General features: G+C 58.4%; 37 protein-coding genes and 2 pseudogenes. 21 read left to right on the top strand and 18 right to left on the bottom strand.

All coding sequences use genetic code 11. The features are described 5' to 3' along the window. The 3 genes and pseudogenes from CJF39_RS19145 to CJF39_RS23565 all read left to right on the top strand — a co-directional run. A partial coding sequence (locus CJF39_RS19145; protein WP_249275353.1) for an integrase core domain-containing protein occupies window positions 1-357 on the top strand: 357 nt, incomplete at its 5' end. A gap of 16 nt (window positions 358-373) precedes the next feature. Next, window positions 374-1,315, top strand: a pseudogene (gene ltrA, locus CJF39_RS19140) (group II intron reverse transcriptase/maturase); the annotation flags it as partial. 156 nt (window positions 1,316-1,471) lie between these two features. Further along, entirely contained in the window at window positions 1,472-1,747 is a 276-nt protein-coding gene (locus CJF39_RS23565; protein ID WP_349290213.1) for an HNH endonuclease signature motif containing protein, read from the top strand. A 251-nt stretch (window positions 1,748-1,998) separates the two neighbouring features. Here CJF39_RS23565 and CJF39_RS19135 read toward each other — a convergent pair whose 3' ends face one another. Next, window positions 1,999-3,948: an LTA synthase family protein gene (locus tag CJF39_RS19135; protein WP_094994851.1), complete on the bottom strand. Its 1,950-nt coding sequence runs from the start codon at window positions 3,946-3,948 to the stop codon at window positions 1,999-2,001. 203 nt (window positions 3,949-4,151) lie between these two features. On the opposite strand from CJF39_RS19135, the gene colR reads away from it, so the two are divergent. The 5 genes from colR (at window position 4,152) to CJF39_RS19110 (ending at window position 7,930) form a co-directional block, all read left to right on the top strand. Beyond that, window positions 4,152-4,835 carry a two-component system response regulator ColR gene (gene colR / locus CJF39_RS19130; protein WP_048362807.1) on the top strand — a complete coding sequence of 228 codons (684 nt, stop codon included), beginning with the start codon at window positions 4,152-4,154 and terminating at the stop codon, window positions 4,833-4,835. Continuing rightward, a complete protein-coding gene (locus CJF39_RS19125; protein ID WP_094994850.1) occupies window positions 4,825-6,102 on the top strand; it encodes a sensor histidine kinase in 1,278 nt (425 codons plus the stop codon). The genes colR and CJF39_RS19125 overlap by 11 nt, the downstream gene beginning before the upstream one ends. Before the next feature lie 203 nt (window positions 6,103-6,305). Continuing rightward, entirely contained in the window at window positions 6,306-6,986 is a 681-nt protein-coding gene (locus tag CJF39_RS19120; protein ID WP_094994849.1) for a class I SAM-dependent methyltransferase, read from the top strand. Between the two features lie 3 nt (window positions 6,987-6,989). Next, complete coding sequence (locus tag CJF39_RS19115) at window positions 6,990-7,703, top strand: lipopolysaccharide kinase InaA family protein (RefSeq protein WP_094994848.1); 714 nt, start codon at window positions 6,990-6,992, stop codon at window positions 7,701-7,703. Continuing rightward, entirely contained in the window at window positions 7,703-7,930 is a 228-nt protein-coding gene (locus CJF39_RS19110; protein ID WP_094994847.1) for a hypothetical protein, read from the top strand. The genes CJF39_RS19115 and CJF39_RS19110 overlap by 1 nt, the downstream gene beginning before the upstream one ends. 82 nt (window positions 7,931-8,012) lie before the next feature. Here the strand turns inward: CJF39_RS19110 and CJF39_RS19105 are convergent, their stop codons facing one another. The 7 genes from CJF39_RS19105 to CJF39_RS19075 all read right to left on the bottom strand — a co-directional run bounded on the left by CJF39_RS19105 (window position 8,013) and on the right by CJF39_RS19075 (window position 17,088). Continuing rightward, window positions 8,013-9,110, bottom strand: a complete 1,098-nt coding sequence (locus tag CJF39_RS19105) for a DUF1513 domain-containing protein (protein WP_094994846.1) — start codon at window positions 9,108-9,110, stop codon at window positions 8,013-8,015. A 14-nt stretch (window positions 9,111-9,124) separates the two neighbouring features. Continuing rightward, the gene (locus CJF39_RS19100) at window positions 9,125-10,189 is read right to left on the bottom strand and encodes an imelysin family protein (RefSeq protein ID WP_094994845.1); all 1,065 of its coding nucleotides are present in this window, start codon (window positions 10,187-10,189) and stop codon (window positions 9,125-9,127) included. Window positions 10,190-10,215: 26 nt separating this feature from the next. Continuing rightward, window positions 10,216-11,637, bottom strand: coding sequence for a di-heme oxidoredictase family protein (locus CJF39_RS19095; protein ID WP_094994844.1), 1,422 nt, complete (start codon window positions 11,635-11,637; stop codon window positions 10,216-10,218). Between the two features lie 210 nt (window positions 11,638-11,847). Beyond that, window positions 11,848-13,194, bottom strand: coding sequence for an imelysin family protein (locus tag CJF39_RS19090; RefSeq protein WP_094994843.1), 1,347 nt, complete (start codon window positions 13,192-13,194; stop codon window positions 11,848-11,850). Window positions 13,195-13,355: 161 nt separating this feature from the next. Next, window positions 13,356-15,407: a putative bifunctional diguanylate cyclase/phosphodiesterase gene (locus CJF39_RS19085; protein ID WP_094994842.1), complete on the bottom strand. Its 2,052-nt coding sequence runs from the start codon at window positions 15,405-15,407 to the stop codon at window positions 13,356-13,358. 264 nt (window positions 15,408-15,671) lie between these two features. After that, on the bottom strand, window positions 15,672-16,268 hold the full coding sequence (locus tag CJF39_RS19080; RefSeq protein ID WP_094994841.1) for a superoxide dismutase: 597 nt from the start codon (window positions 16,266-16,268) through the stop codon (window positions 15,672-15,674). A gap of 217 nt (window positions 16,269-16,485) precedes the next feature. Then, window positions 16,486-17,088, bottom strand: a complete 603-nt coding sequence (locus CJF39_RS19075) for a LysE/ArgO family amino acid transporter (RefSeq protein ID WP_094994840.1) — start codon at window positions 17,086-17,088, stop codon at window positions 16,486-16,488. 110 nt (window positions 17,089-17,198) lie between these two features. Between CJF39_RS19075 and CJF39_RS19070 the strand changes: the two genes are divergently transcribed. From CJF39_RS19070 to CJF39_RS19060, 3 genes are all read left to right on the top strand, one after another. Next, window positions 17,199-18,092, top strand: a complete 894-nt coding sequence (locus CJF39_RS19070) for a LysR family transcriptional regulator ArgP (RefSeq protein WP_094994839.1) — start codon at window positions 17,199-17,201, stop codon at window positions 18,090-18,092. A gap of 52 nt (window positions 18,093-18,144) precedes the next feature. Continuing rightward, window positions 18,145-19,143, top strand: a complete 999-nt coding sequence (locus CJF39_RS19065) for an NAD-dependent epimerase/dehydratase family protein (protein ID WP_094994838.1) — start codon at window positions 18,145-18,147, stop codon at window positions 19,141-19,143. A 111-nt stretch (window positions 19,144-19,254) separates the two neighbouring features. Beyond that, a complete protein-coding gene (locus CJF39_RS19060) occupies window positions 19,255-20,106 on the top strand; it encodes an ATPase (protein WP_094994837.1) in 852 nt (283 codons plus the stop codon). Between the two features lie 17 nt (window positions 20,107-20,123). On the opposite strand, the gene CJF39_RS19055 is transcribed toward CJF39_RS19060, so the two are convergent. The 3 genes from CJF39_RS19055 to CJF39_RS19050 form a co-directional block, all read right to left on the bottom strand. Further along, complete coding sequence (locus CJF39_RS19055) at window positions 20,124-21,641, bottom strand: MDR family MFS transporter (protein ID WP_094994836.1); 1,518 nt, start codon at window positions 21,639-21,641, stop codon at window positions 20,124-20,126. Window positions 21,642-21,776: 135 nt separating this feature from the next. Next, window positions 21,777-21,953 carry a hypothetical protein gene (locus CJF39_RS23085; protein ID WP_156425770.1) on the bottom strand — a complete coding sequence of 59 codons (177 nt, stop codon included), beginning with the start codon at window positions 21,951-21,953 and terminating at the stop codon, window positions 21,777-21,779. A 118-nt stretch (window positions 21,954-22,071) separates the two neighbouring features. After that, a complete protein-coding gene (locus CJF39_RS19050; protein ID WP_094994835.1) occupies window positions 22,072-22,977 on the bottom strand; it encodes a LysR family transcriptional regulator in 906 nt (301 codons plus the stop codon). A 113-nt stretch (window positions 22,978-23,090) separates the two neighbouring features. On the opposite strand from CJF39_RS19050, the gene CJF39_RS19045 reads away from it, so the two are divergent. Together CJF39_RS19045 and CJF39_RS19040 are read left to right on the top strand one after the other, a co-directional pair. Beyond that, window positions 23,091-23,975: an MBL fold metallo-hydrolase gene (locus CJF39_RS19045; RefSeq protein WP_094994834.1), complete on the top strand. Its 885-nt coding sequence runs from the start codon at window positions 23,091-23,093 to the stop codon at window positions 23,973-23,975. A gap of 43 nt (window positions 23,976-24,018) precedes the next feature. Then, window positions 24,019-24,633: an NAD(P)-dependent oxidoreductase gene (locus CJF39_RS19040; protein ID WP_094994833.1), complete on the top strand. Its 615-nt coding sequence runs from the start codon at window positions 24,019-24,021 to the stop codon at window positions 24,631-24,633. Between the two features lie 64 nt (window positions 24,634-24,697). Here CJF39_RS19040 and CJF39_RS19035 read toward each other — a convergent pair whose 3' ends face one another. Further along, on the bottom strand, window positions 24,698-25,627 hold the full coding sequence (locus CJF39_RS19035) for an AraC family transcriptional regulator (RefSeq protein WP_094994832.1): 930 nt from the start codon (window positions 25,625-25,627) through the stop codon (window positions 24,698-24,700). A gap of 319 nt (window positions 25,628-25,946) precedes the next feature. Here CJF39_RS19035 and CJF39_RS19030 point away from each other — a divergent pair, with 319 nt between their 5' ends. Continuing rightward, on the top strand, window positions 25,947-26,276 hold the full coding sequence (locus CJF39_RS19030) for an antibiotic biosynthesis monooxygenase family protein (RefSeq protein WP_094994831.1): 330 nt from the start codon (window positions 25,947-25,949) through the stop codon (window positions 26,274-26,276). Window positions 26,277-26,317: 41 nt separating this feature from the next. After that, entirely contained in the window at window positions 26,318-26,551 is a 234-nt protein-coding gene (locus tag CJF39_RS19025; RefSeq protein WP_094994830.1) for a hypothetical protein, read from the top strand. Here the strand turns inward: CJF39_RS19025 and CJF39_RS19020 are convergent, their stop codons facing one another. After that, window positions 26,552-27,172 carry a flavin reductase family protein gene (locus tag CJF39_RS19020; protein WP_094994829.1) on the bottom strand — a complete coding sequence of 207 codons (621 nt, stop codon included), beginning with the start codon at window positions 27,170-27,172 and terminating at the stop codon, window positions 26,552-26,554. A gap of 136 nt (window positions 27,173-27,308) precedes the next feature. Further along, the gene (locus tag CJF39_RS19015) at window positions 27,309-27,605 is read right to left on the bottom strand and encodes a hypothetical protein (RefSeq protein ID WP_094994828.1); all 297 of its coding nucleotides are present in this window, start codon (window positions 27,603-27,605) and stop codon (window positions 27,309-27,311) included. 372 nt (window positions 27,606-27,977) lie between these two features. On the opposite strand from CJF39_RS19015, the gene CJF39_RS19010 reads away from it, so the two are divergent. Next, entirely contained in the window at window positions 27,978-28,733 is a 756-nt protein-coding gene (locus CJF39_RS19010) for a COG4705 family protein (RefSeq protein WP_094994827.1), read from the top strand. Between the two features lie 51 nt (window positions 28,734-28,784). Here CJF39_RS19010 and CJF39_RS19005 read toward each other — a convergent pair whose 3' ends face one another. The 3 genes from CJF39_RS19005 to CJF39_RS18995 all read right to left on the bottom strand — a co-directional run bounded on the left by CJF39_RS19005 (window position 28,785) and on the right by CJF39_RS18995 (window position 33,416). After that, the gene (locus CJF39_RS19005; protein WP_047274233.1) at window positions 28,785-30,107 is read right to left on the bottom strand and encodes an MFS transporter; all 1,323 of its coding nucleotides are present in this window, start codon (window positions 30,105-30,107) and stop codon (window positions 28,785-28,787) included. A 216-nt stretch (window positions 30,108-30,323) separates the two neighbouring features. Continuing rightward, window positions 30,324-31,658 (bottom strand): sigma-54-dependent transcriptional regulator, encoded by a 1,335-nt coding sequence (locus CJF39_RS19000; protein WP_094994826.1) that lies wholly within the window; start codon window positions 31,656-31,658, stop codon window positions 30,324-30,326. 3 nt (window positions 31,659-31,661) lie between these two features. After that, entirely contained in the window at window positions 31,662-33,416 is a 1,755-nt protein-coding gene (locus CJF39_RS18995; protein ID WP_094994825.1) for an ATP-binding protein, read from the bottom strand. Window positions 33,417-33,643: 227 nt separating this feature from the next. Between CJF39_RS18995 and CJF39_RS18990 the strand changes: the two genes are divergently transcribed. After that, complete coding sequence (locus CJF39_RS18990) at window positions 33,644-40,201, top strand: NEL-type E3 ubiquitin ligase domain-containing protein (protein WP_094994824.1); 6,558 nt, start codon at window positions 33,644-33,646, stop codon at window positions 40,199-40,201. Window positions 40,202-40,276: 75 nt separating this feature from the next. Here CJF39_RS18990 and CJF39_RS18985 read toward each other — a convergent pair whose 3' ends face one another. Then, entirely contained in the window at window positions 40,277-41,002 is a 726-nt protein-coding gene (locus CJF39_RS18985) for a 4'-phosphopantetheinyl transferase family protein (RefSeq protein ID WP_094994853.1), read from the bottom strand. A gap of 144 nt (window positions 41,003-41,146) precedes the next feature. On the opposite strand from CJF39_RS18985, the gene CJF39_RS18980 reads away from it, so the two are divergent. The 4 genes and pseudogenes from CJF39_RS18980 to CJF39_RS22880 form a co-directional block, all read left to right on the top strand. Further along, window positions 41,147-41,824, top strand: a complete 678-nt coding sequence (locus CJF39_RS18980; RefSeq protein ID WP_094994823.1) for a response regulator — start codon at window positions 41,147-41,149, stop codon at window positions 41,822-41,824. Then, window positions 41,821-43,167: an ATP-binding protein gene (locus CJF39_RS18975; RefSeq protein ID WP_094994822.1), complete on the top strand. Its 1,347-nt coding sequence runs from the start codon at window positions 41,821-41,823 to the stop codon at window positions 43,165-43,167. The genes CJF39_RS18980 and CJF39_RS18975 overlap by 4 nt, the downstream gene beginning before the upstream one ends. 286 nt (window positions 43,168-43,453) lie before the next feature. Next, window positions 43,454-44,788: a dicarboxylate/amino acid:cation symporter gene (locus CJF39_RS18970; protein WP_094994821.1), complete on the top strand. Its 1,335-nt coding sequence runs from the start codon at window positions 43,454-43,456 to the stop codon at window positions 44,786-44,788. Between the two features lie 787 nt (window positions 44,789-45,575). Next, a pseudogene (locus CJF39_RS22880) lies at window positions 45,576-45,651 on the top strand (Hcp family type VI secretion system effector); the annotation flags it as partial.

Genomic DNA, 45,651 nt, shown 5'->3' with positions numbered 1-45,651 from the left:
TGCATCCATCCTGCGGATCGTCCCATAAACACCTCGATCAAGGTGTTGCGACGACCAGTTGAATCCGCCCAATATGGAAGTCGCCACTTCCGTCAGCGTCTGTGGCGGTACCGCATCAGCCAGAGCATGAGTCGCCGGGGCAATTGTTACGACAACTCACCGATGGAGCGAGTATTTCGCAGCTTGAAAACCGAGTGGATACCTTCAGTGGGTTATATGTCGGTTCAGCAGGCACAACGAGACATCAGTCATTATTTGATGCATCGCTACAACTGGATACGGCCTCATCAATTTAATGGCGGGCTAACGCCGGCTCAGGCCGAGAAAAAACTTAACGTCGTGTCCGGGATTAGTTGACCACTACAACAAGCCCCGGCCACTGCGGCGGATTTACATTCCCAAAGCAAATGGCCAGCGTAGACCGCTGGGGATTCCGACGATGCTGGATCGAGCGATGCAGGCGTTATACCTGCTGGCACTTGAACCGGTGTCTGAGACCACAGCCGACCGAAATTCCTATGGCTTTCGCCCTCACCGTTCCACGGCAGATGCAATCGAGCAATTGTTCGTCAATCTCGGTCGCAAGCATTCTGCGCAGTGGGTCATGGAGGGCGATATAAAGGGATGTTTCGACAACATCAGTCACGACTGGCTGATCACTAACGTCCCGATGGACAAAGTGGTTCTAAGGAAATGGCTGAAAGCGGGATATTTGGAATCCGGTCGATTGAATCCGACAGGGGCGGGAACTCCGCAAGGAGGGATCATCTCGCCCGTATTGGCCAACCTGGCCCTTGATGGACTGGAAAAGGAGTTCGAATCTCGGTTCGGGCAGCGTAATACCAAAGCCAGCTACAAGACCAAGGTCAACTATGTGCGATACGCAGATGATTTCGTCATCACCGGCATCTCGAAAGAGCTGCTGGAAAACGAGGTGAAGCCACTCGTCGAAGCCTTCATGGCCGAGCGGGGGTTGAGCCTTGCGGTGGAGAAAACGTTGTTCACGCATGTATCGGATGGGTTCGATTTCCTCGGTCAGAATATTCGCAAGTACGGTGACAAGCTGCTGATAAAGCCAGCCCACAAGAACGTGAAAGCATTTCTGGCCAAGGTTAAGGCGTTGGTTGAAGCGAACAAAGCGGCACCGGCCAGCCTGTTGATCAAGCAGCTCAATCCAGTTATTCGGGGTTGGGCCAATTATCATCGGCCGATTGTCGCCAAGCAGACCTTCAACTACGTGGATTACAGGATCTGGAAATTGCTATGGCGATGGTGCAGGCGGCGACATCTGAATCGCTGCAAACGTTGGATCAAGGAAAAATACTTCAAGCGCGTGGGAACACGTAGTTGGGTATTCTCCGGGCTACACCCCAGCGGCAAACTGCTCCACTTGTTGTACGCCAGCGATACGCCGATCAAGCGGCACACCAAGATCAAGGCGGAGGCTAACCCATACGCCCCAGAGGACGAGATGTACTTCGAGCAACGGCTGGAATATGCGTGGCGAAGCTCGGACGAGGGGAAGCGGAAGACGCTGACGCTGTGGCTTGGCCAGAGCAAGCGCTGCCCGATGTGCAAGCAGTTGATTACGTTCGAAAGCGGGTGGAACATTCACCATGTTATCGAGCGGCACAAGGGCGGATGCGACGAGCTGGGCAATCTGGTGTTGTTGCATCCCAACTGTCATCGACAGTTACACAGTGCGGCACCGGCTCTTTCAACTGAGAAAGGGCTTACAAAGGCTTGAGCTGTATGCGGGGAAACTCGCACGTACAGTTCTTAGGGGAGGGACGGTCAGTAATGGCCGTTTCTTACCCGACAGCCAGCCTTACCCCGATACGCAAAAGCCCCGCCTGAGTAATCAGGCGGGGCTTTTTATTGCCTCGCGTTTGGGCATGTGGCACACCACGTTGGCCAAGCGGGTGAGTGGCAAACGATGTCGTGCCACTCAAGCCCACCGCTGCGGTCCTTCACCAAGACCGCAGTTATCCGTCGAGTTCAGCGTTTCGTGATCTGCTCAGGCACTGCCTGCACGGGTTTCCAGCTCAATAACTGCTGTTTGTAGCCATAACTGGCAGTTTGGTAGTAGGTGATCGCCCGCTCAATTAACGCATCGGTTGCCGGAGCGCGGGATTCAATACTGTCGGTCAGCGCCTGATCGTGGCGACGCAGGCCCTGACGCGGGCTCAGAATGGCCAGATCTTTGCCATCGAATAAACCTAAATGCTGGTAGTTGCCCACCACCACCCGTGGCGGCAGCGGGTTGTCTTGCAGCAAGTTGCGGCCAAAAAAGGTGGACTGATAGTCCAGGTTCAACAGGCCCAGCAACGTCGGAGCCAAGTCAATCTGGCTGGCCAATTGTGCGCTTTCCCGTGCCTGAATCAGCTTTGGGGCATAGATGAACAAGGGAATCTGGTAATTGCTGATTGGCAGATCTTCTTTACCTGCGCTGCCGGCAGTGTGATCGGCCACAAAGACAAAGATCGTGTTGTCGAACCATGGTTTCTTCCGAGCATCGTTCAGGAATTGGCCGATAGCGTAGTCGGTGTATTTCACCGCACCGTCACGGCCATTGCCTGACTTGATATCGATGCGGTTGTCAGGGTAGGTGTAGGGACGATGGTTTGACGTCGTCATCAATTGCAGCAAGAACGGCTTGTTCTTGGCGAAGTCGGCGTCTGCCAGTTTCAGGGTTTCACGGTACAGATCTTCATCGGCCATGCCCCAAGCGTTTTTGAAGTGAATGTCAGCTTCGTTCACGCTGCTTTGGTCCACCACGCGGTAGCCGTTACCGCTGAAAAACGCGTTCATGTTGTCAAAGTAACCACGGCCGCCATACACAAACACACTGTCATAACCGACGGCGTTGAGTTGCTGGCCCAGGCTGGCGAAGCCGCTTTCCCGTCCTATGCGCTTGACGATGGAACGTCCTGGGGTAGGGGGAATGGCCAAGGTAATGGCTTCCAGGCCGCGATCGGTGCGGGTGCCGGTGGCGTAAAAGTTATTGAAGTACAAGCTCTCTTTGCGCAATTGATCAAGGTTCGGCGTGAGATTGCGATCATCACCGTTGCTGCCCAGGTATTTGGCACTCAAGCTTTCAATGGTCACCAGCACGATATTGGGCTGGATGGGCGAACCGGGGTTGTCGATAGTGCGGCGGATATCCAACGGGTCCTGGCCCACGAAAGTTGCGTTGGGCTCCGTCAACTCGGCGCGTATCTGTTTGGCCACGACCTCGGTAGGCAGGCTGGCATAGAACTGCTGGTAATCGAGTTCGTTGTTGCGAAATGCCGCGAAGAATTGATACGGCCCGTTGCTCGCCAGTTCATGCTGGTAAGCATTGCCACCTTGGCCGCGGGGGCTGTCCTGATTGAGCAGTTGCAGGCTCAGCCCTGCGATTAACAACAAACCGGCCAGGCTAACCGTGCGATCGCGTAAAGCAGGTAATGGCGCATTCATGGCTGCCTTGAAGGGCTTGCGCAGGGCAACGCTCAGGGCGATGGCCACGGCTGCGATGGTGCTGAGCAGGGCGCTAATCGGGTAGGACTCCAGCACGTTATTAAGCACTTCGTCCGAATAAACCAGATAGTCGACGGCGATGAAATTGAAGCGCACGCCGAACTCATCCCAGAACAACCACTCCGCCACGGCGGTGAACAGCATGGCGAATAAACTGACACTCAACAGCCCTTGCAGGAACCAGCGATGTCCGCGTCGGCGCCACAGCGCAGGCGGGCAGAGCAACAGGTAAAGGCCCAGCGGCAACGCGGCATAAGCTAAAAAGCCCAGGTCGTAGAGCAGTCCGATGCCGAATACGGGCAGCCAGTGATTGCCCGCCTCACCCACGTGAGTGGCCAGTAAAACGCCACGAGTGATGAGAAAGGTCGCCAGCCAACAGCCAGTCAACAGAAAGAGATAGCGCATTGGCGCAGTGTGCAGCAGACGCATGGTCGGTTTTCCTTAAACCCGTGGGGTGCGCAAGTCTGCTCAGAGGGCTGTCGGCCACTTGTGAACCGTAAGTGAAAAAAATGTTAAGGGCGTCAGCCGTCAAACTAAATCCTTCGAACGCCTTGTGGCGCTAGCCCTGCGGCGTTGTTCGCACTAAGCTGCGCGGGCCAAGACGGCCGTAACTGCGTACGGAGATAGTGCCCATGCGAATTCTATTGGTTGAAGACAACCGCGATATCCTCGCCAATCTGGCCGATTATCTGGGCCTTAAGGGCTATACCGTCGATTGTGCGCAAGACGGCTTGTCGGGGTTGCACCTGGCGGCCACCGAGCATTACGACCTGATCGTGCTCGACATCATGTTGCCCGGTATCGACGGCTACACTTTGTGCAAACGCCTACGTGAAGATGCCCGTCGTGATACGCCGGTGATCATGCTTACCGCGCGCGATCAACTGGACGACCGTTTGCAAGGTTTCAAGTCGGGAGCCGACGATTACCTGCTCAAGCCGTTCGCACTGTCTGAGCTGGCGGCCCGCATTGAAGCGGTGCTGCGCCGTGCGCAGGGCGGAGGGCGCCGCGAGTTGCAAGTAGCGGATTTGAAATACGACCTCGACACCCTGGAAGTCACCCGTGACGGGCGTTTGCTTAAGCTCAACCCTGTGGGCCTGAAGTTGTTGGCCGTGCTGATGCAGAAAAGCCCCCATGTGTTGCGCCGTGAAGTGCTGGAAGAAGCGTTGTGGGGCGATGATTGCCCGGACAGCGACAGCTTGCGCAGCCATGTTCATCAATTGCGCCAAGTGATCGACAAACCGTTCGACAAGCCGCTGCTGCAAACCGTGCATGGCGTGGGCTACCGCCTCGCCGAGGCGCGCGATGGAGTTTAAGCAAAGCCTCGCCCAGCGAATCATCATTGCTTTTGCGCTGATGAGCGCGCTGGTGGCGGGTACCTTCGCCATGGGCATCGTGGCCACTGTGCATTTGGTGGAAGAGAAGCTCATCTCGGCCGGCCTTGGCGGCGACTTGCAGCGCCTGTTGCTGATGGACAACGTCGCGGACTGGAACCACCGCCCCGAACCCGATCAGCTGTTTTATTACAGTGGCGGTCGCGGCGACTTTGCCTTGCCCAAGGACTTGCGCCATCTGGAACCCGGCTTCCACGAGGTATTCCGCGATCAGCTGTCGTATCACGCCATGGTGGAAGTGGTGGACAGTCGTCGCTACGTGTTGCTGCAAGACCAGAGTGACTTTGAAGAGCGCGAACGGGTGCTGTTTGCCGTGGTGCTGGTGGGCTTTGTGCTGGCACTGGCGCTGGCAGTGTTTCTGGGGTGGGTGCTGGCTCGGCGGGTGATGGCTCCCGTGGTGAGGCTGGCGCGGCAGGTGCGTCATCGCGACCAGCTCCTTGGGCTGGCGCCGCCGCTGGCGCCCGATTACGCGGCTGACGAAGTGGGTGAGCTGGCCGTGGCCTTTGACGCCACGTTGGGCCGACTGCGTGCCACCCTGACGCGTGAGCGGTTGTTTACCAGTGACGTCAGCCATGAGTTGCGTACGCCATTGATGGTGCTGGCCAGTTCCTGCGAGCTGTTGCTCGAAAGTCCGGGCCTGGATCAGCGCAGCCGCTCGCAGGTTGAGCGAATTTCCCGTGCCTGTGAAGAAATGCGTGAACTGGTGCAAACCTTCCTGATGCTGGCGCGTGCGCAGCATGAGGACGCCAGCATGTCGCCAAAGGTCAACCTCTCGACGGTGGCTGAAGGCTTGATCAGTCTGTGGCGCGGGCCAATCGAAGCCAAAGGGCTGGAATTGATCTATCAGCCGGGCGAACCACTCGATACGCTCTACAACGCGACTTTTCTGCATGCGGTGATGGGCAACCTACTGCGCAATGCCTTGCACTACACCGACACGGGTTTCATTCGCCTCACCCTGGAACCCGCCGGGTTTGTGGTGGAAGACAGTGGCGTAGGCATCCCGGAAGAGAAACGTCAGGCGATGTTCCAGCCTTTCGTGCGCGGCAGTGAAAAACGCGGAGAAGGGCTCGGCCTGGGGCTATCCCTGGTGCAGCGAATCTGTGACAGCCAGGGCTGGCGCGTGACGCTGACGACCATGGAGCCCAATGGATGCCGCTTCCGCGTAGAACTTAATCCTTCAGACTAATCCTTCTTTTACGACAGCCTGCGCCCGGCAGGTTGTCGTAAAACGAGCGTTTTTAGTCGTGAAGTGGCCCTGCGCCACCATTTCTAGCCTGTAAAACCTCGCAAACATTGCCGGGTTTACACCACATTTTTTTCACTCGTTGATGACCTGAAGCTCACAGCTGCCTGATTAAGGTGATGGCTACACGCTTCAGGAGAGCCATCATGAGCCCCGCGATCAAACTCAAGTTTTCTGAAAAGTACGACCAGCAGCACGCCTCGGATTATCTGTTAAAGCACCAGAACGGTTTGGCACGCCGCTTGTCCCATGCCCGGGATGAGCAACTGGCTCGCCATGCGCTGGCGTTGGCCGGTGAGCCTGCTGTGGTGCTGGATTTGCCGTGCGGTGCGGGGCGTTTCTGGCCGCTGCTGGCACAAAGACATAATCGCGAAATCATTGGCGCGGACAATTCGGCGTCTATGCTTGATGTGGCTTCAAATGCGCAGCCCGCCTCGGTGGTAAAACGGGTACGCCGTTTGCAGACCTCTGCTTTTGATATCGACCTGCCAGATAACGCAGTCGACAGCATTTTTTGCATGCGCCTGCTCCACCATATCGGTGACGCAAGTCACCGGATGGCTCTATTGCGGGAGTTTCATCGTGTCAGCCGCGACAGTGTGATTATTTCCCTGTGGGTCGATGGCAATTTCAAGGCGTGGAAACGTAAGCGCCTTGAGCATCGGCGCGGCGCTTCAACTGTGCAGGAGGGTTACCAAAATCGGTTTGTGTTACCCGTTGTTACGGTTGAGCAAGAGTTTAAAAAGGCTGGTTTCACCATTCAGAAACATCTGGATTTTATTCCGCTGTACGCGATGTGGCGGGTTTACGTACTACGCAAGAGATAACTCATGACTGTTGATTTTGTACAGCAACCCCCGATGTCCACTGAAGATTGTTTTGAACATTACTGGCGCCAGGAAGGTGAATGGGTTGAAGAGCCCAACCAGCGGCGGGGCGGGGAAAGTGGCGTACAAAGGATTTATGAAGGCGGCAAGTTGCTCTATGCCAAGCGTCAAGTGGGTCATATTTACCGCAGCTGGCGGTACCCGCAGGGACGGCCGACAGTGCTGCGAGAACGTGATGCATTGCTCGGGCTGCGCGAACTTAATGTAAACGTGCCCGAGTTGGTGTTTTGCGGCGCGAAACAGGCGGGCGACAAACAATGGCGTGCCTTGTTGGTCACGGCGTCATTGGACGGCTATATCGAAATTGAAAAATGGTACGCCGCGGGCGGTCGTGAACGGTTCGGTGAAGCCGTACATGAGCGTGTACTGGAAGCAGTCGCACAGAACCTTGCGCGTATGCACCTGGGGCGCTGGCAGCATGGCTGTCTGTATATCAAACACGTTTTTGTGCGGGTCACTGGCACCGCCCAGGCTGCACAGGTAGATGTCGCTCTGCTTGATCTGGAGAAATGCAGGCAACGTCTGACACCTTATAAAGCTGCCTCACACGATCTGAAACAGTTACGACGCCATTCGTCGTGGAGCGATACCGACTGGCGCAAACTCATCTACTTTTACGAAACGGTGTTTGGCAGCGCCATCAAAGGGTTACGGTGATGAAGCGAGAAATTGCACGAGGTTTGTTTTTGCTGGCGGCACTGGCCATTGCGTCAGTGGCGCTGGCCGCCTGGGAGCAGCCCAGGCCACAGGTATTGAGCGCTACCCTCAGTGGCAATCATTGCCCGTTGCCGAGGGTGGCCAAGGTTCAAAACGTGGCCACGCCCGATCATGACCTGCTGTTGTTCATGTTTGGTATGTCCCAGGGTTTACGTCCACAGGGTTGAAAACATGTCAGAGGGCTTGATAGCAGTCGCCGGACCGGCCTTCGGCGACGCTCTCTCCGACAGTTGCTACACCGGGCCTGCGTTACATCACGTGCAGGTGGTTGTCCCAAAGCCCCGCCGGTAGATCCAGCGGTTTGGCAGTCAATTGGGGTTGTCGGCAATCATAGAACCGGCACCGTCCTTGCCCCGAGGTCACTACAAACCCGTCCTTCACAGCCGCTACACCCGCGCAATCTGCTAACGGTGCATCCAGCCGCACCGCGCCACTGTCCAGATCCCAGACAAAGAATCTATTGCCCCTCGGCGCCGTCAATGCCACCAGCCGCAGATCACTGTGCACCGCCACGCTGGCCGTGTAATGGCCCATCGCGCGTAGCTGTTGCTCAGCCACAGGGAAAGGCTCAAATGGCTGGCCCGGGCGCTTGATTGCCAGTAACTCCGACAACTCGTGGGCATCACCCATGAACTGCTGGCAGGCCACCACGGTGCCATCGCTGGCAATACCCAAGTGCCGCACACTGTTCATCTGCTGGCTCAAAGTCTCTTTGCTTAGGAGGGTGCCGTCGCGGTGCATCAGCACCAGGCTGGGTTCCATGGCGTTGAGGTTCATTTCGACACGGCTTTCGGCTTCGGTACGAATTCCGCCGTTGGCCACTACCAGGGTTTCGCCGTCAGGCATCCACGACACTTGATGCGGGCCGACGCCATGGGTCGGGATCTCGCCGCTGTGAATCAGGCGGTCGCCTGCAAAGCGGTAAACCCCCAGCAACCCGCGGCCCGGATCGGTTGTGTCGTTTTCAGTGGCGTAGAGCCATTCACCGTCCTTGTGAATCACGGCGTGGCCATAAAAGTGGCGGTTGGGCAGCGACGTGACGGTTTGCAGCAGTGCCCCGGCCTTGAGGCTGATCAGGTAGCTTTCGGTGCCGGGCCGACGGGCGACGAACAGCGCAATGGGTAACGTCGGGTGGTTGATGATGTCGTGACAGCGTTGCTTGACCTGGGTATTGAACACCTGCGTGCCGTCGAGCGTGTAGCCGACAGCGAAGTGATTGCCGTCCACATCGTCCCGGGCGCTGAGCAACAGCGGGCTTTGGCCTTTCTGTTTGAACAGCGACCAACCGCCCAGCGTGACGGCGCTGAGCAGTAACCCGCCAAGTTTCAGAGCTTGCCTGCGCATCATCGAACCTTCCTTCATTAATCGCCGTCGTTGGCGTTAAAGCCCAATTGGATGCCCAGTGCTTTGGCCAGCTCACCTTCATGCAAGCGGTGAACCACGTTCAAGCTGTCGTAGATCGCATCCAGTTGAGCGCGACCGGCGTCGTCAGCGAGCAGCTCATTGAGCGACCGGGTGTTGTCATTGAACAGTTTGAGCGAGGCCGCATAGGCGGCGTCGATCTTGTCAGCCAGCGGCTTTTGATCGGCAGGCAGCAGGCCGCGCAGGCCCTTGTTATCGACACCGACCCACACCGTCTGCGCCGCAGCGAGGCTGGCGGCCAGGCTCTTGAGCGACGACTCGCTGCGCCATGCGTCTGCCTGGAAGGGCTGCGGGATGCCTTTGCTCTGACGGCCCATCGGGGTGCCGAGTTTTTTCTTCAAGGTGTCGAGTGCCGTGACCTGAACCCGCAACAGGTCAGCGATGGCCTCGTGGGAGTCGGCATAGCGCTGGTTCGGGAACTTGCTCATTTGCGCCAGCATGCCGTCGGTGCTGTTCCAGCTCGCGAGAATCTCTTCGGCCAGTTGCTTCTGACGTTCGCCAATGGCGGTCAACAGGGGGCAGTAACGGGCTTTGGTGGTCTCGTCTGCGAGGTCGATCTTGCTGTCGAACAGGATGTACTCATAGGCGGACAACCCTTGCACCACAACGCTCGACTTGGCCAGCGCAGCCGCATCGATCTGCGGCTGGGCGATCACCAACTGCTCGACCTGACGGCCAACCAGGTTCTTTTTATCGGGCCAGAACTGCACTTGCCACGAGCGGTTGCCTTCAGCCAGCGGCCCGATCAGCAAGGGTTGCAGTTCGGCCCAGGCTTTCTGAGCGTGCAGGAAGTCGGCACGCGCGGTGTCCAGGCTTTCCTTGCCTTGGCAATAAGCCAGAGCACTGACGGCCAGTTGACGGTCAGCGTCTACCCAACGGCTATACGTGGGCAGGATCACCTGTTTGGCGATCGCAGCCGAGGTGACAGCCTGCGGGTCTTGGGGCGCACACGCACCCAAGGCAAGGGCGGCAAGGCTGGTGAACAACAACTTGGGTCGAAACATGTCGGGGTCCCCGATCGTGTAGGCGTTTAAAGAGAATTCAGGAACGCCAGCAACGCAGCGCGCTGCTCGGCATTGAACTGTAAAACCTGCTGGCGCGCCGGTTCGGCCTCGCCGCCATGCCACAGCACGGCCTCGAGCAGATTGCGGGCACGACCGTCATGCAAAAACTGTGTATGGCCACTGACTTTTTGCGTCAAACCAATCCCCCACAGGGGCGGTGTGCGCCACTCGCGACCACTGGCTGTGAACTCGGTCCGGTGGTCGGCCAGGCCTTCGCCCATGTCGTGAAGCAGCAGGTCGCTGTAGGGGTGAATGACCTGATTGGCCAGTTCAGGCTCGGCGGCGTCGTGTGCGGTGGTGAATGTTGGGGTATGGCACGCCACACAGCCAGCTTTGTAGAACAGGTTCTTCCCGGCCAGCACCTGGGGCGCACCGACATCGCGCCGCGCAGGCACGGCGAGGTTGCGGGTATAGAACTCGACCAGACGCAGTATGTTGTCGCTGACTTCGGGCTCGCCATCCGGGCCGTTGCCGTTGGGCGCTTCAAGGCATGCCGTTTGCGACCGGGTGCAATCATCGAAGGGTCTCAACGAGGTGGTGAGCCCCATATCACCAGAAAAGGCGTGAACATTTTGTTGATTGAGGTTCGGTTGGCCGGCTTTCCAGCCGAATCGGCCCAACACCGTTTTTTGTTGCGCGTCATCCCAGACCCAATTGGGACGCCCGGACACTCCGCCCGCCGTGTCGTCTTTGACATTGGCCAGGATCGCCGCTTCGGGAATGGCCTCGAGCAGTCCGAGGCCGATCATGGGCGGGGCAATCCGTGCAGAAAAGCGTGTGTCGGGGTGCATCGGGCCATAACCCAACTGGGTGATCTGCAGGGTGGACTTGCGCAGCTCGACGTGGGTGCCGTCCTTGAACCGGACGGGTACTGTCGTGTATTCGACCCGTACTTTGCCTTCCGGTACGACGCCCGGAACCGACATGTCTTGCAACTGGCCGCCGTAAGTGGGCTCGGGCACGATCCCGGCTTGCTCGATCATCGTGGCAAACGTCGGCTCATTCGGGATCGACAGGCGAACCAGCATCGACACTGAGTTTTTGGCGCCGGGAGCTGGCGGATGGCCGCGACCGTCCTTGATGTGGCAGTTTTGGCAGGCATTGGTGTTGAACAGCGGCCCAAGCCCGTCGCGCGCCGTGGTGGTAGACGGGGCGATTACCCACGGGCTGCGGAAGAAGCTGTTGCCGACACTGAAATCCAGACGCCGACTGGGCGCCAGATTGGCGGATGGCATGGAGAAGGCGTTGTGGTCGGTTTTGCGCACTGTCGTGGTCCCGCCGGAGCGGGCTTCGCCAGGCTCGGGTTTGGTAAAGCGCGGGGCATCATCACAACCGCCCAGGCTCAGGGCCACGAGCAGCAGTGACAGGCGAAGAGGCAACGAAGGCATCAGCGTCCAGTTCTACGAGCAAAATCGAGGGCGCAAAGTTTAGCAGGGAAGGAGAATTGAAATAAGAGGAATTAGCGTTTGGTTTGACGTGCGGCAGTCAATGCGTCTTCTAGCTGGAAAAGGGAGCGGCATAAAGCGTTTCAAGGGTCTGGCGGACAGTAAAAAGGCGACCCGAAGGTCGCCTTATGTCTTGCGCGCAAAGCCTTCGGATCAGAAGTCGTGATCGGCGTTGTCCGGGTTCAGGTCGCTGATGCCCAGTTTGCCTGCTGCCTGTTCGATGGCACCGGTCTGCTTGACCAGAGCGGCGATGGCATCACGCACCACCTGATTGCCGGACTCATTGCCTGCCGCGATCAACTGGTCGTAGTGCTCGCCCTTGGCAGCACGATCCACCATGACCTGAATTTTGGCTTCAGTGTCAGCCAGGTCTGATTTCAGTGTCGCGTCAGCCGCAGGGTCAACCACGACCACCAGTGACGACAGGCTTGGGCCGGTCATTTTAGTGCCGTCGGCGCGCACGTACTCACCCAAGTAGACGTTACGAATGCCTTTGGCATCGTAGAAGTGCGAGTTGTGGGTGTTGTCGCTGAAGCAGTCTTGCTCGTCTTCAGGGGAGTTGGCTTCCAGCGACACTTTCATGCGCTCGCCCGCCAATTCGCCCAACGACAGGCTGCCCATACCGAACAGCATCTTGCGCAAGCCGTTCTGTACTGGCTCGGCTTCCAGCGAGGCGCGGTAGTTGTCGGGCACGTTGGGTGCCCAGTTGCCGACCATTTCGTCCAGGTCGTTAACCAGCAGTTGGGTCACGGCTTTGAGGTAAGCGCGACGACGGTCGTTGTGGCCGCCGGTGGCGCCTTCGCCTTCGAGGTAGTCAGAGGCAGGACGGTTGCCAGCGCCAGGGCCGGTGCCGTTCAGGTCCTGGCCCCACAGCAGGAACTCAATGGCGTGGTAGCCGGTGGCCACGTTGGCTTCCGAGCCACCCAGTTCATTCAGGCTGGCCAATACTTCAGGGGTGATTTCGGTGACGTCGACCTTGTCTTCGCCAACCTGAATTTGGGTGTTGGCGATGATGTTGGCGTTGGCGCCCGGGTTGCCCAGTGCGTGTGCGTAGCTGGCGTCAACGTAGTCGATCAGGCCTTCGTCCAACGGCCAGGCGTTCACCTGACCTTCCCAGTCGTCAATGATGGTATTACCGAAACGGAAGACTTCACTCTGCAAGTACGGCACGCGCGATTCTACCCACGCGGCCTTGGCGGCTTTCAGGGTGTCGTCGTTAGGGTTGGCGAGGAAGGCATCAATGGCGGTTTGCAGTTTTTTTGCGGTGCTTTGAGCGTCGCTGTACACGGCGTGAACCATGTCGGCGTAATGGGCAACCACGGCCTTGGCCGCCGCTTCGTCGATTTTCACAGCGCTGATGTCAGCCGCAGGAGTTGCCTGAGTCGTCGCCGCGGCAGGGGCTGGGGCTGCTGTGTTTTTTTCTTGGTCTTTGTCGCCACAACCGGCGAGTGAAATAGCAATGGCCAGCAAACTGGCGGAGGCCAGAGGCAAACGAATCATGGCGAACATCCTGCTTCGAGAGGTGGGACACGTGTGCGAGTGCACAAAACAATGGCGACATGATGCGAAAGATTTGCATTTTGTGTAAAGGGTTAGCGTTGTAAATATTTCCTATTTACGTCTTTCTAACCCGGTTACACCGCGAATCCTGAAATATGGATTTACATAATGGCGGCATTGTTGCGCTGGCCCTGCTTCAGAAAAATGCTCAACTCCCGCGCTGGCAGAGGTTTGCTGTACAGGTAGCCCTGGCCCTCGTGACAGCCTTCGTTGATGACATACATTTCCTGCTCAACGGTTTCGACACCTTCGGCAATTACCTGCATGCCCAGGCTTCTGCCGAGCTGGATGATGGCCCGCACGATGGTGGCATCGTCGTCGTCGTCAATCAGGTCCTGCACGAAACTCTTGTCGATCTTGATTTTGTCCAGTGGCAAGCTTTTGAGGTAACTGAGCGATGAATACCCGGTACCGAAGTCATCAATGGCGATCAGGGCGCCGGAGCGACGCAGGCTGAGCAGGTGTTGCGCGGCCGTGCTGATGTCTTCCATCAGGTCGGTTTCAGTGACTTCCAGTTCAAGGCTGCGGGGTGGCAAACGATAGATTTGCAGCAGGTTGTTGACCATTCGCGGCAGGTCAGCGTGGTGCAGCTGCACGGTCGACAGATTGACCGCCATGCGCAGCTCGGTGAACCCCTGATCGTGCCATTCGCGCAATTGGCGATAGGCTTGATCCAGTACCCATTCACCAATAGCGATAATGCTGCCGTTTTGCTCGGCCAGCGGGATAAACAAATCCGGCGGCACCATGCCGTGAATGGGGTGCTGCCAGCGCAAGAGCGCTTCAACACCCACGACCTCATGGTCGCTGTAGCGGATCTGCGGCTGGTAAACCAGGTACAACTGGTTACTCTGCAAGGCGTCACGCAGGTCTTTTTCCAGCTCGCGTCGACGGCGCATCTCAGTGTCGACACTGGCGATGTAGAACTGATAGCGGCTGCGCGAACGCGACTTGGCCAGGGTCATGGTTTGTTCGGCTTTTTGCAGCAGTTTTTCGCTGGAGTCGCCGTCTTCAGGGAAGAGCGTGATACCGATGGTTGCCCTCAGCCGGATCGATTGCTCTGCCAGCAGGAACGGGGTTTCGAGGTCGTCGAGAATACTCTGCGCCAGCTCCGCGACCTGATAGGGCTGATCGATATCGGCCTGCACCAGGGCAAATTGGTCACCGCCAAGGCGGGCGAGCGCGCCCAGCCGACCGCTGTGTGCACGCAGCCGGTCAGCCACAGCCATCAGCAGTTGGTCGCCGGTTTGATACCCGTGTTGTTCGTTGATGCTTTTGAAGTCATCCAGCCCCACGCACAACACCGCCACCCGGCGTTGCAGGCGACCGGCATCGAACAGGATCTTGGCGAGCTGGGTTTGCAATTGCTGGCGATTGGGCAGCCCGGTGAGAAAGTCGTACTGCGACATGCGCAGCAACGTGTTTTCGGCTTCGTGGCGCAGGTGGGTATTGCGTTCTATCGACGTCAGTAACTGGTTGGCAGTGTTGATCCAGATGCCCAATTCGTTTTTCTCATGGCCTTTGAGCAACGGCAGCAAATGCTGGCTGGGGCGGTCCGGGTTGATGGTACTCAGGTGCTCGATCATGCGAGACAAGGGCTTGGTCAGCAGCCAGTGATAGATCAGGTACAGCACCAGCCCCATCAACAAGGCGCGTAGGACGCCCGAAATGAAAATAATGCCCGAATTGATCAGAAACCCGTCGCCATAGTTGGCGGTGTCGAGGGTGATGGTCAGGTCGCCGTAGTACTCGCTGTACTGCCCGCGACCCACCAGTGGTGTGACAAATGTGCGCTCCTTGTCCAGGAACACGTCCGTCAGCCAACGACTGGTTGCTTCTCGCAAGGGCCGGGTTTTCTCGGCCAGCGTGGTTTCTTTGGGGTGGCCGATGGAGGCCTGCCGTACCGCGTCGTCCTGAAACAAACCTTCGATGACCTGCATCGCCATCTCCCGGTCCAGGCTGTAGACGGCCTGGGTGGAGGGGTCGCGAAACATGTCGAGGATGCGCTCGGCGTCGTTGTTGATCGACTGCCGGGTCTTGTAGGCGTCGAACACAATTTGCGCGCAGCTCAATACCACCCCGACGATCAGTGCCGAGAGCAACACGATCCGGAGCAACTTGACTGACAAGCTGTTTTTGAGTTCCAGCTTCAAAGAGCGCTTCCTTGTTTCTGGCGGATGATATCAAGTAGCCATGACTGTGGGTAATCCCTCGCGGACACTCTTCGCCTTTAAAACGTTAATCGGTAACGCTGTGCACACTGTGTCGGTCTTGCCGGTGCGGAACTTGAGCACGGAGCGAAGATAATTTCTGTGGTGTGAGTCTAGCTGGCGTGCGCTTTGGGGCCAGCGACGTCGCAACTTTCGCGTGGCGAAAAAAAACCCGGCAATGCCGGGTTTTTTTGTCTGGCGACGTGGTTACGCAGTGAAGGTTTTGCCTTCGAACTGCTCGGCCACGAACCTCCAGTTAACGAGGTTCCAGAACGCTTCAACATACTTAGGACGTACGTTGCGGTAGTCGATGTAGTAAGCGTGTTCCCAAACGTCGCAGGTCAGCAGCGGGGTGTCGCCGCTGGTCAGCGGGTTGCCGGCGCCGATGGTGCTGGCCAGGGCCAGGGAACCGTCAGCTTTTTTCACCAGCCAGCCCCAGCCGGAACCGAAGGTGCCGATGGAGGTTTTGCTGAACTCTTCTTTGAACTTGTCGAACGAGCCAAACGAAGCGTTGATCGCGTCAGCCAGTGCGCCGGTTGGCTGGCCGCCACCGTTTGGCGTCATGCAGTTCCAGTAGAACGTGTGGTTCCACACTTGAGCTGCGTTGTTGAAGATGCCGCCCGAAGAGGTCTTGACGATCTCTTCCAGGGTTTTACCTTCGAATTCTGTACCTGGTACCAGGTTGTTCAGGTTCACGACGTAGGTGTTGTGGTGCTTGTCGTGGTGATATTCCAGGGTTTCTTTGGAGATGTGCGGCTGCAGGGCATCGTGTGCGTACGGCAGTGGCGGCAATTCGAAAGCCATGGTGATTCTCCTAATCAGGTCAGTTGCGATGAGCGCAAGGCCGATCACGGGCGGCCAAACACGCGCCGATGAGTTTTTACTCTTTGTGGCGCAGGGGCAGGATCATAGCACCGGGGTGGCGGCTTAACCACGCAACAACTGTGTGGAATAGAGGTTCCGGCGCGATTGATGAAAAAACTCGATGGTTCTTGCCCGGCCTTGTTTGCCGGGCATTTGATCACCCGACCACGATCAATTGCACGGCCACGGCGTACATCATTACCGCCACCAGCAGGTCGAGAAGACGCCAGGTTCCGGGACGTGCCAGCCACGGTGCCAGCCAGGCCGCGCCAAGGGCCAGGGTGAAAAACCACAACAACGAGGCACTGGCGGCGCCAATCACATAGGCACCGGGCACGCTTTGTTGTGCGCCAAGCGAGCCGATCAGCAGCACGGTGTCGAGGTACACGTGCGGGTTGAGCAATGTGACCGCCAAAGCACTGAGCATAACGGCTTTGAGCGAACGGGCGGTCTGGTTGGCCGAGTGTTCAAGGCTGGAACTCGAAAAAGCGCGACGCAATGCCTGGGTGCCGTACCACAATAGGAACACCGCGCCCCCCCAGCGGGCGACGCTGAGCAGCAGCGGGTTTTGCGCCAGAATCGTGGCCAGCCCAAACACCCCGGCGGCGACGAGCAGGGCGTCGCAGATCACACAGAAGGCGGCGACGGGCAAGTGGTGTTCACGGCGCAGGCTTTGCGCCAGTACAAATGCATTTTGAGTGCCGATGGCCATAATCAGGCCGAACGCGACCAGCAGGCCGTTGAGGTAGCTTTGCCACATAAGAATTACTCATCGAACTACAGCGGGAGAAGAGGTGTGCTGCTGGCTATTCTCGGGGTGTTAGCTGTATAAGAAAAACCAATATTGCTGATCGCTCATTAGGAAAACTGATGTTCGACTATAAATTACTCTCCGCCCTGGCAGCGGTGGTGGAGCAGGCGGGATTTGAACGGGCTGCACAGGTGTTGGGGCTGTCACAATCGGCCATCTCCCAGCGCATCAAACTGCTTGAGGCGCGTATTGGTCAGCCCGTACTAGTGCGTGCCACACCGCCCAGTCCGACTGAAATCGGCCGCCGTTTGCTTAACCATGTCCAGCAAGTGCGCTTGCTGGAGCGCGACCTGCAAAGCAGTGTGCCGGCGCTGGACGACGAAGGGCTGCCGGAGCGTCTACGCATCGCCTTGAATGCTGACAGCCTGGCGACCTGGTGGGCGCCGGCGGTGGGGGATTTTTGCGCGGAGCACCATCTGCTGCTGGATTTGGTGGTCGAGGATCAGACCGTGGGCCTCAAACGCATGCGCGCAGGTGAAGTGGCCGCCTGTTTGTGTGCCAGCGAACGGCCAGTGGCAGGGGCCCGAAGTGTGTTATTGGGGGCCATGCGTTACCGCGCGCTGGCCAGCCCTGCATTCATTGCCCGGCATTTTGTCGATGGCGTACGTGCCGCATTGCTGCCCAAGACCCCGGCCTTGGTGTTTGGCCCGGACGATTTCCTGCAACACCGTTATCTGGCTTTATTGGGCGTAGACGGCGGTTTCGAACACCACTTGTGCCCGTCCTCCGAAGGCTTTATCCGCCTGGCCGAAGCTGGGCTCGGGTGGGGATTGGTGCCTGAATTACAGGTGCGTGAACAACTTGAAAGCGGAACACTGGTAGAGCTTTTGCCAGATAAACCGATCGACGTGCCACTGTACTGGCATCATTGGCGTAATGGTGGACAACTGCTGGGGCAACTGACCGAACATTTATCGCGGTCGGCGTCACGCTGGTTAGTGCCTTTGGCCTGACACCAGGCGTTCAAACAGCAGGCAGCACGCATTAGAGCATTTGGAGCGATTCATGAAGATTCTGGTCACCGGCGCAAGCGGCTTCATTGGCGGACGCTTTGCGCGTTTTGCCCTGGAGCAGGGCTTTGACGTACGGGTCAGCGGGCGTCGTGCCGACGGTGTTGAACACCTGGTGCGGCGTGGGGCTGAATTTATCCCGGGTGATTTGACCGATGGCTTGCTGGTGCGTGACCTGTGCGTCGACATTGACGCCGTGGTGCACTGCGCGGGCGCCGTCAGTGCCTGGGGGCGCACGCAAGACTTGCAGCGTGACAATGTGCTGGTCACCGAAAACGTGGTCGAAGCCTGTTTGAAACAACGTGTGCGGCGGCTGGTGCACTTGTCTTCGGGGTCGCTGTATTTCGACGGTCGCTCGCATGTGGGCCTGACGGAAGAGCAGGTGCCCAAGCGCTTCAGTCATACCTATGCCGTGACCAAACACCTGGCCGAGCAAAAAGTCTTTGGCGCCCAGGAGTTCGGACTGGAAGTGATTGCCTTGCGCGCGCGCATGGTCACGGGTGCTGGCGACATGAGCCTGTTCCCGCGTTTGCTGCAACAGCAGCGCAAAGGGCGTCTGGCGATCATTGGCAACGGCCTGAACAAAGTGGATTTCACCAGCGTGCAAAATCTCAATGAAGCGTTGCTCAGCAGCCTGCTGGCCGCCGGATCTGCCTTGGGCAAGGCGTACAACATCAGTAATGGCGCGCCGATTCCCTTCTGGGACGTGGTCAATTACGTGATGCGGCAAATGAACGTGGCTCAGGTGACGCGGTATCGGGGCTACGCGGCGGCCTACAGCATGAGTGCGCTCAGTGAAGTCGCCTGTAAACTGTGGCCCGGCCAGCCCGAGCCAACGCGCACGCGCCTGCGCACCCAGGAAATGAACAAAGATTTCACCCTCGATATCAGCCGCGCCCGGCATTATCTGGACTACGACCCCAAAGTCTCGCTGTGGGCGGCACTCGATGAATTCTGTGGCTGGTGGAAGGCCCAGGAATCGCCTTACCGTTAACTACCCGTAATACCGATGAACCTGACGAAGGTTCAAGGACGATCAGGGCGTGAGTCTGAGGTTTATACTCGCGCCATTCAGCTTTCACTCAGGTTTTAAATAAGGTTTGCCATGCGTAACGATGCCCGCGACGACTTCGATGATGTCCCGACCCTGCGAGCCACGGTCGACGACCACGATCAACTGCCCCCAACCGCAGCCGCCCGTGAACGCACCACGGTGTATTCGCGCGACACGCCCGTGATCCAAGTCAAAGCCCCCACAACCGCCCCGCTATGGGCACTGCTCGGAGCCGTTCTGCTGGCGTTCGCCGGGCTGGCGTGGTGGAGCTTTCAGCAGTTGTCGATGATGGAGCAACAGCTGGTGGCGACTCAGGAGAGTTTTGCCCGCATCAGCGAAGAAGCCGCAGGCCGTCTGCAGGACATATCGGGCAAAGTGGTGGCCAGTGAGTCCACGATCAACAGCGGCAGCGAAGCCCTGAAATTGCAGATCAAGCAACTCGAAGACAAACTCCTTGAACAGCACCAGCAACAGCAAGGCGCGGTGGCCGGTCAGCAAGGGGAACTGGACAAACGCTTTGAACAGATCAATGCGGCCCTGTTGGCGCAGGTCTCGGCCCAGCAGGCGAGCAACACCCAGTTAAGTACCGAGGTGAAGGCACTGGGCACGGAACTGGCGACCCTTAAAGCCACCGTGGCCGAGCAGGGCAAGCTGGACGCGCAGCTCAAAAGCGTGAGCGCCGACGTGGCCACACTGAAAAAGCAGGGCAATCCGGCTGCTGCCATCCAGCGCCTGGAGCAGGATTTGCTAGTCCTTAAAAGTGAGTTGGAAACCCGCCCGGCCGCCGCCCCGGCTCAAGGCAGCACTGCCGAGTTTGACCTGTTCCGCGGGCAAGTGACGCGCAACATCAACACGTTGCAAAGCCAGATCCAGAACCTGCAAAAGCAAATCAGCGCTAAATAACGCAAGGGCTGCGGGTGCTACGTTGCTTTGTCTTCGCGCCCGCGCAGCACCTGATTGGGCATTGCCAGCGCCGCGCCCAGGCCCAGCAGCGAAAACGCGGCGCTGATGCTGAGCAGATGGCGAAAAGTGATTTGCAGCTCGGCACGCAGGTTGTCCAGCGCCGGGCCTTGCACCGCGTTCAGGCCATCGAGCAGCACATTCCCCGAACTGCCTTCCCCCAGTAGCGGGCGTCCCATGATCGGGGTGCTTAGCGAGTCATGCAGCAACGCCAGCAGCAGTGCTGACATCAAGGCCACTCCCACGGCGCCCCCCAGCGAACGAAACAGGTTGGTGGTACTGGTGGCCACGCCGATATCCTGTTGCGTCACGGAATTTTGCGCGCCCACCAATGAGGTAGGAAATTGCATGCCTGAAGCGATCCCGCTCAATAGCATGAACACCCCGCTCACGGTTTCTGCGCCCGGCGGGCTGTAAGCCATGCCCAAAATGGCGAACGGCATCAGCGCTGCGCCGCCGAGAATCATCGGTTTGTAATACCCGGTCACGGAGGTCATGCGCCCGGCAACATACGCGCCAATGGGCAAACCCATTGCCAGCGGCAACAAGTGCAGTGCCGCACTGTCTGCCCCGGCGCCGGTGATGCTTTGGTAACGCAACGGCATCAACACCACCAGCGAGATGGCCTGAAAGCTCGTGAAAAACACCGTGCACCAGCACAACACGGCAGTGCGATTGGCAAACAAATGCATCGGTAGCAACGGCTCGCGCGCACGGCGTTCGTGCCAGACAAACAACAGCAGGGCAAACACGGCCACGCCCAGCAACATCAGCACGTGGTCGCCGCGCCAGCTGTGCCCCTGACCGACAAACGTAATGCCCAGCAGCAGTGAGGTCAGGCCGACAATCATCAACACCGTGCCCAGGTAATCAATAATTGGCTTGCGCTGCCCAATGGGTAGGCCCACGAGGGTGCGATAGGCAATCCACCACGACACCAGCCCCAGCGGCAGGTTGATCCAAAACACCCAGCGCCACGACAGGTATTGCGTCATGAAGCCGCCCAGCACGGGCCCGGCGACACTGGCTAAGGCGTACATGCCGCTGAAGTAACCCTGATAACGGCCGCGTTCGCGCGGTGGCACGATGTCACCGATGATTGCCTGACTCACCGAGATCATGCCGCCCGCACCAATGCCCTGAATGATCCGCGCCAGTACCAGTTGCTCCATGTTCTGCGCCACTGCGCAAAACAACGACGCCAGGGTGAAGAGCCCCATGCCGAACAGCATCAGGCGGCGTCTGCCGTACAAGTCCCCGAGCTTGCCGTAAATCGGCACGGCCACGGTCATGGCCACCATATAGCCGGAAATCACCCACGCCAGTTGGCTGACATCCTTGAACTGGGCCGAGATGGCAGGCATGGACACGGCAACGATGGTTTGATCCAACGCGCCAAGGAAAATGGCCAGCATCAAGGCCACAAGGATGCTGCGAATGGCGGGTTTGGACGTGGCGGGTTGGTTGAGGCTGGTCATCAATACACCTGTGGGCGCAAAGGCACAGGCGCAGCGGCCTGTGGCGGAATGCCGCCCAGTGTACTGGATAGCTCGCTAACGAACAGGCGCAAAAAAAGGCGCAGTCGTCAGTTCATGAACGGCTGCACCGATTTTTTATCTCAACGCGCTGAATGCTGCATTCAACGAATTGCAATGCTCGCCCTGGCAACTGGCGGTAAATCGAGGGGAGAGGCGGGTTTGCTCAGCGCGGTAACAAGCACTGGCAAACAGTACAGCGGCAGCAAATACAACAAACGCGGTCATGCATCTGGTTTTTGTTTTCGTGGTCATGGCAGTCATCTCCTGATACCTAGACGTCACACTTTTCAGGCTAGTTCAGACCCTCGGACTTGCCACACCAGTTGTACGACTGCACCTGTAAGCCTTCATCCCTCAAACGGACTACTTCTTACAGTCCTTTGTCCCACGATGGCTCGGGGGTAAAGCGCGCCGCCAGAAAGTCCAGCATGCTGCGCAACGCGCTGGGCATGTGTTTGCGCGAGGCGTAGACCGCGTAAATAGTCATCACCCGGGGTTCGGCGTCGGGCAACAAGCGCACCAGATCCCCGCGAAGCACGTGCTCCCCGGCCTGATAGCTGGGCAGCAGTGAAACCCCCGCACCAGACAGTGTGGCGCTGAGCAAGGTGCTGGCTTCGTTGGCGCTGATGTTGCCTTGCACCGGCACCGACACCTCCTCGCCATCACAGGTGAAATGCCACAGGCTTTTGCCGAAATAGGTATGGGTCAGGCAATTGTGCTGGCTCAAGTCATCCACCTGTACGGGCGCCGGATGCTCGCGCAGATACGCGGGCGAAGCACACAGCAGCGAGCGACAAACGGTCAACTTGCGGGCAATCAGGCTGGGGTCCAGCTCCCTGCTGGTGCGAATGGCGAGGTCAATGCGCTCGTCCACCAGGTTTACCGTGCGGTCAAGCATTTGCAGGTCAATGGTCACGCCGGGGTTGAGGCGCACATAGTCGGTCACGGCGGCTGCCAGTTGCGCTTGCCCGAATGACGTACTGACGCTGATGCGCAACAGGCCCCGAGGCGCATCCCCGGCCGTGGTCACGGCGGCCTGCAAATCCTCGGACAGTGTCAGCATCTGTCGACAGCGCGGCAGCGTTTCATTACCGGCAGCAGTGAGGCTCAGTTTGCGCGTGGTGCGATGCAGCAGACGTGCGCCCACCCACGCTTCAAGCTCGGCCAAATAGCGCGACACCACCGGCCGCGACAGGTCCAGGTGATCAGCGGCGGCTGACTGACTGCCGAGGTCGACCACGGTGACAAACACGCGCATTGCATTAAGACGGTCCATGATCTGCCCGGTTTCTGAAACAAACTATGTCGCAGCATCGCATTTTTTAACGCTGATCGGGCTACTAAGCTGTGTTCATCGCCTATAACGGCCTCTTATTCAGGAAACAGCCCATGAATGGATTTTCAACCTTGCGTCGCCTGTTCCTTGGCGTCGTTGCGCTGGGCTTTGCTGCGCAAGCCGCTGCAGCGCCTGCACCCCTCACGCTGGACGTGTACAACCCGGGCGCCGCGGCGATTTTCCCGGTGTCGTCGGTGCTGGTGAGCGGCGACAAAGACGCCATTCTGATCGATGCGAAATTCGGCAAAGCTCAGGCGCAGCACGTGGTGGACAAGATCCGCGCCAGCGGCAAGCACCTGACCACCATCTACATCAGCCACGGCGACCCGGACTACTACTTCGGTCTGCAAACACTGACAGATGCCTTCCCCGACGCCACCGTGCTGGCCTCCGCCCCTACGGTGGAACACATCAACAAAACCAAGGATGCCAAACTGGCATTCTGGGGCCCGCAAATGGGCGTTGATGCCCCCGTAAAATTGATTGTGCCGCAGGTGCTCAACGGCAATAGCTTGCAACTGGAAGGCCGCGATCTGGAGGTGATCGGGCTGAACGGCAAGCAGCCGGACCGCAGCTTTGTGTGGATTCCGTCGCTCAAGGCCGTGGTGGGCGGGGTGGTAGTGGCTGACAACATTCACGTGTGGATGGCTGACACGCAAACGCCTCAGTCCCACAAACAGTGGTTGTCCACCCTCAAGCGCATCGACAGCCTGCAACCCGGCGTTGTGGTGCCTGGCCATTACCTGGGCGAGAACGATCGTTCGATCGATGCCGTGCACTTCACCCGCGATTACATCAAGGCGTTTGATGAAGAGACCCTCAAAGCCAAGGACTCGGCTGAACTGATCGCAGCAATGAAAAAGCGTTACCCGGATCTGGCTGAAGAGTCTTCGCTGGAACTGAGCGCCAAAGTGGCCAAAGGCGAAATGAAGTGGTGATTGAAGCCTTTAGTGAAATCTGTCCATTCCACAGGAGAACCTCATGAGCAAAATTGCAATTATCGGTGCCACCGGACGTGCAGGCAGCCAACTGCTGGAAGAAGCCCTGCGCCGTGGTCATAGCGTGATCGCCATTGCGCGTCACGCCTCAAAAATCGGCCACCGTGAAAACGTGGTCACCCTGGATGTGGATGTCAATGATGCCCATGCCCTGCAAGAAGCGGTTGCAGGCAGTGATGGGGTGTTAAGCGCCGCGCATTTTTCGACCTTGCCCGCTCAGGCCATCATCGAACCGGTGAAAAAGGCAGGCGTGAAGCGCTTGTTGTTTGTGGGGGGCGCGGGTTCGCTGTTACTGCCGGATAACACCCGGGTCATCGACAGCAAGGACTTCCCGGAGGCCTACAAGCCAGAGGCCAGTGCGGGGGGTGTGTATCTGGAAACCTTGCGCAAGGAACAGGACCTGGACTGGACCTTCCTGTCGCCATCGGCCGAATTTGTAGAGGGTCCGCGCACCGGAACATTCCGCTTGGGCAACGACCACCTGCTGATCGGCGATGACGGCAAAAGCTGGATTAGTTTCGCGGACTTCGCCATCGCCATGCTCGATGAAGTCGAGCATCCCGCCCATTCCCGTCAACGTTTCACCGTCGGCTATTGAAGCCGAGGGTACTGGGCCGACGGTGATCGGCATCGACGCGAATCAGTGGCAGCGAACGATGGCCCTATAGGCTCATGCGCAAGCGCGCCAGATCCCGCACCGGCGGCGCGCCAAATTGACGGCTGTACTCGCGGCTGAACTGCGATGGGCTTTCATACCCCACGCGATATCCTGCCGCCGACGCGTCGAGCCCTTCGCAGAGCATCAGGCGCCGGGCCTCGTTGAGGCGCAGCTGCTTCTGGTATTGCAGCGGGCTCATGGCGGTCATGGCTTTGAAACGGTGGTGCAGGGTCGACACGCTCAGGTTGGCTTCACGGGCCAGGTCGTCAATGCGCAACGGTTGCTGGAAATTGCCGTTGAGCCATGAGATCGCACGGCTCACCCGGTGGGTTTGACTGTTTTCGGTAGCAATTTCGTACAGTCGGTAGCCCAAAGGACTGCGCAGCAAGCGGTACAAGATCTCGCGTCGAATCAGCGGCGCGAGCATGGCGATATCGCGGGGCGAGTCCAGCAATCGGGTCAGGCGCAGCAGGGCATCGAGCATGACTTGATCGATGGGTTCGACATACACCCCGCGCCCGGCAGGCCGCGACGGCACGCCAATCGGCCCGGCCTCGCTGATCAGGGTGGAGATTTCCATCGGATCAATATCCAGGCGCAACGCCAGCACCGGACGTTCCGGGGATATTTCCACCACACGGCCACTGATCGGCATTGACACCGACACCACCAGATAATGAAGCGGATCGTAGGCGAAATATTCATCTGCCAGGCGCACCTCCTTGCGCCCTTGGGCGAGGATGCACAGGGCCGGTTGCGGCAAGCTTGGGGAGAAGTCGCTGGACTCGCTGTAACGCGACATGAACAGCGCGTCGACCCCCGTGGCGCAGGTGCCGTCTTCGCGGGTGTGGCGATAAATGAGGTCAGCCAGTTCTACGCGTTTTTCTTCCAGCGCGGCATCGAGTGCGGCCATGGGCGGTTGCAGCGTTGACATGGGGGCGTGTCCTCGTGGCGGCGGCGATGGGGCCATAGCTTAGATTTGTGCAAGCCCAAGGGGTAGCTGATTTCTGCCGCAGCCTTGCCTGATCCTGTCGCGGCCTTCACGGCGGGCGACGAAAGCGTTGTAAACAAGGCGCGGGTTTGCTTGAAACCGCTATACCTGACGCGGTTGCGCAGGATGGCGTGAGGCGGTTGGAACGCTAAGGTTATGCAGAATCGTGCAAGGCCGGGGCAGGAATCGACTAACCGTGCGGCACAGACCCACCGTAAGCTTTGAGCCTCCCCTCACGCCCCTCAGATTTTTGGAGGTCACCATGCCCCAGTCCACTGTTGCCAGTCACACGACCTGGGTTCGTGCCCACGCAGGTTGTTCGGCCCGCGTCGAGGCCTGCCTGAGCCAACTGATTGAGCCCACGCTGCAGATGCCTGGCTGCCTGCACGTTGCGTTGCAGCAATCGCGCAGCGAACCGTTGCTTTGGCATGTCGCAGGGTATTGGCAGGATGAGGCGTCGATGTTGGCGTACTTTAAGTCCCCGCTGATGGAGGTCTACAGCGTGCTGGTGCACACCCGGGTGATCGACCGTCTCGATTTCCAGAGCGGCTGTGACGAGGTCTGGAGCCGTGTGCAGAAACGCGCCGGGTAAGCGGGTAGAATGCCGCCTTTTCACAGGCCGGAATTACACACATGGCGCGTAAAGCATTTGAAAAATTTGAGGCGGTATCGGCGGTGGTGCCTGTAGAACCGGGGGTTTACCACGCAGCGATTGCGGTCAAAGCCTTGTATGAAGGTGGAGCCCCTCGCTTTCACAAAATCTTGCTCGAGCAGACCTTTACCACCGCGACCGCGGCCGATGCCGCCGCCGAGCAACAACTTGCAGCCCTGCAGGGCGTCAATGAAGACGCCGAGCTGGTTTGGTAATCAGGTTGGGCGGTGCATTTTGAACAGGGCTTCGGCGCCTAACTGGAAGTAATCTGCCGGGCCGCCACCACGCAAAATCGGTTCGGCGGCGGCGGTGTCATAGATCCCGTCTTTGAGCAGGTGTTTGGCGATATGCACCGCCACCACCTCGCCGAGAATCAGCCAGCTCGGGACCAATTGCTGGTCGGCGCGTTGCAGTTGCACGATCTGCGTCACTTTGCATTCAAACGACACCGGCGTTTGCGCCACGCGCGGCACGCTCACCACCCGTGAAGCAGCGGTGCTCAGGCCTGCCAATTCAAACTCATTGACGTCGGGCCCGACCATCGCACAGCTCTGGTTCATGGCTTCGGCCAGTGGGCGCGTGGCCAGGTTCCAGACGAATTCACCGGTTTGCTCAATGTTGTTGAGGCTGTCTTTGCGCCCCACGCTGCAAAACCCGATGATCGGAGGAATGTAATTAAAGGCGTTGAAGAAGCTGTAGGGCGCCAGATTGAGACGACCTTCGGCGTCCTGCGATGAAATCCAGCCAATCGGACGCGGCCCGACAATGGCATTGAACGGATCGTGGGGCAGGCCGTGGCCTTTGGAGGGTTCGTAGAAATGGATATCGTCAGGCATCACAAGCATCCGCAAACGACTGAGTTAGAGAGCCCCTATAGTGCTAGGCATTGGCCTCAATGACAAAGCTTGAATCCATTCTCGGGCGTCCCTTTTCAGGGACGCGCCTCGTGCGCTCGTCATCGGCGAGCGCTGATCAACTAAAGCGCGCGCCTTGAGTGCGGTCATAACCATCTTCGGCAAAGCTGGCGGAGTGGGTACGGTCATAGCCATCTGCGGCAAACGTGGCCGAACCGGTGCGGCTGTAACCGTCCTCAGCAAAGCTTGAGGAGTGGGTGCGGTCGTAGCCATCTGCTGCAACAGCGGCCGAGCCGGTGCGGCTGTAGCCGTCTTCAGCAAAGCTCGAAGAGTGGGTACGGTCGTAACCGTCTGCTGCAAACGCATTCAAAGCCAGTACAGAGAGGGTGGTGGCGAGGATCATTCGGGTTTTCATGGTTGTGCTCCTTGTTGCGTGTCTGGGTTGTTGTGTTTCGATAGGTTCAGATTACTCCCATCAAATAGATTAAAAAGCGCAAAAAATAGCGCTTAAATATCTATTTGTTAGATGTATTTGGGCGTTCCTCGAGAATGTCGAGCGCGGCTTCAGGGTCGATTAACCCAAGGCGCCTCAATCATCGGAGCAGAGCTGAATGTAGGAAGGAGTGTGTCGCGTGGGAATTAACTGACAATTAATACGTTTAATTCTTATTTGTGGATGCCTTTTTCATTTGCGCATTACCTATTTTTCACGGGCTGCCGCTCAGGCTTCTCCGGGCATAAAAAGCAGACTCAATAATTGCTTTGTCCCCCTGGAGCGTTGACCCGAATGAATAAACTTCCACAGATCACCCTCGCGTTCTGGGTGATGAAAATCTGCGCCACCACGTTGGGCGAAACCGCCGGTGACTTGCTGTCGATGACCTTGAATGTGGGGTATGCCGTCAGTTCAATGCTGTTGCTCAGTGTGTTTGTCCTGACCTTGCTGACTCAGTTGTTCTCCAAAACCTACAACCCTGTGCTGTATTGGCTGGTGATTCTGTCCACCAGCACGGCAGGCACCACCCTGTCCGACTTCATGGACCGCACATTGGGCCTGGGCTACGCCTCGGGGTCATTGATCCTGGTGTCGATCCTGGTGGCGATTTTTGCGTTGTGGAAATGGAGTGGTGAGTCCCTCAACGTCAACAACGTGCAGACGCCACGGGGTGAGTTGTTCTACTGGATGGCGATTTTGCTCTCCAACACGTTGGGCACTGCATTGGGCGATTACTTGGCAGACGATTCCGGGCTGGGATTTGCGGGCGGAGCGCTGTTTATCGGTGCAACCATCGGGCTGGTGGTACTGGCACGCTACTTCACCCGTATCTCTTCGGTGGTGCTGTTTTGGGTGGCGTTCGTGTTGACGCGGCCGTTCGGCGCGACGTTGGGCGACTTCCTGACCAAACCCCATGAAAAGGGCGGTCTCGATTTCGGTACAGTCGGATCATCGTTGGTGTTGGCGGGGATTTTGGTGGCAATGATTGCCGGTGCTGCCTACGCGAAAAACCGACAAACCCGGCCTGCGGTGGCCGAGTTGTCTTGACCTGAACTCCCCTTGCAGGCGCGCACGTGCGCCTGCAAGGGGGAACAGCTTTTAGTCGGTCTCGATCCGCGAGTGTTTACGCGTGTCTTTCATGGTGGCGTAAACGAACAGCGAGCAAGCGATACAGGCGGTGACGTACCAGTAATAGCCGGTCTCCATGCCCGCGCTTTTGAACCACAGCGCGATGTATTCAGCGGTGCCGCCGAAGATCGACACGGTCAGTGCGTACGGCAGGCCGACGCCTAATGCGCGAATTTCAGTCGGGAACAGTTCCGCTTTCACCACGGCGTTGATCGAGGTGTAGCCACTGACGATGATCAGCGCGGCCATGATCAGGAAGAACGCGCCCCACCAGGTGGTGATGGTGTGCAGCGTGGTCAGGATCGGCACAGTAAACAGGGTGCCCAATACACCGAATGCGATCAGGATCGGACGGCGCCCGACTTTATCCGAGAGCCCGCCTACCAGTGGTTGCAGGCACATGAACAGGAACAGCGTAGCGGCTGAAATAGTGGTGGAGTCGGAGATGCTCATGCCCACCGTGTTCACCAGGTATTTCTGCATGTACGTGGTGTAGGTGTAGAACGCCAGTGTGCCGCCCATGGTCAGGCCAACCACGGTCATCAGCTCTTTTGGGTGACGCAGCAAGGTGCGCATGGCGCTTTCTTTGGGCTTGACCTTGACCTTGTTGAACGACTCGGTCTCTTCCATGCCGCGACGCAAGAACAACGCAACCACCGCACACAGAGCGCCGATCACGAACGGGATGCGCCAGCCCCAGCTGTACAGTTGCTCTTCAGTCAGGGTTTGTTGCAGCACGATCAAAACGCCCAGCGCGATGAGCTGGCCCGAGATCAGGGTCACGTACTGGAAGCTGGAGAAGAAGCCGCGACGTTCCTTGGTGGCCATCTCGCTGAGGTAAGTGGCCGAGGTGCCGTATTCACCACCCACCGACAACCCTTGCAGCAAGCGGGCGAACACCAGCAGGATCGGCGCGCCGACGCCAATGGTTTCATAACCCGGGGACAGGGCGATGATCAGCGAGCCGAAACACATCAGCAGCACCGAGGCCATCAACGCGGCTTTACGGCCTTTGCGGTCCGCGTACAGGCCCATCAGCCAGCCGCCGATCGGGCGCATCAGGAAGCCCACGGCAAAAATCGCGGCGGTGTTGAGCAATTGAGCGGTGGTGTCACCTTTCGGGAAAAACGCCTTGGCGAAGTACAGCGAAAAGGCGGCGTACACGTACCAGTCGTACCACTCGACCATGTTGCCGACGGAACCGCTGAAAATGGATTTGATACGGCTGGAGGTGGTCTTTTCTTTCGGGGTCGCAGGAACCGACCCGGCAGGCAAGGTGCTGGAGTTATCCATTAACTGGATCCTTCTTTTTTTGGTTTTGTTATAGCGCGTCAAAACGCGTGCTTACCGGGACGTAGCAGGAGTTGTGCCAAGATGTAAAGACCCGGTTTACAAGGGCGAAACCCAAGCGGGTGAGCGGAATCTCGCTCAAAACCCAAACGTGATAAGCGGAAATCCGCCTATCGGTGGACGCCTTGGCGCCGCGCTGTTCGAAGCATGTGCAGCGGGTTAGTCGGTGTTTAAGAATGCTTCGCGCACCAGCCCATGACGCTGCATTTTTTCGTTCAGGGTGCGACGCGGCAGTTGCAACTCGGCCATCACCGCTTTGATATCGCCTTTGTGTCGACTCAGCGCGGCGCGCAGGCATTGCGCTTCAAAGGCTTCCTGTTGGGCCACTAACGAGTGGCCGATATCGGGGGCATCCCATTGCGGTTCGCCCAGCCCCAATACCCGCCGTTCCGCTACGTTGGCCAGCTCGCGCACGTTCCCCGGCCAGTCGTGGCTGAGCAAGCAGGTTAACTGCGCGCCACTGAGGGGTTGCACGCTGCGGCCCAGGCGCTCGCCTGCACTGTGGGAGAAAAACGCATACAACAAGGGAATGTCTTCGCGGCGTTCGCGCAAGGGCGGCAGCCGCAACTCGGCCACGGTCAGGCGGTAAGCCAAATCTTCGCGAAAGCGTCCGGCCCGAGCTTCTTCGAGCAGGTCGGGTTTGGTGGCAGCGATGATCCGTAAATCCACCTCAATGCTTTGGTTGGAGCCCAGGCGTTCAAGTTTTTGCTCTTGCAACACCCGCAGCAGTTTCGCTTGTTGGGCCAGTGGCATGCTTTCGATTTCATCGAGGAACAACGTGCCGCCGTCGGCGTATTCCAGCTTGCCGATGCGTTTGCCCTGGGCGCCGGTAAAAGCGCCGCTTTCGTGGCCAAACAGTTCGGCTTCGAACAGTTGCTCGGGGATGGCTGCACAGTTGAGTGCCACAAAGGGCTGGGCGGCACGCGGCCCGCAATCGTGCAGGCAGCGGGCCACTAGCTCTTTACCGCTGCCGGTTTCGCCGCGGATCAGGACGTTGACCGGCAACGGCGCCAACTCCATCACCTGCCTGCGCAAGGTCTGCAGGCTGCGGGACACGCCCAGCAAACGGCGGTCGAGCTGTTCGCGCACATCGACCTGTTCATGCAGGCGGCGGTTTTCCAGTACCAGACGACGTTTCTCCAGCGCGCGGCGCAAGCTGCTGAGCAGGGCTTCGGGGCTAAATGGTTTTTCGAGGAAGTCATACGCGCCTTCACGCATGGCCTCGACCGCCATGGGCACATCGCCATGCCCGGTCAGCAGGATCACCGGCAAGTCGGCATCCAGTTGTTGCAAGCGTTTGAGCAGGGCCAGCCCTCCCATGCCGGGCATGCGCACGTCGCTCACAATTACCCCGGCAAACTGCGCGGGCAAGTGATGCAGGCAATCTTCGGCACAACTGTAGAGTTGCACGTCAAAGCCGCTGAGGCTCAGCCATTGCTCAACTGCGGTTCGAATACTGGCCTCATCATCGACCACGATGACCGAATCAAGCATGTCTCAAGTGTCCTGTGCGATGGGCAACGTCAGTGTGAACAGTGCGCCATCGGCGTGGTTACACGCTGTCAGTCGACCGCCGAGTTCGTGAACGATTGCGTATGACACTGCCAGCCCCAACCCCAAACCGTCGCCCACGGGTTTAGTGGTGAAAAAAGGGTCGAAAATTTTACCCAGATGTTCGTCATCGATCCCGCCACCGCTGTCGCTGACGGTTAAATGCCATAACTGCTGATCGGCTTCGATACGGATCTCCAGGTGCTTGCGCGGTTTGTCGCGCATGGCGTCCAGCGCATTGCGCAGCAGGTTGATCATGACCTGCTCCAGACGAATTGCATCGCCGCGCACCCAGGCCGGACGACTCAGCCGGGTCTGCAGCTCAACCCCTTCGTCTTTCAGACGCGGCTCCACCAACTGCAAAGCCTGATCCACCACGCTGGCCAGATCCAGGCGCTCGCGCAGGCCGCTGGGGCTTTGTCGGGCGTAGGTTTTAAGGTGCCCGGTGAGCGCAGCCATGCGTGTCAGCATGTGCTCCAGAGGCGTAAGGGCTTTATACGCGTCTTCGATGCGGCCATGGTCGAGCAAAAGACGCAAGGTCGCCAACTGCATGCGCTGGGCAGTAAGCGGTTGATTGATCTCATGGGCCAGCGCCGCCGACATTTGCCCCAGCGCCGCGAGTTTGGCCGACTGCACCAGGCCATCTTGGGCGGTGCGCAAGTCCCGCGTGCGGGCTTCGACCAGTTGCTCAAGTTCTTCACGATTGCGTTGGCGCAAACGGCCAATGCGCCAGCGCTGGAACAGGAACAACCCCAGAAACACCAGCGTCAGCCATAAGCCGACGGCCGCCAGTGCTGCATTGCGTTCGTCGTCAGTGGCGGTGGGTGGTTTGCGTAACAAATGCAGGGTCCAGCCTTCGGCTTTCAGAGGCAATGTCCCCCACAGATAATCAGCCGGGCCGTCGGGACCTTCCACGCGGGTCAAGAAGCTGTTGTCTTCAAAGCTGCGCAGGGTGCGGGTCGGCATCAGGGTCAGGGGCTGTTTATCGTACTGTCGGGTCACGGTGATGCTGTCACGGTCACTGTCATTGAGCGTGCGCAGGTGGCGATAACGCCAGCCGGGTTGATTGGCGATAAACACGATGCCTCGTGCATCGCTGACCAGCAGGGTGTCGTTGCCCTGGCTCCATTCGCGCTCCAGTTCGGGAAACTCAAGTTTGACCACAATGGCGCCCAGAAAGCGTCCGTCGGCATCCGTGACGGCGCTGGACAAAAAGTAGCCCGGGATTCCGCTGGTCACGCCCACGGCATAAAACCGGCCGGTACCCTGACTGCGGGTCTGGCTGAAATAGGGGCGGAATCCGTAGTTATGGCCCACGTAACTGTTGGATGTGTTCCAGTTGCTGGCAGCCACCGCCAGCCCGGTGCTGTCGAGCAGTTCCAGCGTGGACGATTGCGCGGCACCGTTGATGCGTTCCAGCTTGCGATTGAGCAGGTCTTGCACGTCTGGGGTGACGTGCCCTGCCAGCGCGGCAATCAGCTCCGGGTCTTGCGCCAGCACGGCGGGCAGGGCGCGGTAACGTTCGATCAGGGTGTGCAGCGAATTGGCATACAAGCTCAGTTGCTCGGGCCCGCGCCGGGCGCTTTCTTCCAATGCATGTTGCCTGGCCTGCTGCATGGCCCAGCCGCCGGCAACCACCGCCCCGGCCAGAATCAATACGGTATACAGCGCCAAACGCAGATAACGGGACGTCACGGGCATAGTGGCAATACGCTCGATTATGGGGCGCAAACCATAGCATGCGGGGCTGTCGGGTCAGTAATGGCGTTTGTGCAAAGGCGCACAAAGCATGACGCAGGTCTATGTCCGGCCGGGGTAATACCCACGCGTGGTTGCATTCGTCAGCGCCTGCGCGGCATTAAATAACTACCGCATGCCACGCTTTGATCCTGTTTAGGGTGCGCTTTTCATTCACGGAAATACCAGACATGCGTTTTTTCTCGAAAGTGCCTGAGCGCGCACCCACATTGCTGTCGGGCAAGCAATGGGCGCAGCAGCAAGCGCTGGCCTTTATGGCGGCTAACATGCAGACCCACTTCGCCGGGTTCGACAAGGCGCAGATCAAACACTACATCGCCTTGCAGCGTGAGGCCCAAGCATCGATCAAGGCTGCCGAAACCGAAAATGCCCGCTTCAGGGAGGCGTTCAAATCCGCTCAGATGGCCCGGTTGAAAGACGCACTGAAAACCCTGACCGGTGATGATGTCGACCCGGAACAGGCCAGAATCTACACCCGCTACCTGGAAACCAAAGAAGGCCGCACCCCCCTGGACCTGCTGAGTGAGTGGCTTGAACCCGCGCCGAAACAGCTGGAGAACCCGCGCAGGTGGCGCCGTGCCCTGGACGAGTCCAAGTTCGTTGAACACGTGCGTTCAATGACGTTGTGGGAAGCCGCTTGTGCCAATTTCGGTTTCACTACCGACTCGATCTTTCTCAAGCCGTTCAGCTTCGTCGAGGCCAGCTTTATCCGTTATGGACCCGCCCGCAAGGCCATGGATGTCAGGGGCTTTATCGCCATTGTGCGTAACCTCGACATGGGCTCGGCATTAGCCCACAGCCTTTTAGACGCTGCGGGGCCTGAAGGCGTATTGAATACGTTGTTGGTTCAAAGTGTCAGGGCCCGTTTTGAGTTTGAGGTGCTCGAGGCCTATCGAAATATGGCGGTCAGTGGGGTCACACGCGTGGCTTACCACCGGTTGCTCAACGTGTTCAATGATGAAATAGCGTGTGAAATTCACCCGGTTTCCATGGCGCGCTCGGCACGAGGGCTGTTTGAACATCGCATGACCATGCCCCTGCTGGTGTTGCATTTCGAAGGCGAAACCGGCGTGTACAGCTATTTCCCGAACCGGCCGGGCGGGGCGCTGCTCTACCATCCGTCAGGGACCGATTTCAAAGCGCATTTTCGGCAGCAACTCAAACAAAGCCATAAGGCAAAGAACCTCGGGTGGTTCGCCGGCCAACTGCCGTTGCCTGCCTTGGGCAGCTTTCAGAAGCTGTTGAGTGATGAACCTCGTCCTGCGGACTTGAGCTGGTTAGCCGGGGCGTTATATGACGGTTTCCATTTAGCGTTCCCGGAGCCCACGCTGGACTCCCTGGTCTTTGACGTTGAGCCGGTGGCGTATCCCCGCCAGAAGCTGGTCGAGGTGTTGAGCCGGTATCAGGTCAACCGTTACACCACCAACCTCAACCTGCTGGCTACCACTCGCTCCGAGGCCGATTGGCAGGCGCTGAAGGAGGCCATGCTGGCTATAGGCCAAGAAGTATTGAGCTTGCTGACGACCCCGGTGCCAGGCGGGGTGACAGGGCTGAATCGGGTGATGCAAGGGGTGGTGTTTGGCTCGCTTGGCTACAGCGTCGTCAAAGGTGTGATCGACGCGAGCCAAGGAGAATCCAGCGAATTCGCCAGTGCTTTGGCCGACACGGCTGATCTGTTACTTAGCGGATGGCTGATCGGACTGGGCGGTAACCTTCATCGCCAGCGCATGAATACGTTGTGGCAACAGTTAGGGGAACCGCGAAAAGTCACGTTTGCTGACGGCAAAACTGAACTGTGGCGCCCCGGTCTGGAGCCCTATACGCAGGTGCAAGCCAGTACGCTGGATAGCCTGACGCCCACAATTGAAGGGATTTACGAGATCAACGACAGGCTGTACGTCAAGGTCTACGAGGGCGACCTGCACCGCGCTGCCGAAATCGTCTACGACCCGGTTGGCAAGCATTACGTGCTCAATACCGCGGATGCCCACGCGTACCGGCCAGCGGTGAAGTTCGATCCGGCCAAGCAGATGTGGCGGCTGGTATTGGACGATGTCGATACCCTCAGTGACGCGCAAATGGTGCAACGCATGCTGCCCTTTGACGCGACGCGCGTCCCGCTCCCGGAAATCGAGCTGATGCTGCGCATTACCGCCACCACGCGTTTGCAACTGGAAGCCGTCTGGCAGGGGCACCCCATGCCGGGGCCTTTGGCGGACGGGGTGCGCCGGTTACGAGTTGAACAGCAGATCAACCACATTATCGAGGTGCTGCCCTTGCGCGCAGAAATGCCCGCCCATGCCGAACCCGCCGTGTTCGCCCTGCTCACCCGGTTGCCACACTGGCCCGCGGATACCGTGCTCAATGTGTTTGATCAGCACGGTGAAAACATGACGTCTTACGGACCGGACGTGCGCCCCGGCCAGGACGTGCACACCATTCAAATCAAACGGCTGGACACGGGCCGTTACGTTGCCCGCGATGATGTGACGCAAGGGGCGGCCAGTGCCGAGCACCTGTTCACATTGATAGTGGATCAGTTGCCAGATGATTCCGTGCTGGGCCGCGAGCACAACCCCGCAGCCGGCAAAATCAGCCGCATTGCCACTATCCGTGAACAGATCGCCCAATTGGCCAAGACGGAACACGCCTTGTTATTTCAGGCGTTAACCGTGCTTGAAGGCCATCAGCGTTCAGACCCGGTGGCCAGCCGCAACCCGGCCAATCAGTTCCTGCCGCGCGTGTGCCCACCTTTTACGACGAGGGCTTCGGCGCTGGTGGCCAAATTACATGGCCTCAATCCCGCGCTGTCCGTTGAGTGCATTGAACAATTGCTGACGCAGCACCCGTTCACTGCCAGTCAGCCCGCTCAAGCGCTGCAGAGCAATCTTCAGCCCATTCCGTTTTCCGAGGCAGCCGATCGCCTCAAAGTAAAGCTGCGTATCGATCAGGCGCTCGACGGGATTTATCACGCCCGCGCCTTTAACCCCGATATAGATCAATGGACCCGTGAATTTGCCAGAGGCTTGCTCAACGACAAACTGGACCGCCATCTGGCGATTACCGAGTATGGCGACCCGCAGAACATCAAACCGTTTATCCCTCTGGGGCCAGACGATACGGCGGTGGAATTGCGCCATTACGGAAACGGTGTCTACGAGGCGTATGACTATCGTAACGGCGGTGTCATCCCGGTGCCTGCTACCCGTGACAGCTTTTACCTGGCGCTGGCGTCGGTTTTACAGCCCCATGAGCGCACGATTCTGGGCATGAGCCATGCGACAGATGCCGAGGGGCTGCGCAAGACCCTGGGGGATGCGATGTCTGCCATGCGACAACCGGCGGGTGAAGTCCGCCTGTGGGACAACTCGGCCAGTCAATTTGTGCAGGACGTGCGGCTGCCCCGCGACCTGAAGGCTGACAGCTTGGGGCTGTACGACCTGAACGGTAAAAAGTACCTGCCGCTTTACGGCTCGGTGTTTCACGTCGAACGCGACCCGGTGCGGCCTAAGTGGCGAATGAAGCACCCCTCCAAGGTCGGGGTCGATGCCCCGGTTCTGGAGCACAACTATGACGGGGCATGGCGGGCCAGCACGGAAAATCCCTTGCAATGGCAAGGGCTGACGCTTTTGCGCCGCTTGCGCGCCGCCCCTGTGTCGTTTGAAGACGCGGTGGGCAAACAGATCCTGCAGGTCAGTCATACGGACGAAGGGGTATTGCGTCAGGTGCACATGAATAATCGGGTAGCTCCGCCGTTGTTGATGGACACCTGGAAACGCTTTGAAATCGAGGCCGAGATTCAGCGCTTCGTCAATTCCATGCAAGAGCACTATTCCCTGCGCACGGCCCGTGCTGACATTCAGCTGTTATTGTTGCAAAGCCTGCCGGGCTGGCCTCGCGATAAAGTCCTGCAAGTGGTGGATGCGCAGGGCAATACCCTGGCCGAGTACGGGGCTGATCTGAGCAGCGAGCTTCCCCGGGTCAGGCTTTCGCGTGAAGAGGCCAGTAATGGCAGCTTGCTGCGAGCGTTGCTGATGCGACTGGACCGGTCGCAGACTCAACAGTTGCTCGGCGAGTACGACCCGATCATTGAGCAGCGCATGCTGGCCCTGGCCAAAAAAATTGGCGCCCATGCCCAGGCGCGTATGCCGGAACTGTTCAAGTCGCTCTACGAAAAAGAGGAGAAAAGCGCTGACCCACATGTGCACGTGTTGCACAAAGGCGCCGATCAACTGCCCCTCAGTGTTATCAAACACCTGCTCAGCCACGCCACCGGCCATGAGAAGACCGAATACCTGGACAAAGGCGATATCGCCCCGCGACTCTCGGAACACATGCTCGCGTCCGCACGTGAGGTGCGCCTGACCCGCGCCTATGAAGGCCTGTACCTGGAGGCCACGGCCACTCCGGACAGTGAAAAGCTCACGTTGCATATGCTGCAAGCTTTGCCTGGCTGGCCTGCGAACGTGGCAATCGAAGTGCGCAGCCAGACAGTCGACGGAGAGAGGCTGGACAGTATCGGTACGGCCGAGCCCGGTCGTTATCGCTTGCTGGTTAAAGAGGAACACGGCTACCGGGCATATTCGCCCGAGGGCCAGCCTTTAAACAGTGTGCCTGAAACGGGCAATAACCTGTTGTCTTCCATCCTGCATGTGCTGAGCGACGAGGAACGCAGTGCGCTCGGGCTTGAGGGGGTTCACGACAACCGGACGCTGGCGGCAAAAATCAGCGAACGGGCTTTTGCCCACCGCGCAAGTGTCAAAACCTTGTTGGGGCTGGACACTGACAAGCCGTGGATGGAACCCGCGATCAAGGTCGATGCCTCGTTTATGGCTTATCCCGTGTACCCGCCTTCCGGGCAAGGGGCGCATTCCAACGATTTGATCCGCAAGACCGTCCTTCTTTATCCCAGGCTAAGTGGCGAAGAGATCAATGGATTTCTGAATGGATTGGGCGAAAACGAGGCCGCTCGGCACCGGGAACTTGAGCGCTTGCGGGTTGAGTATCAGACCACCCGTGAGCAGCTGGAGGCCTGGGCAGCCCAGTCAGTGGTCGCCCAAGGTGCCGACCATGCAGTGCCCAACCCCGAACGCCGCGACATCATGCAGCGGATTTTAAGTGCATGGCGCAAAGAAACCGACAGGGCGTATTCAGACGATGGCCAGTTCCTGGGCTACAGCCTGGACCTTTCCAACCTTCCCGTCGGTGACTTGCCTGCGCTGAGCGGAGATTTCAGTCACGTCGGGGCGTTGTCCATGGACGGCATGCGGCTGTTCAATGGCTCGAATGAGTTTTTGAGTCGTTTTACCGGGCTGCGTTGGCTTTCGATGGCCAACAACCTCTTGCGAACCCTTCCCGCCGCTGCATTGGACCTGACCGGGCTGACGAAACTTAACCTGAGTGGAAATCGCATCGAATTGACGCCTGAGAGTGTGCAAAAACTCAGCGCACTGACCTCGCTCAGGGTGTTGAACCTTAATTTCAACCTCATCGGACAGAGCGCTTTACCGCTGCCGGGGTTCGCGCCGGTGCCCGACGTCACGCACATGAGAGAACTGCGCCAATTGCACCTGCGCGGCAATCAAATGATGGTGTGGCCAACGGGGTTGCTCGGCCTGACAAACATTGAAACGGTGCGCCTGGACTTCAATATGATCACCGTCATCCCGCAAGCGGTGTTCGATGTGCCGGACGCCAGCCCGGTCAACCGCAATACTCACTTGCACGGCAATCCGTTAAACGGCGAAACCCGTGAGCGCATGGCTGAGTATCAGAGGCGTTCAGGCTTGAATTTTGGCGTGCTCCTGCGTCGCAGGCCGGTCGAGGTGCGCGATGACCCGGTGCAGGACGTGGCAGCCTGGTTATCGCGTGACCTGCCACGCAGCGAACGAACCCGCCGAACGCGGCAATGGAACTTGCTTCAACGCGAAGGCCGGGTGGCGGAGGACTTTTTCCGCCTGATCCGCGACATGACCGGGTCCAAGGACTATATGACGTCATCTACCCGGCAGCAGATTCAAGACCGGGTATGGGAGATGATCGACCTGATGCTCGAATCCACGGCACTGCGCCGGGACGTTTTTAACGAAATAAACATGGAAGTGACCTGTGCCGACGGCGTCATGGTCATCTTCGGCAACCTCGAAGTGTTGACCCGGGTCCACAAGGTCGAGCGCACCAGCAATGAGCAAACCATTGCCGCGAACTTGTTAAAACTGGCCAAAGGCATGTTCCGGATGCGTCAGGTGGACCAGCTTGCGAACCAGGACATCAGGGAACGCTACCAGGCAGGTGGCCACCCGGACGATGCAGAAATCCAGCTGTTTTATCGTGTTCACCTGGCCGAAGAGCTCGATCTGCCGACACAAACCCGTGGCATGCACCATGAACAAATTGCCGGGGTCACGCCGTCCAAACTGGACGATGCCAAACACTACATCTTGAGCCTGGAGGCCACGCCTGCGCTGCAATATTCCATCACCCGTGAAAAATTTTGGCGCAGGTTTCTCAAGCGGCAATATGCGCAGCGCTTTACTGCCATTCGCGACGAGTACGATAAAAAATGCGATGCCTTATCCAGCCAAAGCGAACGCCTGGGCGAACAGGAATACATCAGGCTGGGGGAGGCGGCGGCTGAGCACAAACAGGCCCGAGAAGCATTGTTTGATGAGTTGACGCGCTTTGAGCAAGCGGCAGCCAACCGCGAACTGGAAAGCACGACCTTCTGACCGTTACCGCGCACGTGATAATCACCACCGCCCTGACGCCGTCCTGTCAGGACGGAGGTGTGGCAGAGCCGCCGATCAGGCCTTGATGGCAATTGCACTCAGCAACTGACCTTCCCACACTGCAAATTGCCCTTCGATTTCTTTCCCGTGGTGCCACTGCGCCGACAGTTCAGTGAGCAGGCGCAGGCGTGCATGGCCGTCTTTGCTCCAACTGAGGAGCTCGGCATGCTCAAAGTAAAAGCGTTTTTGCACCAGCGGAAACAGCGCCTTGAACAGGCTTTCCTTGAGTGAAAACGTCAACGTGACGAGGAGGGCGAGATCCTCGGCGCAGCCTGCGGCCATGCGCTGCAGCTCATCCGGGGTCAGGATTTCTTTGGCCAGACGCCGGGCGCGCTCGTCACTGAGCAGGTTCTCAAGGTCGATGCCTAACCCTTGCCATTCACTTTTGAGTGCCACCAGCGCGGCGGCCCGGCCGTTGCTGTGGGTGATGGTCCCCGCGATGTGGTCGGGCCACACCGGGGCGCGGTCTTCACCGATGCCGGGCGTAGCGAGGGTGCCATCCAGCTGCAGCACGGCCGCACGCGCGCACAGGCGTCCGGCGAGAAATTCGGTTTGGCGTTTGGCAACAGAGCGTTGAATACTGGCGGGCATTTCGATTGCACTGCACCCAAAGTCGTCAATCGACAGTTGAGCAGGCGTGAAATCGGTACTGCACCATGCACTGCCGGGCAGCGCGTGAGGCAAGGGCCAGTCGGCACGCAACGGGGTGCAGCAGGCGGGCAGGGCGGGGAGTCGAGTCATGCTGCGCATTTTGCCGGGTCCGCGCCGTGCTGGGTAGTCGCTTGAAACGGTTGGGCTATTGTTCAGAGTGTGTTCAGGGCCGCAACGATAGAGTGGCCACGTGTTTAACGCCTTTGGAGGCGCGATCAGGCTTGGGAGAGCGCGATGAAATTGCTGGTGGTTGAAGATGAGGCGCTGTTGCGTCATCACTTGCAAACCCGCCTCAGGGAAGGGGGGCATGTGGTCGAGGCAGTGGCCAATGCCGAGGAAGCGCTGTACCAGGCCGGGCAGTTCAACTACGACCTGGCGATGATTGACCTGGGGCTGCCGGGGCTCGGCGGGCTTGAGCTGATTCGCGAGTTGCGCCAGCGTGGCAAGACGTTCCCGATCCTGATTCTGACGGCCCGCGGCAATTGGCAAGACAAGGTCGAAGGGCTGGCCGCAGGCGCTGACGACTATGTGGTCAAGCCGTTCCAGTTCGAAGAGCTGGAAGCACGCTTGAATGCCTTGTTGCGCCGTTCCAGCGGTTTTACCCAGTCCACCATCGTGGCGGGCGAACTGGTGCTCGACATCAATCGCAAGCAGGCGGTGCTGGAGGGCGAACCACTGGCGCTCACGGCCTATGAATACCGGATTCTGGAATACCTGATGCGCCATCACCAGCAGGTGGTGGCCAAGGACCGACTGATGGAACAGCTGTACCCGGATGACGAGGAGCGTGATCCGAATGTGATCGAGGTGCTGGTCGGGCGCTTGCGACGCAAGTTGGAGGGGGCAAACGGCTTTAAGCCAATCGATACGGTGCGCGGCATGGGGTATCTGTTTACTGAGCGCTGCCGATGATTCGTTCGCTGCGCGTTCGACTGATGCTCGCGGCCACCTTGCTGGCCGTGCTGTTCATGCTGGCGCTGTTACCGGCTATGCAAGGTGCATTCAGTCTGGCGCTCAAGGGCGCCATCGAGCAGCGTTTGGCATCGGATGTAAACACCTTGATTTCGGCGGCACGGGTCGAAAAAAATCACCTAAAAATGCCGGCCTTGCTGCCGGATGAACAATTCAACCTGCCGGACAGTCGCCTGCTCGGCTACATCTATGACCGAGAGGGCCGCCTGGTGTGGCGCTCGCGGGCCACTCAAGAAGAATCCATCAACTACAAGCCGCGCTACGACGGGCGCGGTAACGAGTTCGCAAGTATTCGTGAGGACAGCGGCGAAGAGTTCTTCGTCTATGACGTGGAGGTCAAGCTGCTCGGCGGCAAAAGCGCGGCCTTCAGCTTCGTGGCGTTGCAGCCCATGCGCGAATACAACATCACCCTCGCCGGGTTGCGTGAAAATCTTTACCTGGGATTTGGCGCGGCGTTAGTCGTGTTGCTGGCGCTGCTATGGATTGGATTGACGTGGGGGTTGCGTGCCTTGCGACGTTTAAGTCAGGAACTGGACCAGATCGAAGCTGGCGAGCGTGACAGCCTCAGCGAGCAGCACCCCCGTGAGTTGCTGCGCTTGACCGGCTCCTTGAACCGCTTGCTGCAAAGTGAGCGTGAACAGCGCACCCGCTACCGCGACTCGCTGGATGATCTGGCGCACAGCCTGAAAACCCCGCTGGCGGTGTTGCAGGGCGTCAGTGAAAGCATGGCCCAGCGCCCGCAAGACCGCGAGCAGGCGTGGGTGCTACAAACCCAGATCGAACGCATGAACCAGCAAATCAGCTACCAGTTGCAGCGTGCCAGCCTGCGCAAAAGTGGCCTGGTACGCCATCAGGTGGAACTGATTCCGGTGGTTGAAAGCCTGTGCAACACCCTGGACAAGGTCTACCGCGACAAGCGGGTCAAAGTCAGTTTCGACATTGCTCCCCTCAGTCATGTACCGATCGAGCAAAACGCATTGCTGGAATTGCTCGGCAACCTGCTCGAAAACGCCTACCGCCTGTGTTTGAGCCAAGTACGCATCAGCCTGCACCGCACGGCGGCCGGGATTGACGTGTGCGTGGAAGACGACGGCCCCGGCGTGCCTGCCGATCAACGGGCGCGCATCCTGCAACGCGGCGAACGCCTGGATCGCCAGCATCCGGGGCAGGGGATTGGCCTGGCGGTGGTCAAGGACATCATCGAAAGCTACGACGCGCAGCTGACCCTCGATGATTCGCCTTTGGGCGGCGCGGCATTCCGTATACGTTTTCCAGTCACGTGAAGCAGGCGGAAATCCGCCATCTCTTCCCATCGTTCCCGGCAAATGGGCGGAAACCCGCCAAAGTTGTCCTACAAAAAACTAACTTTAATTTCCTACAAGGCTATGTGCTATCGGGCTTTGAGCGTGTTTTGACAACGTTGGCCCGTGGCTTGCAATAAGTGCGAGAGGTCTGCCGATAGAGCAGCTCGACACAACAAATCCCTCCAAGTACAGGAGGGTTCGCGCTTTAGGCGTTGCCGGTCTCAGATGGAATGATGGCCGAGTGATGCACTTGAGGAACTTTGCAATGACGACTCGTCAGCCACTGTACAAATCCCTGTATGTGCAAGTGATCTTAGCGATCGCTATCGGTATCTTGTTGGGCCACTACTACCCGGAAACCGGTGTAGCACTCAAACCTTTGGGTGACGGCTTTATCAAACTGATCAAGATGGTCATTGCGCCGATCATTTTCTGTACGGTGGTGAGCGGTATCGCCGGTATGCAGAGCATGAAGTCGGTCGGCAAGACCGGCGGTTATGCGCTGCTCTACTTCGAAATCGTATCGACCATTGCCCTGTTGATCGGCCTGGTCGTGGTCAACGTGGTGCAGCCGGGCGCTGGCATGCACATCGACGCGTCTACGCTGGACGCCTCGAAAGTCGCGGCTTATGTGACCGCAGGCGCAGACCAAAGCATCGTCGGCTTCATCCTCAACGTGATCCCTTCCACCATCGTCGGCGCCTTCGCCAACGGTGACATCCTGCAAGTGCTGATGTTCTCGGTGCTGTTCGGATTCGCCCTGCATCGCCTGGGCGCCTACGGCAAGCCGGTGCTGGACTTCATCGACCGTTTCGCCCACGTGATGTTCAACATCATCAACATGATCATGAAGCTGGCCCCGTTGGGTGCACTGGGTGCCATGGCCTTCACCATCGGCGCCTATGGCGTGGGTTCGCTGGTGCAGTTGGGCCAGTTGATGATCTGTTTCTACATCACCTGCGTGCTGTTCGTGCTGGTGGTGCTGGGCGGTATCGCGCGCGCTCACGGTTTCAGCGTGATCAAGCTGATTCGCTACATCCGTGAAGAGCTGCTGATCGTACTGGGCACGTCTTCGTCCGAGTCCGCGCTGCCACGCATGCTGGTGAAAATGGAGCGTCTGGGCGCCAAGAAGTCAGTGGTTGGCCTGGTGATCCCGACCGGTTACTCGTTTAACCTCGACGGTACCTCGATCTACCTGACCATGGCTGCCGTGTTCATCGCGCAAGCCACCGACACGCACATGGACATCACGCACCAGATCACCCTGTTGTTGGTGCTGCTGCTGTCGTCCAAGGGCGCTGCGGGCGTGACCGGTAGTGGTTTTATCGTACTGGCCGCGACCTTGTCGGCGGTAGGCCACCTGCCGGTTGCCGGTCTGGCGCTGATTCTGGGTATTGACCGCTTCATGTCCGAAGCCCGGGCCTTGACCAACCTCGTAGGTAACGCTGTGGCGACCCTGGTGGTTGCCAAGTGGGTCAAAGAGCTGGACGAAGACAAACTGCAAGTTGAACTGGCTTCCGGCGGTCGTCCGCTGGAAGAAACACGTCCGGAAGACGACCTGGGTGTGGCTGAAGGCCCAACGCCCTCGTTGATGAAGTAATCCGCGACGCACTGAAAAACCCATCTTCGGATGGGTTTTTTTATGGTTGTCTGCGATTTGCTAAACCCCCACCTCAAGGTACTCGCTACCTTTCTCAGCGTGTCCATCCTGATAGTGTTTAGTCATCTTCGTGTCTGCGTGGCCCCTGAGCGCCTGGATGTATTCCAGCGGGACATTTAGCTGTTCGTACAGCCATGACCACCAAAGCGCGGATGCCGTAAAGACTGAACGCTCGCCGTTCGGAATAGGTTCGTACGCATTTACCTCGCCTCAGCTTATCTGAAGTTGTTGTTCCATGATTTTGCGAAGACTGAGATTCAGTGTTGTTTGCTTGATTTTTGCTCGCGTTTTTGCGCCTTAAGTTAGCAACGGGGTAGTAAGAATTTGCGAGGGTAAAAACCTGTTAAAAGAGGGCAAGTTTGCGCCCTGACTGACGTTCGAAATAGCCTCAAATCCAACGTCAAGAAAAACACCAACTGCGCAAGAAGTTGCGCACTCAAGTGTGGATAACCGTGTGGATACATTACCACATGACATATAAACCGTGATCTGTAGAGGAGTGCGCAAGAAGTTGCACAGCACTGCGCAACTTATTGCGCACTTTTTAGTGCTTTTTGTTTAAAAAATAATCAACCAAATTCCTTACTTGATGTAACTCCTTGTTTTTAAATGGCTTGATAAAAGTTGGCATGAACTTTGGTTACTCCATTCAGCACTTGACCGGCATTTAGGCCTTTCAAGTCCTTATTTTTCAGCAAGGAGAGCATCAATGGCGACGCCAGCGTAAATGGCGACGCCAGCGTACATGTCCATCACCGGCACCAAACAGGGCCTGATTACTGCCGGTGCATTCACCGCGGATT

The organism is Pseudomonas lundensis (genome assembly GCF_002269125.1).
Classification (GTDB): Bacteria; Pseudomonadota; Gammaproteobacteria; order Pseudomonadales; family Pseudomonadaceae; genus Aquipseudomonas; species Aquipseudomonas lundensis_A.
The sequence above is the reverse complement of the archived record's forward strand: the minus strand, read 5'-3'. Positions and strand labels throughout refer to the sequence as shown.

What these genes read in the sequence shown, in the direction of transcription:
- CJF39_RS23565 (WP_349290213.1), top strand. Translation starts at nt 1,472, where the DNA reads ATGTACTTCGAGCAACGGCTGGAATATGCGTGGCGAAGCTCGGACGAG.
- CJF39_RS19135 (WP_094994851.1), bottom strand. Translation starts at nt 3,948, where the DNA reads ATGCGTCTGCTGCACACTGCGCCAATGCGCTATCTCTTTCTGTTGACT.
- colR (WP_048362807.1), top strand. Translation starts at nt 4,152, where the DNA reads ATGCGAATTCTATTGGTTGAAGACAACCGCGATATCCTCGCCAATCTG.
- CJF39_RS19125 (WP_094994850.1), top strand. Translation starts at nt 4,825, where the DNA reads ATGGAGTTTAAGCAAAGCCTCGCCCAGCGAATCATCATTGCTTTTGCG.
- CJF39_RS19120 (WP_094994849.1), top strand. Translation starts at nt 6,306, where the DNA reads ATGAGCCCCGCGATCAAACTCAAGTTTTCTGAAAAGTACGACCAGCAG.
- CJF39_RS19115 (WP_094994848.1), top strand. Translation starts at nt 6,990, where the DNA reads ATGACTGTTGATTTTGTACAGCAACCCCCGATGTCCACTGAAGATTGT.
- CJF39_RS19110 (WP_094994847.1), top strand. Translation starts at nt 7,703, where the DNA reads ATGAAGCGAGAAATTGCACGAGGTTTGTTTTTGCTGGCGGCACTGGCC.
- CJF39_RS19105 (WP_094994846.1), bottom strand. Translation starts at nt 9,110, where the DNA reads ATGATGCGCAGGCAAGCTCTGAAACTTGGCGGGTTACTGCTCAGCGCC.
- CJF39_RS19100 (WP_094994845.1), bottom strand. Translation starts at nt 10,189, where the DNA reads ATGTTTCGACCCAAGTTGTTGTTCACCAGCCTTGCCGCCCTTGCCTTG.
- CJF39_RS19095 (WP_094994844.1), bottom strand. Translation starts at nt 11,637, where the DNA reads ATGCCTTCGTTGCCTCTTCGCCTGTCACTGCTGCTCGTGGCCCTGAGC.
- CJF39_RS19090 (WP_094994843.1), bottom strand. Translation starts at nt 13,194, where the DNA reads ATGATTCGTTTGCCTCTGGCCTCCGCCAGTTTGCTGGCCATTGCTATT.
- CJF39_RS19080 (WP_094994841.1), bottom strand. Translation starts at nt 16,268, where the DNA reads ATGGCTTTCGAATTGCCGCCACTGCCGTACGCACACGATGCCCTGCAG.
- CJF39_RS19075 (WP_094994840.1), bottom strand. Translation starts at nt 17,088, where the DNA reads ATGTGGCAAAGCTACCTCAACGGCCTGCTGGTCGCGTTCGGCCTGATT.
- CJF39_RS19070 (WP_094994839.1), top strand. Translation starts at nt 17,199, where the DNA reads ATGTTCGACTATAAATTACTCTCCGCCCTGGCAGCGGTGGTGGAGCAG.
- CJF39_RS19065 (WP_094994838.1), top strand. Translation starts at nt 18,145, where the DNA reads ATGAAGATTCTGGTCACCGGCGCAAGCGGCTTCATTGGCGGACGCTTT.
- CJF39_RS19060 (WP_094994837.1), top strand. Translation starts at nt 19,255, where the DNA reads ATGCGTAACGATGCCCGCGACGACTTCGATGATGTCCCGACCCTGCGA.
- CJF39_RS19055 (WP_094994836.1), bottom strand. Translation starts at nt 21,641, where the DNA reads ATGACCAGCCTCAACCAACCCGCCACGTCCAAACCCGCCATTCGCAGC.
- CJF39_RS23085 (WP_156425770.1), bottom strand. Translation starts at nt 21,953, where the DNA reads ATGACCACGAAAACAAAAACCAGATGCATGACCGCGTTTGTTGTATTT.
- CJF39_RS19050 (WP_094994835.1), bottom strand. Translation starts at nt 22,977, where the DNA reads ATGGACCGTCTTAATGCAATGCGCGTGTTTGTCACCGTGGTCGACCTC.
- CJF39_RS19045 (WP_094994834.1), top strand. Translation starts at nt 23,091, where the DNA reads ATGAATGGATTTTCAACCTTGCGTCGCCTGTTCCTTGGCGTCGTTGCG.
- CJF39_RS19040 (WP_094994833.1), top strand. Translation starts at nt 24,019, where the DNA reads ATGAGCAAAATTGCAATTATCGGTGCCACCGGACGTGCAGGCAGCCAA.
- CJF39_RS19035 (WP_094994832.1), bottom strand. Translation starts at nt 25,627, where the DNA reads ATGTCAACGCTGCAACCGCCCATGGCCGCACTCGATGCCGCGCTGGAA.
- CJF39_RS19030 (WP_094994831.1), top strand. Translation starts at nt 25,947, where the DNA reads ATGCCCCAGTCCACTGTTGCCAGTCACACGACCTGGGTTCGTGCCCAC.
- CJF39_RS19025 (WP_094994830.1), top strand. Translation starts at nt 26,318, where the DNA reads ATGGCGCGTAAAGCATTTGAAAAATTTGAGGCGGTATCGGCGGTGGTG.
- CJF39_RS19020 (WP_094994829.1), bottom strand. Translation starts at nt 27,172, where the DNA reads ATGCCTGACGATATCCATTTCTACGAACCCTCCAAAGGCCACGGCCTG.
- CJF39_RS19015 (WP_094994828.1), bottom strand. Translation starts at nt 27,605, where the DNA reads ATGAAAACCCGAATGATCCTCGCCACCACCCTCTCTGTACTGGCTTTG.
- CJF39_RS19010 (WP_094994827.1), top strand. Translation starts at nt 27,978, where the DNA reads ATGAATAAACTTCCACAGATCACCCTCGCGTTCTGGGTGATGAAAATC.
- CJF39_RS19005 (WP_047274233.1), bottom strand. Translation starts at nt 30,107, where the DNA reads ATGGATAACTCCAGCACCTTGCCTGCCGGGTCGGTTCCTGCGACCCCG.
- CJF39_RS19000 (WP_094994826.1), bottom strand. Translation starts at nt 31,658, where the DNA reads ATGCTTGATTCGGTCATCGTGGTCGATGATGAGGCCAGTATTCGAACC.
- CJF39_RS18995 (WP_094994825.1), bottom strand. Translation starts at nt 33,416, where the DNA reads ATGCCCGTGACGTCCCGTTATCTGCGTTTGGCGCTGTATACCGTATTG.
- CJF39_RS18990 (WP_094994824.1), top strand. Translation starts at nt 33,644, where the DNA reads ATGCGTTTTTTCTCGAAAGTGCCTGAGCGCGCACCCACATTGCTGTCG.
- CJF39_RS18985 (WP_094994853.1), bottom strand. Translation starts at nt 41,002, where the DNA reads ATGACTCGACTCCCCGCCCTGCCCGCCTGCTGCACCCCGTTGCGTGCC.
- CJF39_RS18980 (WP_094994823.1), top strand. Translation starts at nt 41,147, where the DNA reads ATGAAATTGCTGGTGGTTGAAGATGAGGCGCTGTTGCGTCATCACTTG.
- CJF39_RS18975 (WP_094994822.1), top strand. Translation starts at nt 41,821, where the DNA reads ATGATTCGTTCGCTGCGCGTTCGACTGATGCTCGCGGCCACCTTGCTG.
- CJF39_RS18970 (WP_094994821.1), top strand. Translation starts at nt 43,454, where the DNA reads ATGACGACTCGTCAGCCACTGTACAAATCCCTGTATGTGCAAGTGATC.